At 70.7% G+C, this 57,671-nt stretch carries 44 protein-coding genes, 3 pseudogenes and 1 CRISPR repeat array (1 of these 48 cut by a window edge); of the genes and pseudogenes, 22 read left to right on the forward strand and 25 right to left on the reverse strand.

Translation table 11 applies throughout. The features are described from left to right. Positions 1-297: 297 nt before the first annotated feature. The 10 genes from ABZ707_RS09220 to ABZ707_RS09265 all read left to right on the forward strand — a co-directional run bounded on the left by ABZ707_RS09220 (position 298) and on the right by ABZ707_RS09265 (position 18,515). Positions 298-1,272: an SDR family oxidoreductase gene (locus tag ABZ707_RS09220; protein WP_360170310.1), complete on the forward strand. Its 975-nt coding sequence runs from the start codon at positions 298-300 to the stop codon at positions 1,270-1,272. 101 nt (positions 1,273-1,373) lie between these two features. After that, complete coding sequence (locus tag ABZ707_RS09225; RefSeq protein ID WP_360170313.1) at positions 1,374-2,207, forward strand: helix-turn-helix transcriptional regulator; 834 nt, start codon at positions 1,374-1,376, stop codon at positions 2,205-2,207. A gap of 1,020 nt (positions 2,208-3,227) precedes the next feature. Further along, complete coding sequence (gene casA / locus ABZ707_RS09230) at positions 3,228-7,799, forward strand: type I-E CRISPR-associated protein Cse1/CasA (protein WP_360170316.1); 4,572 nt, start codon at positions 3,228-3,230, stop codon at positions 7,797-7,799. After that, positions 7,796-8,452, forward strand: coding sequence for a type I-E CRISPR-associated protein Cse2/CasB (casB, locus tag ABZ707_RS09235; protein ID WP_360170319.1), 657 nt, complete (start codon positions 7,796-7,798; stop codon positions 8,450-8,452). The genes casA and casB overlap by 4 nt, the downstream gene beginning before the upstream one ends. 142 nt (positions 8,453-8,594) lie before the next feature. Beyond that, entirely contained in the window at positions 8,595-9,803 is a 1,209-nt protein-coding gene (gene cas7e, locus ABZ707_RS09240; RefSeq protein WP_360170322.1) for a type I-E CRISPR-associated protein Cas7/Cse4/CasC, read from the forward strand. Beyond that, positions 9,800-10,504 (forward strand): type I-E CRISPR-associated protein Cas5/CasD, encoded by a 705-nt coding sequence (cas5e, locus tag ABZ707_RS09245; RefSeq protein ID WP_360170325.1) that lies wholly within the window; start codon positions 9,800-9,802, stop codon positions 10,502-10,504. Before cas7e ends, cas5e begins: the two co-directional genes overlap by 4 nt. After that, on the forward strand, positions 10,504-11,214 hold the full coding sequence (cas6e, locus tag ABZ707_RS09250; RefSeq protein ID WP_360170328.1) for a type I-E CRISPR-associated protein Cas6/Cse3/CasE: 711 nt from the start codon (positions 10,504-10,506) through the stop codon (positions 11,212-11,214). Before cas5e ends, cas6e begins: the two co-directional genes overlap by 1 nt. 3 nt (positions 11,215-11,217) lie before the next feature. Then, positions 11,218-12,168 (forward strand): type I-E CRISPR-associated endonuclease Cas1e, encoded by a 951-nt coding sequence (gene cas1e / locus ABZ707_RS09255; RefSeq protein ID WP_360170331.1) that lies wholly within the window; start codon positions 11,218-11,220, stop codon positions 12,166-12,168. Beyond that, entirely contained in the window at positions 12,165-12,527 is a 363-nt protein-coding gene (gene cas2e / locus ABZ707_RS09260; protein ID WP_360170334.1) for a type I-E CRISPR-associated endoribonuclease Cas2e, read from the forward strand. The genes cas1e and cas2e overlap by 4 nt, the downstream gene beginning before the upstream one ends. A gap of 164 nt (positions 12,528-12,691) precedes the next feature. Then, a CRISPR array of direct repeats spans positions 12,692-16,333; the repeat unit is 29 nt; unit sequence GTGGTCCCCGCACCTGCGGGGTTGGTCCC. A gap of 736 nt (positions 16,334-17,069) precedes the next feature. Continuing rightward, the gene (locus ABZ707_RS09265) at positions 17,070-18,515 is read left to right on the forward strand and encodes an MFS transporter (RefSeq protein ID WP_360170337.1); all 1,446 of its coding nucleotides are present in this window, start codon (positions 17,070-17,072) and stop codon (positions 18,513-18,515) included. A 331-nt stretch (positions 18,516-18,846) separates the two neighbouring features. Here the strand turns inward: ABZ707_RS09265 and ABZ707_RS09270 are convergent, their stop codons facing one another. Next, positions 18,847-20,376, reverse strand: coding sequence for a GMC family oxidoreductase N-terminal domain-containing protein (locus ABZ707_RS09270; protein ID WP_360170340.1), 1,530 nt, complete (start codon positions 20,374-20,376; stop codon positions 18,847-18,849). 237 nt (positions 20,377-20,613) lie between these two features. After that, positions 20,614-20,931: pseudogene (locus ABZ707_RS09275) on the reverse strand (SDR family oxidoreductase); the annotation flags it as partial. Between the two features lie 159 nt (positions 20,932-21,090). Here ABZ707_RS09275 and ABZ707_RS09280 point away from each other — a divergent pair. Then, the gene (locus ABZ707_RS09280; RefSeq protein ID WP_360170343.1) at positions 21,091-21,630 is read left to right on the forward strand and encodes a hypothetical protein; all 540 of its coding nucleotides are present in this window, start codon (positions 21,091-21,093) and stop codon (positions 21,628-21,630) included. Between the two features lie 10 nt (positions 21,631-21,640). On the opposite strand, the pseudogene ABZ707_RS09285 reads toward ABZ707_RS09280, so the two are convergent. The 6 genes and pseudogenes from ABZ707_RS09285 to ABZ707_RS09310 all read right to left on the reverse strand — a co-directional run bounded on the left by ABZ707_RS09285 (position 21,641) and on the right by ABZ707_RS09310 (position 27,385). Further along, positions 21,641-22,886 (reverse strand): annotated as a pseudogene (locus ABZ707_RS09285) (IS110 family transposase). Between the two features lie 150 nt (positions 22,887-23,036). Beyond that, positions 23,037-23,489, reverse strand: a pseudogene (locus ABZ707_RS09290) (SDR family NAD(P)-dependent oxidoreductase); the annotation flags it as partial. An 87-nt stretch (positions 23,490-23,576) separates the two neighbouring features. Next, positions 23,577-24,734, reverse strand: coding sequence for a serine hydrolase domain-containing protein (locus tag ABZ707_RS09295; RefSeq protein ID WP_360170346.1), 1,158 nt, complete (start codon positions 24,732-24,734; stop codon positions 23,577-23,579). Between the two features lie 50 nt (positions 24,735-24,784). Then, a complete protein-coding gene (locus tag ABZ707_RS09300) occupies positions 24,785-25,567 on the reverse strand; it encodes an ABC transporter ATP-binding protein (RefSeq protein ID WP_360170349.1) in 783 nt (260 codons plus the stop codon). Beyond that, complete coding sequence (gene cbiQ, locus ABZ707_RS09305) at positions 25,564-26,325, reverse strand: cobalt ECF transporter T component CbiQ (RefSeq protein WP_360170352.1); 762 nt, start codon at positions 26,323-26,325, stop codon at positions 25,564-25,566. Before cbiQ ends, ABZ707_RS09300 begins: the two co-directional genes overlap by 4 nt. A gap of 1 nt (position 26,326) precedes the next feature. Beyond that, on the reverse strand, positions 26,327-27,385 hold the full coding sequence (locus ABZ707_RS09310) for an energy-coupling factor ABC transporter permease (protein WP_360170355.1): 1,059 nt from the start codon (positions 27,383-27,385) through the stop codon (positions 26,327-26,329). Positions 27,386-27,706: 321 nt separating this feature from the next. Here ABZ707_RS09310 and ABZ707_RS09315 point away from each other — a divergent pair, with 321 nt between their 5' ends. After that, positions 27,707-28,120, forward strand: coding sequence for an SsgA family sporulation/cell division regulator (locus ABZ707_RS09315; protein ID WP_360170358.1), 414 nt, complete (start codon positions 27,707-27,709; stop codon positions 28,118-28,120). Positions 28,121-28,262: 142 nt separating this feature from the next. Here the strand turns inward: ABZ707_RS09315 and ABZ707_RS09320 are convergent, their stop codons facing one another. Next, positions 28,263-30,485, reverse strand: a complete 2,223-nt coding sequence (locus ABZ707_RS09320) for an MMPL family transporter (protein WP_360170361.1) — start codon at positions 30,483-30,485, stop codon at positions 28,263-28,265. Between the two features lie 144 nt (positions 30,486-30,629). Beyond that, positions 30,630-31,202, reverse strand: a complete 573-nt coding sequence (locus ABZ707_RS09325; protein ID WP_360170364.1) for a TetR/AcrR family transcriptional regulator — start codon at positions 31,200-31,202, stop codon at positions 30,630-30,632. A gap of 236 nt (positions 31,203-31,438) precedes the next feature. Here ABZ707_RS09325 and ABZ707_RS09330 point away from each other — a divergent pair, with 236 nt between their 5' ends. Further along, complete coding sequence (locus ABZ707_RS09330; protein WP_360170367.1) at positions 31,439-34,753, forward strand: S41 family peptidase; 3,315 nt, start codon at positions 31,439-31,441, stop codon at positions 34,751-34,753. 117 nt (positions 34,754-34,870) lie between these two features. Here the strand turns inward: ABZ707_RS09330 and ABZ707_RS09335 are convergent, their stop codons facing one another. Next, entirely contained in the window at positions 34,871-35,194 is a 324-nt protein-coding gene (locus ABZ707_RS09335) for a hypothetical protein (RefSeq protein WP_360170370.1), read from the reverse strand. 445 nt (positions 35,195-35,639) lie between these two features. On the opposite strand from ABZ707_RS09335, the gene ABZ707_RS09340 reads away from it, so the two are divergent. Next, a complete protein-coding gene (locus ABZ707_RS09340) occupies positions 35,640-36,911 on the forward strand; it encodes an MFS transporter (RefSeq protein WP_360170373.1) in 1,272 nt (423 codons plus the stop codon). 14 nt (positions 36,912-36,925) lie between these two features. On the opposite strand, the gene ABZ707_RS09345 is transcribed toward ABZ707_RS09340, so the two are convergent. The 3 genes from ABZ707_RS09345 to ABZ707_RS09355 all read right to left on the reverse strand — a co-directional run bounded on the left by ABZ707_RS09345 (position 36,926) and on the right by ABZ707_RS09355 (position 38,863). After that, entirely contained in the window at positions 36,926-37,723 is a 798-nt protein-coding gene (locus tag ABZ707_RS09345; RefSeq protein WP_360170376.1) for an exodeoxyribonuclease III, read from the reverse strand. A gap of 140 nt (positions 37,724-37,863) precedes the next feature. Next, complete coding sequence (locus ABZ707_RS09350; RefSeq protein ID WP_360170379.1) at positions 37,864-38,271, reverse strand: rodlin; 408 nt, start codon at positions 38,269-38,271, stop codon at positions 37,864-37,866. Between the two features lie 181 nt (positions 38,272-38,452). Next, positions 38,453-38,863, reverse strand: coding sequence for a rodlin (locus ABZ707_RS09355; protein ID WP_360170382.1), 411 nt, complete (start codon positions 38,861-38,863; stop codon positions 38,453-38,455). Between the two features lie 240 nt (positions 38,864-39,103). On the opposite strand from ABZ707_RS09355, the gene ABZ707_RS09360 reads away from it, so the two are divergent. The 4 genes from ABZ707_RS09360 to ABZ707_RS09375 all read left to right on the forward strand — a co-directional run bounded on the left by ABZ707_RS09360 (position 39,104) and on the right by ABZ707_RS09375 (position 42,500). Then, positions 39,104-39,514 carry a rodlin gene (locus ABZ707_RS09360; RefSeq protein WP_360170385.1) on the forward strand — a complete coding sequence of 137 codons (411 nt, stop codon included), beginning with the start codon at positions 39,104-39,106 and terminating at the stop codon, positions 39,512-39,514. A gap of 323 nt (positions 39,515-39,837) precedes the next feature. After that, a complete protein-coding gene (locus ABZ707_RS09365) occupies positions 39,838-40,071 on the forward strand; it encodes a chaplin (RefSeq protein ID WP_360170388.1) in 234 nt (77 codons plus the stop codon). A 141-nt stretch (positions 40,072-40,212) separates the two neighbouring features. Further along, complete coding sequence (locus ABZ707_RS09370) at positions 40,213-40,995, forward strand: chaplin (protein ID WP_360170391.1); 783 nt, start codon at positions 40,213-40,215, stop codon at positions 40,993-40,995. Positions 40,996-41,321: 326 nt separating this feature from the next. Next, positions 41,322-42,500, forward strand: a complete 1,179-nt coding sequence (locus tag ABZ707_RS09375) for a glycosyl hydrolase (protein WP_360171297.1) — start codon at positions 41,322-41,324, stop codon at positions 42,498-42,500. A 39-nt stretch (positions 42,501-42,539) separates the two neighbouring features. Here ABZ707_RS09375 and ABZ707_RS09380 read toward each other — a convergent pair whose 3' ends face one another. From ABZ707_RS09380 to ABZ707_RS09415, 8 genes are all read right to left on the reverse strand, one after another. Continuing rightward, on the reverse strand, positions 42,540-43,718 hold the full coding sequence (locus tag ABZ707_RS09380; RefSeq protein ID WP_360170394.1) for a GNAT family N-acetyltransferase: 1,179 nt from the start codon (positions 43,716-43,718) through the stop codon (positions 42,540-42,542). Further along, a complete protein-coding gene (locus ABZ707_RS09385) occupies positions 43,718-44,260 on the reverse strand; it encodes a lipopolysaccharide biosynthesis protein (protein ID WP_360171300.1) in 543 nt (180 codons plus the stop codon). Before ABZ707_RS09385 ends, ABZ707_RS09380 begins: the two co-directional genes overlap by 1 nt. A 137-nt stretch (positions 44,261-44,397) precedes the next feature. Next, entirely contained in the window at positions 44,398-45,540 is a 1,143-nt protein-coding gene (locus ABZ707_RS09390) for a glycosyltransferase (protein WP_360170397.1), read from the reverse strand. Beyond that, positions 45,537-46,268 carry a polysaccharide deacetylase family protein gene (locus tag ABZ707_RS09395; protein ID WP_360170400.1) on the reverse strand — a complete coding sequence of 244 codons (732 nt, stop codon included), beginning with the start codon at positions 46,266-46,268 and terminating at the stop codon, positions 45,537-45,539. Before ABZ707_RS09395 ends, ABZ707_RS09390 begins: the two co-directional genes overlap by 4 nt. A 73-nt stretch (positions 46,269-46,341) precedes the next feature. After that, complete coding sequence (locus ABZ707_RS09400; protein WP_360171303.1) at positions 46,342-47,934, reverse strand: lipid II flippase MurJ; 1,593 nt, start codon at positions 47,932-47,934, stop codon at positions 46,342-46,344. A 50-nt stretch (positions 47,935-47,984) separates the two neighbouring features. Next, a complete protein-coding gene (locus ABZ707_RS09405; RefSeq protein WP_360170403.1) occupies positions 47,985-49,388 on the reverse strand; it encodes an O-antigen ligase family protein in 1,404 nt (467 codons plus the stop codon). Further along, entirely contained in the window at positions 49,388-50,905 is a 1,518-nt protein-coding gene (locus ABZ707_RS09410; protein ID WP_360170406.1) for a sugar transferase, read from the reverse strand. The genes ABZ707_RS09405 and ABZ707_RS09410 overlap by 1 nt, the downstream gene beginning before the upstream one ends. After that, positions 50,902-52,098 (reverse strand): glycosyltransferase, encoded by a 1,197-nt coding sequence (locus ABZ707_RS09415; protein WP_360170409.1) that lies wholly within the window; start codon positions 52,096-52,098, stop codon positions 50,902-50,904. The genes ABZ707_RS09410 and ABZ707_RS09415 overlap by 4 nt, the downstream gene beginning before the upstream one ends. 273 nt (positions 52,099-52,371) lie before the next feature. Here ABZ707_RS09415 and ABZ707_RS09420 point away from each other — a divergent pair, with 273 nt between their 5' ends. Next, on the forward strand, positions 52,372-52,611 hold the full coding sequence (locus ABZ707_RS09420; protein ID WP_360171306.1) for a chaplin: 240 nt from the start codon (positions 52,372-52,374) through the stop codon (positions 52,609-52,611). A gap of 315 nt (positions 52,612-52,926) precedes the next feature. Further along, positions 52,927-53,205, forward strand: a complete 279-nt coding sequence (locus tag ABZ707_RS09425) for a hypothetical protein (RefSeq protein WP_360170412.1) — start codon at positions 52,927-52,929, stop codon at positions 53,203-53,205. A 113-nt stretch (positions 53,206-53,318) separates the two neighbouring features. Here the strand turns inward: ABZ707_RS09425 and ABZ707_RS09430 are convergent, their stop codons facing one another. Both ABZ707_RS09430 and ABZ707_RS09435 read right to left on the reverse strand, forming a co-directional pair. After that, positions 53,319-53,954, reverse strand: a complete 636-nt coding sequence (locus ABZ707_RS09430) for a vitamin K epoxide reductase family protein (protein WP_360170415.1) — start codon at positions 53,952-53,954, stop codon at positions 53,319-53,321. Between the two features lie 436 nt (positions 53,955-54,390). After that, the gene (locus ABZ707_RS09435; protein ID WP_360170418.1) at positions 54,391-54,897 is read right to left on the reverse strand and encodes a DUF5949 family protein; all 507 of its coding nucleotides are present in this window, start codon (positions 54,895-54,897) and stop codon (positions 54,391-54,393) included. A 277-nt stretch (positions 54,898-55,174) separates the two neighbouring features. Here ABZ707_RS09435 and ABZ707_RS09440 point away from each other — a divergent pair, with 277 nt between their 5' ends. After that, positions 55,175-56,458 (forward strand): cytochrome P450, encoded by a 1,284-nt coding sequence (locus ABZ707_RS09440; protein WP_360170421.1) that lies wholly within the window; start codon positions 55,175-55,177, stop codon positions 56,456-56,458. Positions 56,459-56,591: 133 nt separating this feature from the next. Here the strand turns inward: ABZ707_RS09440 and ABZ707_RS09445 are convergent, their stop codons facing one another. Next, positions 56,592-56,777: a DUF3103 family protein gene (locus ABZ707_RS09445; protein WP_360170424.1), complete on the reverse strand. Its 186-nt coding sequence runs from the start codon at positions 56,775-56,777 to the stop codon at positions 56,592-56,594. A gap of 440 nt (positions 56,778-57,217) precedes the next feature. On the opposite strand from ABZ707_RS09445, the gene ABZ707_RS09450 reads away from it, so the two are divergent. Beyond that, on the forward strand, positions 57,218-57,671 hold the start of the coding sequence (locus tag ABZ707_RS09450) for an SMI1/KNR4 family protein (RefSeq protein WP_360170427.1). The gene runs 1,334 nt beyond the window's last position; 454 of the gene's 1,788 nt are visible here — the first part of the coding sequence; its start codon is at positions 57,218-57,220; its stop codon lies beyond the right edge, outside the window.

Consider the following 57,671-nt stretch of genomic DNA (forward strand, 5'->3'; position numbering starts at 1 on the left):
GGAGCTGTCAGGCCGGAGCTGTCAGGCCGGAGCTGTCAGGCCGGAGCTGTCAGGCCGGAGCTGTCAGGCCGGAGCTGTCAGGCCGGAGCTGTCAGGCCGGAGCTGTCAGGTCGGAGCTGTCAGGTCGGAGCTGTCAGGTCGGAGCTGTCAGGTCGGAGCTGTCAGGTCGGAGGTTCGGGCTTATCTGGCCGATAGGGGCGCATGAGGCAGCACTGGCCGCTTTCGCCCGCGTTTATCCATGCAATGGCAATCCATGGATACGCGTGGCATGGATCCCTGCCGCCTGCGGTGCGAGCCTTGGTTCAGCCCCAAGAGACACCGCTGACCAGGGAGTTCGCCGTGAAGGATGTGTCCGTACCCCACCTGACCGGGAAGCTCGCCGTGGTGACCGGCGCCAGCGACGGCATCGGCCTCGGCCTGGCCGAGCGGCTGGCCCGGGCGGGCGCCGAGGTGCTGATGCCGGTCCGTAACCCCGCCAAGGGCGCAGCGGCGATCGAGAAGATCCGCGCGGCCGTGCCGGGGGCGGCGGTCTCCACCCGGGCGCTCGACCTGGCCTCGCTGGACTCGGTGGCCGCGCTCGCGGACACACTGAACCGTGAGGGCCGGCCGGTCCACATCCTCGTCAACAACGCGGGGGTGATGGCACCGGCCACCCGGCACACCACGGCCGACGGCCTGGAATTGCAGTTCGGCACGAACTACGTGGGCCATGTCGCCCTGACTGCCCGGCTCCTGCCGCTGCTGCGCGCCGGCCAGGCCCGGGTCACCACCATGTCGAGCAGCGCCGCGCGCTCCGGCAAGATCAACTGGGACGACCTCCAGAGCGAGCGGACGTACTCGCCGGTCCGCTCATACAATCTGTCGAAGCTGGCCAATCTCCATTTCGGGCTCGAACTGGACCGGCGCGGCAAGGCGGGCGGCTGGGGCATTGTGAGCAATGTCGCACACCCCGGCACGACCCTGACGAACCTCTACGCGTCCGGCCCCAACATGGGCCGCGAGCGGCCCTCACCGTATGAGGCGATCATGACGCGGCTGGCCGGCTGGGGGGTGTTCGTGCACTCCGTGGACGCCGGGCTGCTCCCCGGCCTGTACGCGGCCACCAGCCCGGAGGCGCGCGGTGGCGCCTTCTACGGCCCCGACGGCCTCGGCCAGTTCACCGGCGGTCCGACCGAGCTGGCCGTCTACAAGTCGGCACGTGACGAGGCCGCCGCGGCCCGGCTCTGGGACATCTCGGAGCGGCTGGCCGGGGTCCGGTTCGCCACCGTCTGAGCGTTCCCACCCGGTGATCGCCGTCACCCGGCGGTCATTATCGCCCAACCTGTCCGGCATTGACCTATATAGCCACCATCGGGGGACGAGAGACTGGAACCATGGACAGAGCTCAACTCGCTGTTTTCCTGCGGACGCGACGCGAGGCGCTGCAACCGGAGGACGTGGGGCTGCCGCGCGGCCGGCGCCGGCGCACCGGCGGACTGCGGCGCGAGGAGGTCGCCATGCTGTGCGACATGTCGGCCGACTACTACAGCCGGCTCGAACAGCAGCGTGGACCGCACCCCTCCGAGCAGATACTCGCCGCGATCGCCGGCGGCCTGCATCTCTCCCTGGAAGAGCGTGACCACCTCTTCCGCCTCGCCGGCTATGCCACCCCGCAGCGGATCATGCGCACGGACCATGTCAACCCGGGCATCATGCGGATCCTCGACCGGCTGGAGGACACGCCCGCCCAGGTGGTGAACCTCGTCGGCGAGACGCTGAAGCAGACCCGCCCGGCGGTCGCGCTGATGGGCGACGACAGCGAGTACACGGGACTGGCGCGCAGCATGCACTACCGGTGGTTCACCGACCCGGCAACGCGGCTGATCTATCCCGAGGAAGACCACCCCGCGCACAGCCGTCTCATCGCGGCCAACCTGCACGGCGCCTACACCCGGGAGGGCCGGGGCTCGCGCGCGGCGACGATCGTCGACGCGTTGCTGGCGGCCAGCCCGGAGTTCGCCGCGCTCTGGCGGGAGCACCCCGTCATGGGCCCCTACTGCGCGCCGAAGCGCATCCAGCACCCGCAGCTCGGGCTGCTCGAACTGCACTGCCAGACCCTGGTCGACCCGGACCAGTCCCAGGCGCTGCTGGTCTTCACCGCCGTACCGGGCAGCGAGAGCTACGGCAAGCTCCAACTCCTTTCGGTCATCGGCGACCAGCGCCTATGAACGAACGCCGTACGCGCGGGAGGCGCCCGGCGTCGACCGCCACACCATGAGGCCGCGTTCCGGGTCTGCGGCGGCACGCAACGGGCGCGGCGTGCCGCCCGACCGCCCTCTTCGGCAGCCCGCCGCACCCTCATGCCCCTGTCCGCGTCATGCTCTCCCGCCTTCACACACGGGACGTCGGGCCGGCAAAACCCCGCCCGGGACGCCCAGGTGCCGCCCCTCATCTCGTCGTGGTCGACATCTGCGTCTCGTACGCTGCCGCAGAACGCGAGGACCTGACCGATCCGTCACCGGGAAGCGACTGGGCACCCTCGCAAGTACGCTGGCAGACGCACGCGACGCTCCTGAACAGGCCGACAGAGACGGTGGTGCCCATGGTCGGCAGGAACACCACTGCGAATTCATCCAGAAAAAGCAGAAACACCCCTATGTCGGAGTTCCCACAAGTAAGCAAAACTGCGCGCTTGGCCACGTAAAGCCGCAGCTCAGGCCCTGTGCTCCCCGCGCATGCGGGGTTGGTCCCTCAGGCATCCACTGGCACACGGACAGGTGGATGTGCTCCCCGCGCACGCGGGGTTGGTCCCGTTCCGCCGGTCATAGACGGCCTCGGGATCTCGTGCTCCCCGCGTACGCGGGGTTGGTCCCGTGGTGCGTCTGCTCGCTGCCCTGATGGAGAAGTGCTCCCCGCATACGCGGGGTTAGTCCCCCGACGGTGTTCCACTGATGGAAGAGGTTGGCGTGGTCCCCGCACACGCAGGGTTCCTCTACCCCTGGCGACAGCGCCGTCGACCGGCGGCCCTTCGCGATCAGAACGATCAGCGCGATCGGCCGCCAGTCTCCTCGTCTCTCGCACATCCGCATGGGGCAGGCAAGGCGAGCTCGCTCCGAACGACTCCTATAACGACGACCTGAAGCTAATTCCGTTCAGAAACGGTCCACATACGGGCACCTTCAATCAATCGCTGTCAGATGTTTGGCTAGCAAGCGCTCAGTGTCAGCCCACGGTGTTTCAATTCCGCAATGACGCAAGGACGTCCCAAACCTCCGGGACCCTTCGGACAACTGTCCGACGCGGCCCGGCTCGTATGGGGAAAGCACGACAGGGACACCGACGGCTGGCTGCCTCTTTGGCGGCATATGGCCGACAGCGCCGCCGTCGCGGGCAAGTTGTGGGACGAGTGGGTTCCCGGCAACGTAAAGCGGCTGGTGGCGGATGCCCTGCCGGAGGGCGAGGGAGACGCGCGCCGGCTCGCGGTATGGCTGGCGGCGAGCCACGACGCGGGGAAGGCTTCGCCGGCCTTTTCCTGCCAGGTTGACGCCCTCGCCGACCGTATGCGCGATGCCGGTTTGGAGATGCCGTACCAGAAGCAGTTCGGAGAGGACCGGCGGCTGGCGCCACACGGGCTGGCCGGGCAACTTCTCATTCAGGAGTGGCTGTCGGAGCGGCACGGATGGTCGGGCCGTGCCGCCGGTCAGTTCGCGATCGTCGCCGGCGGGCATCATGGCGTACCGCCGAGCCACGCCCAGGTCCACAGCCTTGATCTCCGCGAAGAGCTGCTGCGCACGCCCGGTGTCAGTGAGCCGCGCTGGCGTGCGGTGCAGTACGAGCTGCTCGACGCCTGTGCGGAAACCGCGCACGTACGGGATCGATTCGCCGACTGGCAGGGCGTCAAACTGTCCCAGCCCGTGCAGGCGGTGCTGACCGCCTTGGTCATCCTCGCGGACTGGGTCGCCAGTGCGTCCGAGCTGTTCCCCTACTACGCCTCCCACGGCTCCGGCAGTGACGAGGACAGGCTGGAGGCGGCCTGGCGTGGCCTCGGTCTGCCGGGGCCCTGGTCGCCGAACGCTCCGCCGGGCGAGGCAGCGGAGCTGTTCGCGGCGCGTTTCGACCTGCCGGAGGGTGCGTCGGTCAGACCCGTGCAGGAGGCGGCCGTACGGATGGCCCGCACAATGCCGGAACCGGGCTTGTTGGTGATCGAGGCGCCGATGGGCGAAGGCAAGACGGAGGCCGCCCTCGCCGTCGCGGAGATCTTCGCCGCTCGCACGGGAGCGGGCGGCTGCTTCGTGGCGCTGCCGACCAGGGCCACCGGCGACGCCATGTTCTCGCGATTGCTGAACTGGCTGGAGCGTCTGCCGGGTGAGGGGCAGCGTTCCGTCTTCCTCGCGCACGCAAAGGCCGTACTCAACGACGAATTCGCGGGCCTCCTGCGGGCGGGGGCTCGTACGATCGCGGCCGTCGAGTCGGACGGCTCCGGGAAGTTTCCTGAGCCGGGGCGAACCTCCCGGCCGAGCCCCGCCGAACTCGTCGCGCACCAATGGCTGCGCGGGCGGAAGAAGGGCCTGCTGGCGTCGTTCGCGGTGGGGACCATCGACCAGGTCCTTTTCGCCGGTTTGAAGAGCCGGCATCTGGCCCTGCGGCACCTCGCTCTGGCGGGCAAGGTCGTCGTCATTGACGAAGTGCACGCGTACGACGCGTATATGAACGCCTACCTCGAACGGGTTCTGCACTGGCTGAGCGCCTACCGGGTGCCCGTGGTGATGTTGTCCGCGACGCTTCCCGCCGGGCGGCGTCGCGCCTTGGTGAAGGCGTATGCCGGGGACGTGACCGGAGTCGACGCGTCCTTCGACAGTTATCCCCTGCTGACCGCGGCGGCTCCGGGTGCGCCGGAAGCGGTGACCGCCCGGCCGCCCGCCGCGGCCGATCGCCGTACGGACATCCAGCTGGAACCGTTCGACGACGATCTGCCACTGCTGGTGGACCGAATGGAGGAAGAGCTCACCGAGGGCGGTTGCGCACTGGTGGTCCGCAACACCGTGGACCGTGTGCTGGAGGCGGCCGCCCAGCTGAGGGAGAGGCTGGGAGACGACCGGGTCACGGTGGCACACTCCCGGTTCCTGGCCGAGGACCGGGCCCGGAAGGACACCGATCTGCTGGCTCGTTTCGGCCGGGACGGGCAGCGTCCCGCCGGCGGTCACGTCGTCGTGGCCAGCCAGGTGGTCGAGCAGTCTCTCGACATCGACTTCGACCTGCTGGTGACCGACCTGGCGCCGGTGGACCTCATGCTGCAGCGGATGGGGAGATTGCACCGCCATCCACGGCCCCGGCCGCCTCGGCTGCGCACGGCGCGATGTCTGGTGACCGGCGTCGACTGGCGCGCCGAGCCGCCGGAGCCGGTCGCCGGTTCGCTCGGTGTGTACCAGGGACGCCATACGCTGCTGCGGGCCCTGGCCGTCCTGCGTCCGCACCTGGAGGGGCTGCCGGTCCGCCTGCCCTCCGACATCAGTCCGCTGGTCCAACAGGCTTACGGTGATGAGCCGGTAGGGCCGGACGCCTGGACGGAACCCATGGCGGAGGCCCGGCGTGCGCACCGGGCCCATCTCGCCGACAAACGGTCGCGTGCCGAGGTGTTCCGGCTCGGTGAGGTGGGCCGCCCCGGGCGGCCGCTGATCGGCTGGATCGACGCCGGTGTCGGCGATGCCGACGACACCCCTGCGGGCCGGGCCCAGGTCCGGGACAGCGAAGAGAGCCTGGAAGTCCTGGTCGTTCAGCGGCGCGCCGATGGCACGCTGATCACCGTGCCATGGCTGGACGGCGGTCGGGGCGGGCTGGAACTGCCCACGGACGCCGTGCCCTCTCCCCGTGCCGCCCGCGCGGTGGCAGCGAGCGCGCTGAGGCTCCCGTATCACTTCTCCAAGCCGTGGATGGTGGATCGCACCATCGCCGAGCTGGAGCGTTTCGTCGTGCCCGCCTGGCAGGTGAAGGAGTGCCCCTGGCTGGCCGGCGAGCTGATCATGGTGCTGGACGAGCATTGTCAGACCCACCTGTCAGGCTTTGAACTCCGGTACGACCGTGCTGACGGACTGGTGGTGGCGCCCGTCGGCGCGCGCGACGCAAGGGTGGTGAATCGCGTGGCTTCTTTCGATCTGGTTTCCCGGCCATGGCTTCCGGTCCAGCGGCTCGACGGGACGACCACGGAGTTGTCGCTGCGCGATGTCTTCGTCCGGGCGGGAGAGCTGAGGCGCCTCGTCGGCGACGTGCCCACGCAGGAATTCGCCCTGCTGAGACTGCTGCTGGCCGTCGCGCACGACGCGCTGGAGGGACCGGAGGATGTGGACGCCTGGGTGGAGTTGTGGTCGGCGGAGCGGCCCTTCAGCAGGGTGCCCGCGTACCTGGACCGGCATCGGGACCGTTTCGATCTGCTGCATCCGGACACGCCGTTCTTCCAAGTGGCGGGGCTCCATACGGAAAAGGGCGAAGTCACCTCTCTGAACCGGATCGTCGCCGATGTGCCGAACGGCGAGCCGTTCTTCTCGATGCGCCGGCCCGGCACGGACCGGCTCACCTTCGCGGAAGCAGCCCGCTGGCTGGTGCACACGCACGCGTTCGACCCGTCCGGCATCAAGTCGGGAGCCGTCGGTGACCCGCGGGTGAAGGCGGGCAAAGGCTATCCGCAGGGCGTGGCCTGGGCCGGAAACCTCGGCGGAGTCTTCGCCGAGGGGAAGACACTGCGCGAGACGCTGCTGCTGAACCTGATCGCGGCGGACAACGACTCCCCCCGGACTGACAAGGACGACCGGCCGGCCTGGCGCCGGGCCCCGGACGGACCCGCCCCGCTGGAGGCCGATCCGGACACGGACGAGGAGGCGCTCAGGCCGTCGGGCCCGCGCGATCTCTACACATGGCAGTCCCGACGGGTGCGCCTGCACATCGAGGAGGATCCGGTCGCGGGCGCAGCCGTCACCGGGGTGGTCCTCGCCTACGGTGATCCGCTCGCTCCGCGCAATATGCAGCACAGAGAGCCCATGACGGGCTGGCGGCGCAGCGCGGCACAGGAGAAGAAGCACCACAAGCCGCTCGTCTACATGCCGCAGGAACACGATCCACGCCGGGCCGCCTGGCGGGGTTTGGAAAGCCTGCTTTTCGCCGGGCGGGCCCAGGAGGGAAGGGATCAGCGCCAGGACGCGGCGCCTCGGCTGCGGCCCGCGGTGCTGGACTGGATGTCCCGCCTGGTCAACGAGGGCGCGCTGCCGCGCCGTTCACTCATCCGTGCTCGCACTGTCGGTGCCGTGTACGGCACCCAGCAGTCCGTGTTCGACGACATGGTCGATGACGGAGTCACCCTCGCTGTCGTCCTGCTGCACGAGAGAGATCACCGCTACGGACAGGCTGCCGTCGGTGCCGTCGAAGACGCCGATGCCGCCGTCGGTGCGCTCGGAGCTCTCGCGGACAACCTCGCCAGGGCGCGCGGAGCCGAGCCGGGTGCGCCTTCCGAGGCCGCCCGCGACCTCGGGTTCGCCGCGCTCGACGGCCCGTACCGCCAGTGGCTGCGCAGGCTGGGCGAGAGCGACGACCCCCATCGAGCCCGCCGCGATTGGCAGGTGACGGCACACCGGGTCATCCGCGAACTGGGCACCGGCCTGCTGGACGCGGCGGGGTCAGCGGCTTGGGAAGGCCGGATGATCGACACCCGCTCGGGGCCGCGCTGGCTCAACGACACCCTCGCCGACGTGTGGTTCAAGGGCCTGCTGAGAAAGGTCCTGCCGGCCGCCGTCACCCCGCTCACGGACGAGCCTTCGGAGGCGCCCGCATGACCAGCACGACGACCACCGGCGCGCCGGACCCCACTCCCACACCGTCTCCAGGACATGAACGCCGCAGGAGCCCGGGGGTGGTGGGCACCGCGGCTGCCGCGCGTATCCGTTCCCTCCAGTACGGCTATCGCGAGGACATTCCTGGCGCGGTGTCCGCGTCGGCCCGCATCCGCAGGGGCGCGGGCAAAGCGGCCGGCGCCGTCCCCGACCTGTGGGGCATGACCGGCCTGGAGCTGCTGGACGACATGGCTCTGGACGGCCTCGACATGGACAGGGCCGACGAGGCTCTGCATATCGCGGTGACCCTGTGGGCGCTGCACCAGCAGGGCCATCGTGAGGCCAATATGCATGTCGACGGGCCTGGACTGGGCGCCGCTGTACGTCGGCTGATGCCCGAGGGCGACATCGACGAGCCCATCCGTAAGCGTTTTGTCCGGGCCGGGACGACTCAGACGCTGGACAGCCTCGCGCAGCGGCTGCGGGAGCTCGTCGTGCTGCTGCGTGCGGACGCGGTCCCTCTCGACTACGGGCTGCTCGCCGACCAGTTGTACCGGTGGCAGAAGCCCGCCGAGCGCGGAGAGATCCACCGCGCGTGGGGCCGGAGCTTCCACATCGGCCTGGCGCGCCGGGCGGACCCCTCCGCTGCGAGCTAGGGCTTGCTGCGCAAGTCCTGTCCGGACGGCAGACATCCCTCATGCGTCAACTCCACCGAAGCTCCGGCAGCAGGCATTCCGGGGCCTTTACCGCTGGGCGCTGCCTCGTCGGCGCCGACACCACCACCGACAGGGATATTTCGTGACCCGCACCATTCTTGACGTCCACGTCCTCCAGACCGTCCCGCCGAGCAATCTGAACCGGGACGACACCGGAGCACCGAAAACCGCCGTCTACGGCGGAGTGCGCCGGGCCCGTGTCTCCAGCCAGGCGTGGAAACGCGCCACCCGCAACGCGTTCCCCGCGCTGCTCGACCCCAGCGAATTGGGAGTCCGCACCAAGAAGGTCGCCGAGGCCCTGGCCGAACGGATCGTCCTCCTGGACGAGTCGCTGAAGCAGTCGGAGGCCCTGGCGCTGGCGGCCGAAACCATGCGGGCAGCCACCGGCTCAAAGATTGAGATCCCCAAGCGCAAGTCCAAGGACAGCGAGACGGCCGAGGACGAACTCGCGCCGGAGTCTTCGTATCTGATGTTCCTGAGCGCCCGCCAGTTGGAGGGGCTCGCGCGTCTGACCGTCGAGGGGGCGAAGGGCACCGGGGATCTCAAGGTGCTCAAGGACCACCTCAAGACCAAGGAGGCCAAAGCGCTGGCCCGCCAGTACGTCGACACCCGGCACTCGGTGGACATCGCGCTGTTCGGCCGCATGGTCGCCGACTCGACCGACCTCAATGTCGACGCCGCCACGCAGGTCGCCCACGCGATCAGCGTGCACGCCGTGGACAACGAGTCGGACTACTACACGGCGGTCGACGACCGCAACACGGAGTCGCAGGCCGGTGCCGGCATGATCGGCGTCGTCGACTTCAACTCCGCGACCCTCTACCGCTACGCCGCCCTGGACGTGGACCACCTCCAGCGCAATCTCGGCGAAGGGCTCCAGGAGAACGAATCGGCCGCACAGCCGACGCGGCGGGCCGTCGAGGCGTTCCTCGAAGGCTTCATCACCTCCCTCCCCACCGGAAAAATCAACACCTTCGGGCACAACACACTGCCCGACGCGGTCATCGTGAAGCTCCGCACCAAGCGACCCATCAGCTTTGTCGGCGCCTTCGAGGAACCGGTCATCACGGGCGACACCGGCGGCTTCCTCCAGCCCGCGTGCGAGAAGCTGGCCCGCTATGTGCCGGAGATCGAGAGCGCCTACGGGGCCGAGGACCGCTCCAGCACCTGGGTGCTTCGCTTCGGCGACGACACGCGTCCGCTCGCCGCGCTGGGCACGGAGAAAAATCTGCCCGGCCTGGTAGAAGCCGTGGGTTCGGTGGTCGCGGACCGGCTGGAGTCGGGTGCATGAGCGTGTTGCTCCTGCGATTGGCGGGGCCGCTCCAGGCGTGGGGGTCCGCGGCTCGTTTCGCCCGTCGCACCACTGAATCGGCGCCGACGAAGAGCGGGATCGTCGGACTTCTCGCCGCGGCTCAGGGCCGGGCCCGCGAGGCCGATCTGTCCGACCTGGCCGCGCTGCGATTCGGCGTACGTATCGACCAACCCGGCACGCGCGTCAGGGACTTCCAGACGGCGCACCACGGTGACACGGACAAGGCCATGCCGCTGTCGGAGCGGTTCTATCTGGCGGACGCGGTCTTCGTGGCTGCCGTGGAGGGCGAGCGCGCCCTGATCGACGCCCTGCACGCCGCGCTGCTCGCGCCGGTGTACTTGCCGTATCTGGGGCGGCGCTCCTGCCCTCCGGCGCGGCGGATCGATCTCCGGGTCCGCTCCGATGTCTCTTTCGGCCAGGCACTGCGCCAGGAGGAGTGGCAGGCGAGCGCGTGGCACAAGAGGCGCTACGCCCGGCACGCGACCGTCTCCCTCGGTCTGCTCACCGAAACCGCGAGCGGTCAGGATCCTGATCTCACTCTTCGTGACCAGCCGCACAGTTTCGATCCGCGCCATCGCCGCTACGGGCTGCGCGGCATCAGTACGACCACGGTGGACCTGCCGACGCGTGGGCCGGGACAGCTCGTCCACGATCCGACTGCCGCGCTGGAGGGAGCCTGATGTTCCTGACCCGTTTCCGCGTCAACACCGCACGCGCCGGTGCCCGCCGCCTGCTGAGCTCTCCGCAGCGTCTGCATGCCGCCGTCATGATGTCCTTCGCCGAGCCGCCGCCACGCGACGGCTCGGGCCCGCGCGTGCTGTGGCGCCTCGACAGCGACACCAAGGCGGAGCTCCTGCTCTACATCGTCAGCCCTGCCAGGCCCGATCTCACGCACCTGGTCGAGCAGGCGGGCTGGCCGACGAGTCCGGCCGCAGGTTGGAAAACGTACGACTACGGCGGGTTCCTCGCCACCTTGGCGGAGGGCGACACCTGGGCCTTCCGGCTCACCGCGAACCCCGTGCACAGCATCCGTCTCCGGGCGGGCGAACAGACCAAGCGCACGGCGCATCTCACCCCGCGCCATCAGGCCCGCTGGCTGCTCGACCGGCAACTCCGCGCCGGCTTCACCATCGTGGAGAAATCGGTCGAGAGCCGACTGCTGCCGGAAGGGGACGAGCACGAGCTGATCGTCCACAAACAGCGGGGGCTCCTCTTCGCCAAGCAGGAGGAGAGCTCGGGCAAGAAGAATCACGTTTCCCTGACGACGGCCACATACGACGGCCGGCTGCGAATCACCGATCCCGACGCGCTGCGCCGCACGCTCACCTCGGGACTGGGCAAGGCGAAGGCGTACGGCTGTGGCCTGATGACCCTCGCCCCGGTGCGGTGACAAATGTCGACTGTCAGCCGGAGAGGCGCGTCCTCTCCTCGCGAGCTCGCCAGGATCGGCGATCGTCTCTCCTTCGTCTATCTGGAGCGGTGCACGGTGCACCGGGATTCCAACGCGCTCACGGCGGAGGACGCGGAGGGGGTGACGCACATTCCGTCCGCCACCATCGGCACGCTCCTCCTCGGGCCGGGGACACGTATCACCCACCAGGCCATGTCCGTCCTCGGTGACTGCGGCGCGGGCGTGGCATGGGTCGGTGAGCACGGCGTGCGCTACTACGCGGGCGGACGGGCCCTGACCCGTTCCTCGGGCCTGGTGGAGGCACAGGCAACAGCGTGGGCGAACCGCCGCACCCGGCTGGAGGTGGCACGCGCCATGTACCGGCTGCGTTTTCCGGACGAGGATCCCACCGGCCGCACCCGGCAGGATCTTCTGGGCATGGAAGGCCGGCGGCTGAAGGAGTGCTACCGGCGTGAGTCCGCCCGCACCGGCGTCCCCTGGCGCCGCCGTGAGTACCACCGCGACGACTTCTCCGCCGGAGACGCACCGAACCAGGGCGTGACGGCGGCAGCACAGTGCATGTACGGAATCGCCCACGCCGTCGTCGCGGCTCTCGGCTGCTCTCCCGGCCTGGGATTCGTCCACTCCGGCCATGAGCGTTCATTCGTCCTGGACGTAGCCGACCTGTACAAGACGGAGGTCGCCATCCCGGCGGCATTCGAAGCGGCAGCCGAGGGAGCGGAGGATGTCGCGGCTCGGACCCGACGGATGCTCCGGGACCGCATCAACGAGACGAAACTGCTCGACCGATGTGTACGTGACATCAAGGACCTGCTCGGCTACGACGGCACCCGCGACACAGGCGACACCGCCCAGGACCGCGTCACCCTCCAGTCCGACGGCGACCTGCACGTCGACGGTGGCCGCAACTACGGTGACGAGATCATCTGGTGACCGTCATCGTGCTCACCAACTGCCCTGCGGGCCTTCGTGGTTTCCTCACCCGCTGGCTTCTGGAAATCTCCCCAGGGGTCTTCCTCGGCGCGCCCTCCGCCCGGGTACGCGAAGCCCTGTGGAACGAGGTCCGCCAATACGCGGGGCAGGGCCGCGCGTTGCTCGCCTACCAGACCAACAACGAGCAGGGCTACACCTTCGAAACGCATGACCACTCGTGGCAGCCCACCGACCACGAAGGGCTGACACTGATCCACCGGCCGAACCCCCATGCGCAACGCGGCACGCGGCAGCCGGCGGACCTGCCTCGGCAGGGCTGGAGCAAAGCGTCCAAACGACGGAAATTCGGCGGGAGATGAAGGAAAACACCGCCCTGGCGAGCCGAGGAGGAACCGACGTAATGATGGACGACACCGAACGGCGGGCACGTCGCCCGGAAAGAATGAATACGCGAGCTATGCCGGAATTTCGCAAAGTAAGTAAAAACAGGCTCCAGCCCGCCTGAAGCCCCAGGTCAGCTCCTGTGGTCCCCGCACCTGCGGGGTTGGTCCCACCGTCCACTCCCCCGCGATCCCCGCGAGCAAGTGGTCCCCGCACCTGCGGGGTTGGTCCCAAGCGCGCGCTGATCCCGTGGGGCGTCAAGGTGTGGTCCCCGCACCTGCGGGGTTGGTCCCTCCGCGACCAGATCGCCGTCGAGGTGCGCCGGGTGGTCCCCGCACCTGCGGGGTTGGTCCCCTCACCGGCATCCGGGGCAGGGTCGGGTACGTGTGGTCCCCGCACCTGCGGGGTTGGTCCCTGCAGGAGATTCAGATCAAAGCCGTCGTCGACGTGGTCCCCGCACCTGCGGGGTTGGTCCCTGGCCCTGGTCCTCCTGGTGACGACGCTGCTGGTGGTCCCCGCACCTGCGGGGTTGGTCCCGACGCGGACACCTGGCTCTCCCTCTACCGCCAGTGGTCCCCGCACCTGCGGGGTTGGTCCCATGGAGAGCTGGGACCGCAGCCCAGCCACTTCGTGGTCCCCGCACCTGCGGGGTTGGTCCCGGCACCTCGTCCCGCTCCCGGCCGGACCGCTGGTGGTCCCCGCACCTGCGGGGTTGGTCCCTGATTCTCTTCGCGGTCCCGGAGCGCGGCGCGGTGGTCCCCGCACCTGCGGGGTTGGTCCCAGGCCCGTGCGCCCGAAGGTCGGGGACCGGGTGTGGTCCCCGCACCTGCGGGGTTGGTCCCACCGCGCGGCACGCCAGCATTGTGGAATACGGGTGGTCCCCGCACCTGCGGGGTTGGTCCCGTCGGCGGAGGCAAAAGCGGACACGGACCCGGGTGGTCCCCGCACCTGCGGGGTTGGTCCCCACCGGCCGTCGCGTCATCAGGTGAGTCAGTCGTGGTCCCCGCACCTGCGGGGTTGGTCCCGTGACGGAGGCCCTGGCGGGCGACTCGTTCGTGTGGTCCCCGCACCTGCGGGGCTGGTCCCTCCGCCGTACCCGCGGGCGAACATCACTACCTGTGGTCCCCGCACCTGCGGGGTTGGTCCCGCGTCGGCGCGGTCGCGGGTCCACGGGGCGGAGTGGTCCCCGCACCTGCGGGGTTGGTCCCTGCCCGGTTTCGGGAGTTTCGGTCAGACCCGGGTGGTCCCCGCACCTGCGGGGTTGGTCCCCTGCCGGACTCCGTGTACTGGTCCACCAGCCGGTGGTCCCCGCACCTGCGGGGTTGGTCCCGACGCTGCAAGGCGCCGATCTGCCCTGTCACGGTGGTCCCCGCACCTGCGGGGTTGGTCCCGAACGGGCCGGCCGAACCCCAGTCAGCTCCGGGTGGTCCCCGCACCTGCGGGGTTGGTCCCGAGCACCGCGCCGAGGTGTTTCGCTACATCCGGTGGTCCCCGCACCTGCGGGGTTGGTCCCGCGAGGTACGGCAGTTGCGCGGGCGCGCGCAGGTGGTCCCCGCACCTGCGGGGTTGGTCCCGCCATCGACACCCGGGACAACGGGCCCGCCGCGTGGTCCCCGCACCTGCGGGGTTGGTCCCCGGCAGGCGCCTCCCAAATTCAAACCGGTCATGTGGTCCCCGCACCTGCGGGGTTGGTCCCTCGCCGCGGAACGGCTCGGGATCCCGCAAGCGGTGGTCCCCGCACCTGCGGGGTTGGTCCCCGGCGCCCCAACCCGTAAGAACGGCCCCCGGCGTGGTCCCCGCACCTGCGGGGTTGGTCCCGACCCGCCGCTGTCCTACCGCCGCGCCATGTCGTGGTCCCCGCACCTGCGGGGTTGGTCCCGGCCCACTCGCCGCCCGGCCCGTTCGACCGCGGTGGTCCCCGCACCTGCGGGGTTGGTCCCGGCCCGCGCCGTCCACCGGCGCGGGCCGTTGTGTGGTCCCCGCACCTGCGGGGTTGGTCCCAGGCCGTCGTATACCCGCACGATCACGGAGTCGTGGTCCCCGCACCTGCGGGGTTGGTCCCCCAACACCGGTACAACCAAACGGCTTTGGTCGGTGGTCCCCGCACCTGCGGGGTTGGTCCAAGCCACTCACCCCTTGCGTACGCCGTGCGCCGGTGGTCCCCGCACCTGCGGGGTTGGTCCTCGAGCGTGCGCCGGAAGAGGTCGCGGCGGGATGTGGTCCCCGCACCTGCGGGGTTGGTCCCGCCACCGCATCGGACATCGGAGCGCAGGTCGGGTGGCCCCCGCACCTGCGGGGTTGGTCCCGTGCACGATGTGCGGATGTTGCGGTCGTTGCGGTGGTCCCCGCACCTGCGGGGTTGGTCCCGGCGTGCTCGACCTCGACCGTACGCGGCCCGGACGGGCCTGCGAGTGGTCCCCGCACCTGCGGGGTTGGTCCCAGGCCCATCAGGCCCTCCTCCTGGTGTGGTCGGTGGTCCCCGCACCTGCGGGGTTGGTCCCGCGAGGATGCTCCCGGTGCCCCTCAGCAGTGGGTGGTCCCCGCACCTGCGGGGTTGGTCCCTCAGTGACGAGACGGAGTTCTACTCCCCGTGGGTGGTCCCCGCACCTGCGGGGTTGGTCCCGGACCGGCAAGGCTGTCGGTGCGGGCGCCGTAGTGGTCCCCGCACCTGCGGGGTTGGTCCCGTCAGACTTCGACTTCTGTTACATCCAGAGCGGTGGTCCCCGCACCTGCGGGGTTGGTCCCCTGGGCGAGATGTTCCGTCCCGGAGGTAGCGCGTGGTCCCCGCACCTGCGGGGTTGGACCCCCCACGGCGGTCTGTCGGCCGTCGGTAGCGGTGGTGGTCCCCGCACCTGCGGGGTTGGTCCCGGACCGGCAAGGCTGTCGGTGCGGGCGCCGTAGTGGTCCCCGCACCTGCGGGGTTGGTCCCCCGACCAGGCCGTAGGGGAAGGTCACGAGGCGGGTGGTCCCCGCACCTGCGGGGTTGGTCCCAGGGCAGACAGAGAGATCAGGAAGGTCGTCACGTGGTCCCCGCACCTGCGGGGTTGGTCCCAGCTCCGGGACCGGCGCCGTAGCCTCTGCGGCGTGGTCCCCGCACCTGCGGGGTTGGTCCTTGAACGGCCGCACGTACACCTATGGCCCCCATGTGGTCCCCGCACCTGCGGGGTTGGTCCCCCGGCGGACACGATGACGGTCATGTTCGGGGTGTGGTCCCCGCACCTGCGGGGTTGGTCCCACGCCGGGGTGGAAGGTGGTGCCGTACGAGTCGTGGTCCCCGCACCTGCGGGGTTGGTCCCGAGCCGCCGATTGTGAGGAACCGGATCTGAAGGTGGTCCCCGCACCTGCGGGGTTGGTCCCGCGACGATGACCAGGAGGGCCAGGCCAGCCAGGTGGTCCCCGCACCTGCGGGGTTGGTCCCGTGCCAGCCAGAATGGGTCTCGGCGTTCGGCAGTGGTCCCCGCACCTGCGGGGTTGGTCCCGTGCCAGCCAGAATGGGTCTCGGCGTTCGGCAGTGGTCCCCGCACCTGCGGGGTTGGTCCCTCGGGTCCGGTGGTGGGGCGTGTGGGCAGGGCGTGGTCCCCGCACCTGCGGGGTTGGTCCCCCAGACCTGGTGGTGGCGGCCGCCGTGCTGACGTGCTCCCCGCGTACGCGGGGTTGGTCCCCGCGGATCGCCCGGCATCCACTCCTCGACCTCGTGCTCCCCGCGTACGCGGGGTTGGTCCCAGATCCTGCATCGTGACGTCCTCGATGCCGGTGTGCCCCCCGCGTACGCGGGGTTGATCCCTCCGCGACGGACGCCGGATTGCGAGGTGTGGAGGTCCCCGCACCTGCGGGGACCACCTACGGCATGCGCGCGATCGGCGGGCGGTTGACGCCTTTCCCATCCCCCGCTTCCCGCCTCCCCGCCTCCCCGTCCGCGCGCCGATTGCGCGCCGATTGCGCCTGCGTCGACGGCGCGCTGGGCTCCCTCGGTTCCGCCGCGAAAGACAGTCGCGCATTCCCGCAGTTCTTTCACAATGCCCCGCCGCCCTCTGCCACACCGAAGCGCCAGAGCACAGAAGGGCCAGAGCACCGAGGCACCAAGGCACCAAAGCGCCGAGACACCAAAACCCCGAATCCATCGAAGGAAATACACAGCACCAGAAAGAAATTGCAATGGACGCCGCAGGACGCGCCGCCCACCGCCGCAGGCGCCGCCCGGCGGGGTTCGGGCCGCTCCGTCCATCCGTAAATGCCTTGATGTGATTGACGTCCGGTCGCGCACGCAGAGTGACTGATCGCGTCACCCCGCCCAGGGCGCTCAGCCGCCGCTCCGGCCGCCCGTACCCGTCTCCCAGGCCGAAGTGCCGTGCCGACAACGGCCTTTCGTACGGCTGTGCGCCGATGCCTGCTTCCAGTGGGCACAGAGGGTAGTTGCGCGTGTCATGTCGTCAACCTCCCTACCCTCTCCGTAGATCGCCCTGCTCAGTAATTCCCATGACCAAGGGATTTCATTTCGGAGTCCCTGAGGGGAAGAACATATGCATAGTTCGCGAGGTACTGTCGGACCCTCAATCGGAGCCAGGCTCGACAGACTGCCGGTAACAAAGCGCCACAAACGCTTTGTCAATGTCATGGCGCTCGGCAACTTCTTCGAAATCTACGAACTCTTCCTGACGAGTGTCCTCTTGAGCACTCTCAAGAAATCATTCTCCCTGAACGGCTTCTCCCTGTCGCTGTTTCTCGCGTCGACCGTCGTCGGTGGCTTCCTCGGCGCGGTCGTGGTGGGACGGGTGGCGGACAAGATCGGGCGGCGGGGCGCCTACATGATCACGCTCAGCCTGTACTCGGCGGGCACGATCGCCTGCGCCTGTGCGCCGAACGTCTGGACACTGATCGCCTGCCGCTTTGTCATCGGCATCGGACTCGGCGGCGAACTCCCGGTGACGGATTCCTATCTGGCCGACATTCTGCCGCCGGCCCGGCGCGGTTATTACGCGGCGAGGGCGTACACCTGCGCCCATATCGCCGTGCCCGTGGTCGGCGTCCTGGGCCTGCTGCTGGTCGACAAGGCCCCGTTCGGTGTGGCGGGATGGCGGTGGATGTTCGCGATCGGGTCTCTCGGCGCGCTGCTGACCTTCTTCGCCCGCAGAGGTCTGCCCGAGTCACCCCGCTGGCTGGAGACGGTCGGCAGGCGGGCGGAAGCGGACAGGGTGACCACCACCTTCGAGAAGTCCGCGGAGGCGGAAGGGTGGAGGCCACCGCTCGCCGTCATGACGGAAGAGGCGGTCCCGCCGCCGGTGGAGAAGCGCCTGCCCGTCCGGATGCTCTTCCGGGCGCCGCTGGCCCGCCGTACGGCGCTGATGGCCTTCCTGTGGGGCCTCGGCCCCATCGGGTACTACGGCTTCAGCGCCCTCGCCACGCTCTCTCTGGAAGCGAAGGGCTTCGATCTCAGCAGTTCGCTGACGTTTATGACGCTGTCGTTCCTCGGATCGCCGGTCGGCTCGTATCTCTCCATGCACATCGTGGAAAAGGCCGAGCGGAAGTGGATCCTGTGTGTGGCGCTGATGATCATGGCGGTGATCGGACTCGCCTACGGGTACGCGCAGTCAGCGGTGATGATCACGGCTCTCGGTTTCTGCTTCACCGTGGTGGCCAACATCAAGACCAACGCCACGCACATCTACCAGTTGGAACAGTTCCCCACGAGCCTGCGCACCACGGCGAACGGCTGGCTGTTCTCGCTGAACCGGCTCTCCAGCGCGGCGGCGCCCTTCTATATGGTCCCGCTGTTCTACGGAGCCGGAGTCGGCGCCGTGTTCATCGTGGGAGCGGCGGCGATGCTGCTGGCCGCGACCGCCGTGGCCTTTGGCGTCCGGACGCGAGGGCTGTCCCTCGAAAACATCAATACGGCGTCCCCGCCCGAAGGTTCACCGACGGCCATCATTCCCTCACCACACACGCGCGCCACGACCAGAAAGCCATAAGTCCGCGTCGTAGGCGCCGGGGCCCCGGGCCGCACACCGGGGCGGGCGTCCGTCCGACGCAATGTCAGGCGCGATCCCCAGGTGCCCGTAGCCGCTGCCCCTGACCGGAGCGACGCCGGGCACCTGTCATCTCTTCCCACCCGGCGTACGAACCAGCCGATGCCTCGCGTGCACCAGCCCGTGCCCCGCACGAAACGGCTCGTACGAAACGGCTCGCACGAAGCGCCCCGTCTCGTACGAAGCGGCTCGCACCAACCGCCCCGTCACCAGGCGCCCCGTCACCAGGCGCGTCGTCCCATGAGCCCGGCCCGGCCCGCGCCGGCCCGCCCCGTTACGACCGCAGCAGCTCCGCCGCCCGTTCCGCGATCGCGTAGACCGTCGCGTTGCTGTTGGCCGAGACCGGGGACGGCATCACCGAGGCATCCGCCACCCGCAGCCCGGCGAGGCCGCGCACGCGCAGCCGTGTGTCGACAACGGCCGCGTCGTCCGTGCCGATCCTGCACGTACCGCCGGGATGGTGGTAGGTCCGGAGATTCCTTCGCAGATATCCGCGCAGCGGCTCCTCGTCCTGGACCGCGCGGCCCGGCAGCACCTCCTCGTCCCGCCAGGGATCCAAGGCGCTCGTACGGCCGATCTCACGGGCCAGGCGCAGTCCCACGGTCATCCGGTCGAGGTCACGGCTGTCGGTGTAGTACCCGGGGTCGATCAGGGGCGCCGCCCCGGGCACCGCGTCGGCCGGCACGACCCGGCCCCGGCTGTACGGAGCCATCAGCGAGACGACGACGGTGTATCCCTCTCCCCCTTCGGGGCCCGGCAGCGTCTCCTCGCGCAGCGGTATGTCCAGCACCATCATCTGCAGGTCGGGGGCGTCCAGGCCGGCGTCGCCGCGCAGCAGGATCTGTGCCTCGGCGTGATTGTTTTCCGCGGCGGGGACCGGCCTGGCGGCCCGGTAGACGATGCCGGACATCGGATGGTCGTGCAGATTGGCTCCGACGCCGGGAAGGTCCAGGGCGGTTTCGATCCCGCTCTTCCGCAGGTGGGCCGGGGGTCCGATGCCGGAGAGCAGCAGAAGCTGGGGCGAGCCGATGGCGCCCGCGGCGAGCACGACCTCTCCCGAGCAGCGCGCGGTGTGCGTCCGCGTCCCCACGCTGTACTCCACGCCGGTGCAGCGCCCGCCGTCCAGCGTCACCCGGTGTGCGAGCGCGTCGGTGACCACGTCCAGGTTGTCGCGGCCCGACGCCGGGTGGAGGTAGGCGTCGGCGGCGCTCTGCCGCCTGCCGTCGACGATGTTCAGGTCGCACCAGCCCGCGCCCTCCTCCAGGCCGCTGCCGAGGTCGGCCGCCTTCGGATAACCGGCCTCGTCGGCCGCGCCCAGAGAGGCCGCCGCGAGCGGATGTCCGTGCGCGGCGGGCGCGACGGTCAGCGGACCGCCCAGACCCCGTACGGCGGGATCGCGTCCTTCGGCGTTCTCGCTGCGCCGGAAAAACGGCAGCAGGTCGTCGAATCCCCAGCCCGCCGCGCCGGCCGAGGCCCAGGCGTCATAGCAGGTGCGGTGGCCGCGCAGGAAGACCATGCCGTTGACGGCCGAGGACCCGCCCAGTCCGCGCCCCCGGGCCCAGGGGACGACCCTGCCCGTGGCCTTCTGCGGCACCGTCTCGCCCGCCCAGTCCATCGAGGTGCCCATCAGCGCGGGCCAGGCCGGCGGGACGGCGACGGTGTCCGGCACCCGTCCGCTGCCGGCTTCCAGCAGCAGCACCCGCGCGGCGCCGCCCTCCGACAGCCGGGCGGCGAGCACACAGCCCGCTGTCCCGGCGCCGACGACGATGTAGTCATAGCTCTTCCCGGCGGAAGTGCTGTTCACGGCGGACCACCACCCCTGCCGGTTCAGGACCGGCAGCCTCAGAGGATTCGCTGTCCTTCATCACGATGCGCGCCCGTGCACATTGTTTCGCGGATCGCGGCGCATGTCCGTTCGGTCGGTGTTCGGTGCCCGTAGGCGCTCCGAGTTCAGGGCTCGTCGGCGCTCGCCGGTGCCGGGCCCCGCGCGCCGCCCCGACCGCGCTCCCCCGGTCATCGGCGTACGGCGGGCTCGCCCGTCTCAGTTCTCGCCCGCGATCGCCCGCCTCAGCCCCACATTGCCCGACAGGATCCCGCCGTCCACCGGCAGTGTCACGCCCGTGATCCAGGCGGCGTCGGCGGACGCCAGGAACGCGACGGCGGCGGCGACGTCCTCCGGGGTGCCCACCCGGCCCATCGGGTAATGGGGCGCGGCGCGGGCCAGTTCGGCCTCACGGGTGGCCCAGGCTTCCGTACGGATGGTGCCCGGCGCGACGAGGTTGACGCGGACGCCCCTCGGCGCCGCATGGCCCGCGAGCGTACGGGTCAGGCTCGCCAGGCCGGCCTTGGCCGCGCTGTAGACACCTCAGGCATCCAACTCGTCAAGCCGCGCTTGTATGGGTGCTTGGGGAATCGAACACCAACGGTTCGTTCTCCTGGCTTGCGCGTGGATCTCTGATCGCGCAAGAGTTCGGCTGACGCGGAGTTCAAGGTTTGTTGCGGCAGGACGGGGAGACAGGTGTGCAGCACGGATCTGGCCGCCAAGGAGACGGCGATAACTCGGTTCCTCCAGGACTACCCGCAGGCGGTTGAGGCTGGCCGTGGTCATCCCGCCCTGCGCGGGTGTGAGGATGTCCGCTGGTCCGAGTTCCCGGAGTGCCCGGCGGCGATCCCGGTGCTGTTGCACGGTCTTTTCGATCAGGCTGCCGCGCCCGAGGCCAAGCGTGTACTCACCAACTCCATTCTCAACAGCGTCAGGGAGATGAACCTGGCTGTGCCGACAGTGCTGCCGTTCCTGTTCCGTCTTGCAAGCAACCCGCAGGTCCCTGTGCAGTCCGGCCTGCTGCATCTACTGGTTTCGATCGCTGGATTCTCCGAGCCGATCGATGGACGCAACGAAGCTATGGTCCGCTGGTTCGGCAGTGACAGCGATCATCCCGAGCGTGAACAGTGCCGGGCTGTGTTCGCGGAGAACGCGAGCGTAGTGGCGATGTTGGCGGAGGATCTGCCCCGTCCTGGCGATCGAGCGAAGCTTCGGCAGGCTGCCGGACTCGTGTGAGTTCCCGCGTTCAGGCCGCTTCCGCGACCGCGGGTGGTGATGAAGGGAAGGCGACGGCCTCATCGAACAGCGTGTGGTGCTGGAGGCAGTGGTAGAGCTGCCCAAGCATGCGGTTGAAGAGGTTGCGCTGGGCGGCGGCGTGCCAGTCTCCGTGGTCGTCGCGGCGTCGCCGGTAATGCGTCTTGGCGCCGGGCGAGGCGGTGATGGAAGAGAAGGCCCAGAGGTAGCCGGCGTGGTTGAGCCGGTCGTTTTTCACCCACCGGCGGGTGATGCTCGACTTCTTGCCGGAGGCCCTGGTGATGGGCGAGGCGCCTGCGTATGCCTTCAGGCCGCGGGCGTCCGCGAAGCGGGCCTTGTCGTCTCCGATCTCGGCGAGCACCCGGGCGCCGAGCTGAACGCCGAGGCCGGGGAAGCTGAGGATGATCTCAGCGTCCGGGTGCTGAGGGAAAGCCTCTTCGACCGCCTCGGTGAGGTCGTCGGCGGCGGTGCAGCGGCCTCTAACTGGACCAGGAGGGCCAGCATTTGCTTGCCCAGCGCGTCCTCGACCAGCGGCGGCTGGTGGGCGTAGTCGTCGCGGAAGACGCCGCGGAGCCGCTCGGCCTCGGCCGTGATGCCGCGCTTGCGGCCGGCCCGCTTGAGCGCGGCCTCCAGCTGCGTGCGGGTCAGTCGCGCGGCCCGGGTCGGCGTTGGGGCCGCCTTCAGAAGCTCCCGGGCCTCCGGCCGGCACAGGCCGTTGCGCCAGGGCTCGAAGGCCGCCAGGGCCGCCGGGTAGTACTCCCGCAGCAGCGAACGGAGCTGGTTGGACAGCTGCTGGCGGTTCCAGAGTGAGTCCTGCTGAGCACGGGCGAGGACAGCGATGGCCCGGCCGAGGTCGCTGTCGTTGGGCAGAGGCCGGTGGGCGTGCATGTCGGTGCGCAGGATGTTCGCGAGGACCAGGGCGTCGCCAGGGTCGGACTTCTTGCGCGAGACCGAGTGCCGGTCGCGGTAGCGGGCGGCGGCCATCGGGTTGATCGCGAACACCTGCCGTTTGCCGGTCCGTAGCACGGCCACGAGCAGGCCCCGCGAGGTTTCGATCGCGACCGGATCGGGTTCTCCTCGCTGTCGCCGTACTCGACAAGCAGGTCCAGCAGGATCTTGTAGCCTGCGGCGTCGTCGGTGATGTGCCGCTTGGCCAGTAACTGGCCGCTGTCGTCGACCAGGGCGACGTCGTGTGTCCGCTCGGCCCAGTCGATATGATTCAGGCATCCGCTCGGCACCCGCCGGGCCGTCACCACAAGCCGCAGGCCCGTCCGCCGCTCTGTTCTGAGAGACACCGAGTGTCCGGCTGAGTTCAGACATGACGGCCCTGCTGTTCGAACGGTCCAGGCATTCCAGCATTGGCCCGTTCCGTCCTTACATGGGGATTAGGCGTGATTGCCGAAGTCCTGTTCGCCGTTGACCGATCCAATGGAGACGATCACCCCGCGTCCCGAGGCGGCGAGGTGCGGAAGCGCGGCGCGGGCGCAGCGGAAGGCGCCCGTCAGGGTGATGTCGAGGTCGCGCGCCCAGATCTCGTCCGGTTCGTCCTCGAAGAGCGGTGCGTCCGTCCCGCACGCGTAGGCGTTGTTGACGAGGACGTCGAGGGAGCCGAAGCGTTCGACCGCGTGGGCCACCGCCGTCTCGACGGCGGCCCGGTCGGCCACGTCACAGCCGATCGACGCGGCGCCCGGGATGGTCGCGGCGGTCTCCGCGGCCCGTTTCCCGTCCAGGTCCGTGACCAGGACACGTGCCCCTTCGTCCGCCAGCCGGCGGGCGGTGGCCTCGCCGATGCCCCGGCCGGCGCCGGTGATCAGTACGCCGTATCCCTCGAATCGCCTCATCCGCCGATGATCCCGCCGGCGGCGGCGTCACACCAGAGACCGTGCTCCGGCGGTCCCGGGGGTCTGGCTGAACCACCGGCGCCCGCCTCAGGTCGCCGAGCGCACCGCCCGCACCAGGGCCTGCGCGCGCGGGTCCGCCGTGACCCCTTTGCGCATCCCGTTGGTGACATAGCCGAAGGCGATCCCGGACTCGGGGTCCGCGAAGCCGAGGGAGCCGCCGCGCCCGGGGTGCCCGAAGGAGCCGGGGCCGAGCAGCGGCGCGGCCGGCCCGTGCAGCATGAAGCCCAGGCCGAAACGGGTGGCGACGACCAGGACCCGGTCCGGTCCCGCGGACTCCTCTGTGCGGGCCAGGGTGAGGGTGGCGGGTGCGAACAGCCGGTGGCCGTCCACCGGGCCGATCATCGCGGCGTAGCAGCGGGCCAGTGCGCGGGCGGTCGAAATGCCCGCGGAGGCGGGGAGTTCGGCGGCGCGGTACGCCGGGTCGTTCTCGTCGGGCAGCGGATCGATGACGCCGAACGCCCGCCGGGTGAGCGACTCCGGGTCCTTGTACGCCTCCGACACGGAGCGTTTGGGCCGCAGCCGGAGTTCGCCGCCCCCGGCCGAGGGCTGCTCCACCGGGCCGATCCGTCCCACCCGGTGCGCCTCCTCCTCCGGCAGGCCGACCCAGAAGTCCAGGCCGAGGGGGCGCGCGATCTCCTCGGCGATCCAGCGGCCGATGCTCCGGCCGGTGACGCGCCTGACCAGTTCGGCCATCAGCCAGCTGTAGGTGTGCGCGTGGTAGCCGTGGTCGGTGCCCGGTTCCCAGACGGGCCGCTGGGCGGCCAGCGCGCGGGCGCCCGACTCGCCGTCGACGGCCTGGGCCGGGGTCAGCGGCCGGTCGAGTACCGGCACTCCGGCGCGGTGCGAGAGAAGATGGCGGACGAGTGCCCGCTCCTTGCCGGCCGCCTTGAACTCCGGCCAGTACGTGCCGACCGGGGCGTCGAGATCGATCTGTCCGCGCTGGTGCAGCAGCAGGGGTACGGCGGCGGCGATGCCCTTGGTGGCCGAGCGGACCACCTGCGCGGTGTCCACGGCCCAGGGTTCCCGGCCGTCCACGTCCCGGGTGCCCGCCCAGAGGTCGACGACTTTGCGGCCGTCCCGGTAGACGGCGACCGCCGCGCCGCGTTCACCGAGCTGTTCGAAGTTCCGTACAAAAGCGTCCCTGACCGGCTCGAAGCCCGCCTCCACCGTGCCCTGGACGTCCACGCCCGCACTCCCGCCCGTCGTCCCGCCACGCCCCGGCGGCGCGACCCCCTCTATGGTGCAACGTGCCCCGGCGAGACGGAACGCGGGTCGAACCCGAACGGCAGCTCCAGCCGGTGCGCGCCCATCAGGGTCTCGTCGCCCAGGAGTTGCTGGGTGGGTCCGTCCGCCACGATGACGCCTTCGCTGAGGATGACCGCGCGGGGGCAGAGTTCGAGAGCGTACGGCAGATCGTGTGTGACCATCAGCACGGTGATGTCCAGCGACCGCAGAATGTCGGCGAGTTCACGCCGGGACGCCGGATCGAGGTTGGACGAGGGTTCGTCGAGGACGAGGATCTCGGGCTCCATCGCCAGCACGGTCGCCACGGCGACCCGGCGGCGCTGGCCGAAGGAGAGATGGTGCGGCGGCCGGTCGGCGTACTCCGCCATGCCGACCCGGGTCAGCGCGGTGACGACCCGGGCCTCCAGTTCGGGGCCGCGCAGTCCGGCGGCGGCAGGGCCGAACGCCACGTCCTCCCGGACCGTCGGCATGAAGAGCTGGTCGTCCGGGTCCTGGAAGACGATGCCGACCCGGCGGCGGATCTCCGCCAGATTCCGCTTCTCGACGGGCAGTCCCGCGACGGCGACCGTACCGGCGCCCGCGGTGAGGATGCCGTTGAGATGCAGGACGAGCGTGGTCTTGCCGGCGCCGTTGGGTCCGAGCAGCGCCACCCGCTCGCCGCGCCCGACGGTCAGATCGACGCCGAAGAGCGCCTGGTGGCCGTCGGGATAGGCGTACGCGAGGCCGCTGACCTCAAGGGACGCCGGAGGGGCGGGCAGGGAATCCACAGTCATAGGGTCCAGCCAAGCAGACAGACGGCGAGCGCCGACACGGGGAGGGCGGCGGCGTATGACCACTGCGCCCGGGACGCGGTCACCTCGTCGATGACCGGCATGGTGCCCGCGTAGCCCCGGCTGACCATCGCCAGATGCACGCGTTCACCCCGCTCGTAGGAGCGGATGAAGAGGGCGCCCGCGGTCTTGGCCAGCACGCCCCAGTGCCGTATGCCGCGTGCCTCGAAGCCGCGTGAGCGCCGGGCGATCGACATCCGGCGCATCTCGTCGGTGATGACATCGCCGTACCGGATCATGAAGGAGGCGATCTGGACGAGCAGGGACGGCAGCCTGAGCCGCTGGAGTCCCAGCAGCAGCGAACGCAGTTCGGTGGTGGAGGCGAGGATCACCGAGGCGGCGACGCCCAGGGTGCCCTTGGCGAGGACGTTCCAGGCGCCCCAGAGGCCCGGGACGCTCAGGGAGAGACCGGCGACCTGGACCTGGTCGCCCGGGACCACAAACGGCATGAGCACCGCGAAGGCCACGAACGGGACCTCGATCAGCAGCCTGCGCAGCAGGAATCCGGCGGGGATCCGGGCCGCCGCCGCGACCGCCGCGAGCAGCACCGCGTACAGGCCGAAGGCCCAGACCGCCTCGCGCGGGGTGGAGACCACCACGACGACAAAGCAGAAGACGGCGGCGAGCTTGCAGTGCGGGGGCAGGTCGTGGACCGGCGAGTGCCCGTGCCGGTAGAGCTTGTGGGCGTGGCCCGCGCCCATGTCAGATCTTCCCGCCGGCCACGAGGGTCCCGGTGGAGCCGGCGTCGGTACGGCGGCGGCGGACGGCCCAGAAGATCCCGCTGCCCACGACGACGGTGGAGCCGACACCGATCACACCGGCGAGACCGCCGGAGATCCGCGCGTCGGAGATGTCCCGGACGCCGTAGTCGGCGAGCGGGGAGTCGGCGGTGTGGTGCGGCTCCGTCTTCCTGTCGATGCCCTTGTCCGCGGCGACCTTCTCCAGGCCGTCGGGGTTGGCGGAGGCGTAGAAGGAGACGAAGCCGGCCAGGACGAGCGCGGTGACCAGGCCCGCCGCCCAGACCTTGCGGGTGGAGCGGGCCGCCGCCGGCGCGGCGGCGGGCGCGGGCGCCGCGTCGACGAGTTCGCCGCCGACACGCAGCTTCAGCGGTGCGGAGAGTCCTCGGGCGCCGTGGACGAGGTCGGGGCGTACGGCGATGACGGCGCCGACCGTCAGCGCGGTGATCGCGGCCTCGCCGATGCCGATGAGCACATGGACGCCGACCATCGCGGTCAGCACATTGCCGATCGGGATGTCCGTGGTGCCGCCGACGGCGTAGAGGGCGGTGAAGGCGAGGGCCGCGGCCGGTACGGAGACCAGCGCCGCGACAAAGGAGGAGACGGTCACGGTGCGGCGGGTGCGGGGCAGGATCCTCACCAGCCCGCGGAAGATCGCGTAGGAGACGACGGTGGTCACCACGGCCATGTCGGTGATGTTCACGCCGAGAGCGGTGAGTCCGCCGTCCGCGAAGAGGATGCCCTGCATCAGCAGGACGACGGAGACGCAGAGGACGCCCGTATAAGGGCCGACGAGTATCGCCGCCAGGGCACCGCCCAGCAGATGGCCGCTGGTCCCTGCCGCGACCGGGAAGTTCAGCATCTGTACGGCGAAGATGAAGGCGGCGACGAGTCCGGCGAGCGGTGCCGTGCGCTCGTCCAGTTCGCGGCGCGCGCCGCGCAGACTGACGGCCACGGCGCCCGCGGCGACGACACCGGTGGCGACCGAGACGGGCACGTCGATGAATCCGTCGGGGACATGCATGCGGGACTCCGCTTCCTGCGGGTGAGTTCGGCGAGGACCGTCTGATGATAGAGCCCTATTGCGAACGTCTTGCAAGAGCAGGTTGTATGCGGACTGCCGGGACGGTGTTGTGCGGATGTGGCGTCGGCAAACTTATGGGTAAATTGATTTAGTTTGTAGACTTAAGTGAATGACGCCCCATTGGTGCTGTTTGTGTGGTTCGTATCACATGGATCGCCCCCCGAATCGGCGTCATGCCGAGTTCCCGACCGGGTCGAACCTCAGGAAGCTCGCACCAGGAACCGTGCTCCAGTTCCGCCCCAGCCGAAGAGGAGCCAGCCGATGCCTCCTATCATCGAGCAATCCGCGAAGGCCCGTCTGATCACGGACGCGCCCCACCACAAAGCCGTCTCCGTCACCCTGCGCTATGACGGCGCCGACCCGCTGGCGATGCGCATCGTGTTCCCGCCCGAGGTGTCGCTCGACCACGACGAGGTGATCTGGGCCTTCGCCCGCGATCTCCTCGAATCCGGCCTCCGGCTGCCGTCGGGCCACGGCGATGTACAGGTATGGCCCTGCGGCCGGGCCCAGACGATCCTGGAATTCCACTCGCGGGAAGGGGTGGCGATGGTGCAGTTCGACTCGACGCCGCTCCACCGGTTCCTGAAGAGTTCCTACTCGATGGTGCCGGCCGGCGAGGAGCGCCACGACATCGAGGTCGAGAACGAACTGGGCAAACTGCTCCACCGGACCTGAGCTCCCCCGGAGCGGTCCTTCCGGACCCGGCTTCCGGACCCCCCGCCGACCCGCTGTCCTTCCGTGACGCCAACGGCAACGGCCCGGTCCCGCGCCCCTCGGGGCATGGGACCGGGCCGCGCGTGGTGCGCGCCCTCCGCCGTCAGACGCGGACCAGTTCCCGCTCCGCCCCGGGGCCGCCCTCCGCGGCGCCGTCGCCGAGCCGCTTGCGCAGGGCCTCGCCCTCGACGTCCACATTGGGCAGCGCCCGGTCGAGCCAGCGGGGCAGCCACCACGCCTTGTCGCCGAGCAGCGCGAGCACGGCCGGCACGATCGCCATACGCACGACGAAGGCGTCGAAGAAGACGGCGATGGCGAGTCCGAAGCCGATCATCTTGATCATCGCCTCGCCGGAGCCGATGAAGCCCGCGAAGACGGCGATCATGATGACCGCGGCGGCGGAGACCACCCGCGCTCCGTGCTGGAAGCCGGTGACGATCGCGCCGCCGGGCCGCTCGCCGTGGACGTACGCCTCCCGCATCCGGGTGACCAGGAAGACCTCGTAGTCCATGGCGAGGCCGAAGACCACACCCACCATGAAGATCGGCATCATCGACATCACCGGACCGGTCTGCTCGACCCCGAGCAGACCGCCCAGCCAGCCCCACTGGAAGACAGCGACGACCGCGCCCAGGGCCGCGACCACCGAGAGCAGGAAGCCGAGGGCCGCCTTGAGCGGCACCAGCACCGACCGGAAGACCACCATCAGCAGCAGGAACGCCAGCCCGACGACGAGCGCGAGGTAGGGCAGCAGCGCGTCGTTCATCTTCTGCGAGAAGTCGATGTTCATCGCGGTGGCACCGGTGACCAGTACCTCCGCGCCGCTGTCCGCGGCGATCCGGCCGCCGGTGTCACGGATGGAGTGGACCAGTTCCTCGGTCTGGACGGAGGAGGGCCGGTCCTCGGGGATCACCGTGATCGTCGCGGTGTCGCCCGCCTTGTTGAGGGTCGACGGTGCGACGACGGCGACGCCGTCCATCTTCTTCACGGTGTCGGAGACCTCGGCCGCCGCGGCCTTGGCGTTGTTGTCGGCCTTGCCGTCGACGACCACCACCAGCGGCCCGTTGAAGCCGGCGCCGAAACCGTCGGAGAGCAGGTCGTACGCCTTGCGCTGCGTGGTGCTCACCGGCTGCGAACCGTCATCGGGCAGGCCCAGCTCCAGCGAGGTGGCCGGGACGGCGATGGCGCCGAGGCCCAGCACACCCACGATCAGGACGGCGACCGGCCGGCGCAGGACGAAGCGCGCCCACCGGGTGCCCATGTTGGGCCTCTCGGCGCCGCCCGCGGCCTTGTTCTCCATCGCCGTACGGCCCTTGCGGCCGTGCACCCGCTTGCCGGCGAAGCCCAGCATCGCGGGGATCAGGGTGAGCGCGATGAGGACGGCGATCACGACCGTACCGGCGGCGGCGAAGCCCATCTTGCTGAGCATCGGGATATTGACGACGGCCAGGCCGACCAGCGCGATGACGACGGTGAGCCCGGCGAAGACCACGGCGGACCCGGCGGTGCCGACGGCCCGCCCGGCCGCTTCCTCGCGTTCCCTGCCCTCGGCCAGCTCGGCCCGGTAGCGGGAGACGATGAACAGCGCGTAGTCGATCCCGACCGCGAGCCCGATCATCATCGCGAGGATGGACGTGGTGGAGCCGAGATCCAGCACACTGGCGAGCGCGGTGATCGTGGAGACCCCGACCCCGACCCCGATGAGCGCGGTGAGCAGCGGCAGTCCGGCCGCGACCACGGAGCCGAAGGTGATGACGAGCACCACGGCGGCGATCGCCACACCGATGATCTCGGTGGACCCGGTCTCCGGCGCCGCCTGGAGCGCGTCTCCGCCGATCTCCACCGTCAGTCCCCGGGCGCGGGCGTCGGTGCCGGTCTCTTCGAGCGCCGTACGCGTCTCGTCGGTCAGCTCCATCGAGCTGACCTTGTACGCGACCGAGACATACGCGGTCGAGCCGTCCTTCGACACGGCCTTCGCTGTGTACGGGTCGGTCACCGAGGAGACCTGGTCGGATCCGGACGTCAGCTCGTCCCTGATCTCGCCGACCTCGGCCTTGTGTCCGGCGTCGGTCATCTTCTCGCCGGCGGGTGCCTTGAAGACGACCCTGGCGGTCGCCCCGTCGGCGCTTGCCCCCGGGAAGCGCTGTTCCAGCAGGTCGAAGGCGCTCTGGGCCTCCGTGCCCGGGATGGAGAAGGAGCTGGAGGTGGCGGTGGGCGCGGAGAGGGCGCCGATCCCGGCGAGCGCCAGCAGCGCCACCCATATCAGGGCGACATAGCGGCGGCGCCGGAAGGCGAGCCGTCCGAGGTGGTAGAGGAACGTGGCCACGAGGGCGTACTCCCGGTCTGTGAAGGGAACTGGGGCATGGCATGGGGAGCCGGCCCGACGGCGAGAGCGGGACGCGTCAGGTGGTGCGGGTACGCGGATACCACGGGCTGCGACGTGGTGCCGCGTGAGGTGTTCGGGGAAGGGTCAGAGGCCGAGGGCGGGGAGGACCACGGCGTCGAGATAGGAAAGGAGGAATTTCCGGTCGATGGACCGGTCCTCGATCAGTTGCCGGGCGACGACAGCGCCGACCAGCATGTGCGGGACGTAGTCCAGCGCGGGGTTGTCCGCGGCGATCTCGCCCCGGTCCACGGCGCGCCGCATCAGCTCCGCGAGCCCGTTCATCTCTGGCTCGACCAGCAGCTCACGCAGTGCCTGATGGAGATCGGGATTGTCGTGCACGGCATGGAGCAGGCCGCGCATCAGCGCGGAGTCCTGTTCCATCTTGCAGTCGTCGCTGAGCGCGACCATCGCGTGGAGGTCCCCGCGCAGCGAACCGGTGTCGATCCGGCCCGGTCCGGCCGGCTTGTTGTGCCGCATCGCCCGCGCGACCAGCTCGGGTTTGCTCCCCCACTGGCGGTAGAGGGTGGCCTTGCTGGAGCGGGTGCGAGCGGCGATGGCGTCCATGGTGAGGGCGTCATAGCCGACCTCGCGCAGCAGATCGAGCACGGCCGCGTACAGCTCCGCCTCACGTTCGGGCGTGAGCCTGGTGCCTGCCATGGCCGACCTCCTGCCGGTGCGTTGCCGCCGGTGTGTCCGTCTCGCGAACGAAACGGTTTCGTACAGTACGAAGATAACCCCCGCCGCAACGAAACGAAACCGTTTCGCTTGTGGGCTGCGCCACAGCCGGAGACGGGCACGGCAGGGCGTACGTCGAGCGCCCCGGCGCGAACCGCGCTTCCGGTGTACGACGGTCATAAGTTGCCGCACCCCCCTGACGCGGAAAGCATTGTGGGGTGAGTGACGACGTCGCGTATCTCCGTTTCCCGCACCTGCACGACGACTTGCTGTGCTTCGCCGCCGAGGACGACCTCTGGATCGCGCCCCTCGCGCCGGCCGGGCACCGGCCGGGACGCGCCTGGCGGGTGACCGTCGACCGCACCAGGGTCGGCCACCCCCGCTTCTCGCCCGACGGCCGCCACATCGCCTATACGAACTGGCGCAGTCTCGACCCGGAGATCCATCTCGCCCCGGTCGACGGCGGTCCCGCCCGCCGACTCAGCTACTGGGGCTCCACCGACACCCGCGTCTGCGGCTGGACCCCGGACGGCCAGATCCTCGCGGTCTCCTCGCACGGCCAGCCCTTCTCGTACTACTCCTGGGCCTACAGCGTCCCCACCGACGGTTCGCCCGGCGCCAAGCTGCCCTGGGGGCCGGTGTCCGACATAGCCGTCGTGGACATCGACGGCGAGCACCGGACGCTGCTCCTCACCGGCAAACCGCCGCACGAACCCGCCGCGTGGAAGCGGTACCGCGGCGGGGCGACCGGCCGGCTGTGGCTGCACGGCGAGCGGCTGCTCGCGGATCTCGGCGGCCATCTCGACTGCCCCATGTTCGTCCGGGGCCGTGTCGCGTTCCTCTCCGACCACGAGGGCGTCGGCAATCTCTACTCCTGTCTGCCCGACGGCACCGATCTGCGCCGCCACACCGACCACGACGCCTTCTACGCCCGCCACGCGTCCTGCGACGGGCGCCGCGTCGTCTACCAGTGCGCGGGCGATCTCTGGCTGGTCGACGCGCTGACCCCCGACTCGCGGCCGCGCAGGCTGGACGTACGGATCGGCGGACCCCGGGCCGGACGGCGCGGCTACCAGGTCCCGGCGGCCGGCCATGTCGCCGGGATCGCCGTGGACACGACGGGCCGGGCCAGCGCCGTCTCCGTACGCGGCAGCCTGTACTGGCTCACGCACCGCGACGGCCCGGCGCGCACGATCGCGGACACCCCCGGCGTCCGGGTCCGGCTGCCGGAGACACTCGGCAGCGGCGGCCAGGTCGCCTATGTCACCGACGCGGAGGGCGAGGACGCGATCGAGATCGCGTATCTGCCACGGGCGAGCGGCGACCGGCAGCCCCGGCGGCTGGCCTCCGGACGGCTCGGCCGGGTGCTGGAGATGGTGGCCGATCCCGAGGGAGAGCGGATAGCCGTCGCCTCGCACGACGGCCGCCTGCTGCTCGTCACCGTCGCGGAGGACACGACGGCGGAGACGGGCGAGGCGACGGAGCCGGCCTCGGTCACCTCTTCCGCCGCGGCGGAGGTGACGGAGCTGATCCGGTCCGTCAACGGCCCGGTGGCCGATCTGGCCTTCTCGCCCGACGGCGACTGGCTGACCTGGTCCCACCCCGGCATCGGCCGCTCACTGCGCCAGATCAGGATGGCCCGGATCGCCGGCGGCCCCGACCGTACGGTCATCGATGTCACCAACGGCCGCTTCGAGGACGAGAATCCCGTCTTCACCAGCGACGGCCGCTATCTGGCGTTCCTGTCCTGGCGCGGCTTCGACCCGGTGTACGACGTGCACACCGGCGACCTCTCCTTCCCGCTGGGCTGCCGCCCGTATCTCGTACCGCTGTCCTCGGCGACCCCGTCGCCGTTCGCGCTGTCACCGGACGGCAGGCCGGCGGCCGGGGGGCTCGACCCGTCCTTCGGCGAACCGGACGAGGGGCCGGTCACCGTCGAGGCGGAGGGGCTGGCGGACCGGGTCACCCCGTTTCCCGTCACGGCGTCCAAGTACTCCGCGCTGCGCCCGGTCAGCGGCGGCGGACTGGTCTGGCTGCGCTGGCCGATCTCCGGCGCGCTCGGCGAGACCTTCGCCAACCCGGCGGACACCTCGGGGCGGCCCACGCTCGAACACTTCGACATCACAAAGGCCCGCAGGAGCGAACTCGTAGCCCATCTGGACTGGTTCGCGCCGAGCGGCGACGGCAGCCGGCTGGTCGTCGTGGACGACGGAGAGCTGCGGGCCGTCCCCGCCACCGAGCCCGGTGACAGCGACTCGACCGTCTATCTCGACCTGCGCCGCATCCTGCACGACGTCGATCCCGAGGCAGAGTGGCGCCAGGCGTACGAGGAGGCGGGCCGCCTCATCCGCGCCTACTTCTGGGATCCCGGCATGTGCGGCATCGACTGGGACGGTGTCCTCGCCCAGTACCGCCCGCTGGTCGAACGGGTCGCGTCCCCCGACGAGTTCGCGGATCTGCTGCGCGAGGTCCTCGGCGAGCTGGGCACCTCCCACGCGTATGTCACCCCGGCCCGCCGCAACGAGGGCCCGCCGCACTACCAGCGCGCGATGGGCCTGCTCGGCGCCAACCTGGTCCCCCGCGACGGCGCCTGGATGATCAAGCGCATCCTGCCCGGTGACTCCTCCGACTCCAAGGCCCGCTCCCCGCTGGCCGGTACGGGCATCCGCGAGGGCTCGGTCCTCACCCATGTCGACGGCCGGCCCGTCGATCCGGTGGCCGGTCCCTACCCGCTGCTGTCGGCCGCCGGGGGCACCACCGTCGAGCTGACCTTCCGCCCCCCGGAGCCGGAGGGCCCCGCTCGCCGCGTCGCGATCGTCCCGCTCGTCGACGAACGGCCGCTGCGCTACCAGGACTGGGTCACCAAACGCCGTGAGGTGGTCCGGGAGATCAGCGACGGCCGCTGCGGCTATCTGCACATCCCGGACACGGGCGGCTCCGGCTGGGCGCAGTTCAACCGGGACCTGCGCCTGGAGGTCTCCCGCCCGGCGCTGATCGTGGACGTGCGGGGCAACGCGGGCGGCCACATCAGTGAGCTGGTCGTGGAGAAACTCAGCCGCCGGATCATCGGCTGGGACCTCACCCGCGACGCCCAGCCCGTCTCGTACGCCTCCAACGCGCCGCGCGGCCCGGTCGTCGCCATCGCCGATGAAGCGACCTCCTCCGACGGCGACATGATCACCGCGGCCTTCCGGCTGCTGGGCCTCGGACCCGTCGTCGGCCGGCGCACCTGGGGAGGCGTGGTCGGCATCACCGGGCGGCACCGGCTGGGCGACGGCACGGTGATCACGGTGCCGATGAACGCGGCCTGGTTCACGGAGTACGGCTGGTCCATCGAGAACCACGGCGTGGAGCCGGACATCGAGGCCCTGCGCACCCCGCTCGACTGGGCGGAGGGCCGGCACGCGCAGCTCGACGACGCGGTGTGGGTGGCGCTGGATCTGCTCGCCGCGCGGCAGCCCCCGGAGCCGCCGGACCGCAAGGCGGTCCCGGACCTGCGGCGGCCCGCACTGCCGCCGCGCGATCCCGGCTGAGCAGCGGGAACCGGCCCGCACACAAGAGGCGCACCCGGCGGGCCGGGTGCGCCTCTTGTCGGTCGGAAGCTCAGGATCGGTACCTCAGGATCGGCTCTTCAAGACCACACCATCGGGTCAGGCGTCGAAGTGCTCGTCGAACTCGTCGCGGGCGCCCTGCGGGCGGGCCCCCGGGCGGTCCTGCTGACGGTCCTGGGGCCGGTCCTGCGGGCGGTCCTGCGGCCGGTCCTGGGGGCGGTTCCCCGGCTTGTTGCCCGGCGCCTGGTCGCGACCGCTCTGCGGCCTGTCCTGCGGCCTGGCCTGCGCCTGCTCGCGGACGTCCTGCAGGTGGTCGCGGCCCTGCGCGGGGCGCTGGCGGTCGTCGTGGTCGGCGACCGGCTTGGCCTTCGCCTGGTCGGCGAGCTCCTGCGCCTTGTCCTTGAACTGGTCGGAAATACCCATGGGAATTCACTCCAAGAGGGGTGTGGGGGTGGGGCACGCTCAGACTTTCATGGCCGGACATTCCGCGCATTTCGGTCAGTTACGCTCCGTACGCTCCCTCTCGCCGGCCGCTCCGCCGGCGCCCACCAGCGGCCATCTCGCCATGGACGGCGACGAGATCGACCCCCGTCCGCCACCACCGGCCGGACGCACCGGACCGCCCTTGCACCTCCGGCCCCGCGCTCCCGGCCTCCGCCGAGCGCAATCAGTACCGGTCGCCCGGGGATCGGAATCCGCACCCATCGGAACACCCGATGCCCGCCTCTGACCGGCGCGGCTCCCGTGCGGGTGGGCCTGCGGTCGAATTGCGAGATATGCCGGTGTTGTTGGCGGGCCCGGTTCTAGGGTGACGTGCCTGCCCCCGGGAACCGGCCCCCGGCGGGTTCCGGTGAGTTCAGTGAGTTCCGTGAGTTCCGGAGGACTGTGCGCCATGGGGTACATGCGGCTGCTGCGCCGCCGTCCGGTCCGGACGCTGTGGCTGTCGATGGCGCTCTCGGTCCTCGGCGACCGGCTGTACGCGCTGGCCGTGATGTGGGTGGTGTACGAGGCGACGGGCTCCGCGTCGCTGATGGGCCTGGTGGCGGTGGTCGAGTCGCTGCCGTACATCGTGCTCGGCGGCTCGGCGGCACTGATGGAGCGTTTCGCCTCCTGGCGGCGGCTGGCCCGGGTGGACGCGGCGCGCGCCGTGGTCGCGATGGCGGTGCCGCTGGCCTGGTCGCCCGACCCGGGCGGCTTCGCCGTGCTGCTCGTCCTGGTCCTGCTGCTCGGCACACTCGGGGCGGTCTTCGACCCCAATCTCGGCGCCCTGGCCCCCGAGCTTGTCGAGCCCGATGAAGTCCGGCAGGTCAGCGCGTTGTTCGATCTCACCTCCCGGGTCGCCGCGGTCGCCGGACCGGGAAGTGTCGGCGCCCTGCTGCTCGTTGTGCCGGAGATCCAGCTCTTCGCCGTGGACGCGGTCACCTTCGCCGTCTCGGCGGTCGCGCTGAACCGGCTGAGCCGGTCCGCGGCGGGCGGCGGGCAGCACTCCGCCGGTACCGGACGGCAGGAGTCGGCGCGCGCCTGGCCCGTGATCCGCGCGCATCCGCGGGTGGGCGTCGCCATCGGCGTGCACGCGGCCGGGCTGTTCGTCGCGGCCGTCTCCGCCGTGGGCCTGCCCGCGCTGCTCGCCTCCCGCCTGGGCCAGGGCGCCGCCGGTTACGGCGTGGCGCTCGCCGCGACCGCGACCGGCGCGCTGGCGGGCAACCTGCTGATCGGGAACATCCCGGACCACTGGCCGTGGCTGGGGACGTACTGCGCCGCCTGGAGCGCGGTCGGCACGGCGCTGGCCGGGCTCGGCCTGGTGGGCTCGCTGCCCGCCGTCATCGCGCTGTGCACCGCCTCCGGACTGCTCATCCCCGTCTCGGCGGTCACCCTTCGCACCCATCTGTCGCGGTTCCCCGGAGGGGTGCGGCTACGGCTTCTGACGGTCGACCAGACCGCGATCCGGGCGGCGGGAACGGCCGGGATGCTGCTGCTTCCACTCGCCGTGGACGCGGCGCCGGCCAAGGCTTTTGTCGGCGCCGGCGTGCTGTTGTCGTCCGTCGCGCTGGCGGGCTGGTGGGCCGGCAGCCGGATGGTGGACCGTCCCGTCACGGCGAAGCCGGGCGCGGCCAGGACACCGGCCGGCACGGAGACCTGACCGGGCCGGCTCGCTCAGCGCTCGTACGCGACCGTCACCGGCGCGTGGTCGCTCCACCGCTCGCCGTGTGTCGCCGCACGCTCGACCCATGCCTTCACCGCGCGCCCGGCCAGTCCCGCCGTCGCCACGTGGTAGTCGATGCGCCAGCCCGAGTCGTTGTCGAAGGCGCGGCCCCGGTAGGACCACCACGAGTACGGCCCCTCCCGGTCCGGGTGGAGCGCGCGGACCACATCGGCATAGCCCGTCTCCTCGAAGACCCGGGTGAGCCAGGCGCGCTCCTCGGGGAGAAAGCCGGAGGACTTGCCGTTGGCCCGCCAGTTCTTGAGGTCGGCCTGCTGGTGGGCGATGTTCCAGTCACCGCAGACCAGCACCTCGCGTCCGTCGGCCGCCGCGCGCTTCCGCAGCCGCTCCAGATACGTGAGGAACTCGTCCATGAACCGGACCTTCTCGTCCTGCCGCTCGGTGCCCACCTCGCCCGAGGGCAGATAGAGGCTGGCCACGGTGACACCGGGGAGATCGATCTCCGCGTAACGCCCGCTCGTGTCGAACTCGGCGCTGCCGAATCCGATCCGCGTGTTCTCCGGCTCCCGCCGCGAGAGGAGCGCGACCCCCGCGCGGCCCTTGGCCGCCGCCGGCGCGTACACGGCGTGCCAGCCCTCGGCGTCCCGCACGCTTGCGGGGAGTTGCTCCGGCTCGGCCCGTACCTCCTGAAGGCAGACGACATCGGCGGCGGTCTCCGCCAGCCATTCCGCGAACCCCTTCTTGGCGGCTGCGCGGAGGCCATTCACATTCACGGATGTCACGGTGAGCATTCCCGCACCCTACGGCCCGGCGCCGGCACCCATTCACCTGCCCCACTGCTCCTCTCAGGGCGTCCCACAAGCACCGGGACACGGCGGAGGCCCGGTCCGCGTGGTGCTGGACCGGGCCTCCGCGAGGATCAGGATCAGGATCAGCCGTTGCCGACACCGTTCCCGGACAGGACCGGGATGTCGTCCAGGATGTGCGACAGCGGCTCGTCGCCCTTCGCCTGGGTGGAGTTCTCGACACACTGCTGGTTCTGCGGGGAGGACAGGAGATTGAAGTCCTGAACGGCGATCGGCGTCGCACCCGTGAGGGTGGCCGTGTTCAGCTTCGCCGGCAGCCCCAGGCACGGCTTGTTCAGCGAGCCCTGGACCAGGCCCAGCTGCGGGCTCATGTCCCCGTGGGTCGACGAGTTGCCGAAGGCCTGCTCGGCACCGTTGCCACTGAACGACGTCGTGCCACCGTCACCGGCGATCGCCAGCGCCGGGGAGGCTGCGCCGACCGAAGCTCCGACGATCGATACCGCGACAGCGGCGGTTGCCCACAGCTTCTTCATTTAAATACCCTTCCAGAAAGGCGGACTCCACCGGTGGAGTCCGCCCCCTCAACCTTCATTCGGGCGGTTTGGTTTCGGCTATTCCCCCGAACGGCCCATTCACGGCGAGTGGCCGCAATGCGGCGTAAAAAAAGCCGGACCGCCGCATGATTCGGCGGCGGTCCGGTCGGCAGTCAATTTCTCAGTTGTTGCGCACCCCATTGCCCGACAGCACCGGGATGTCCTCCAGGATGTGCGACAGCGGCTCGTCGCCCTTCGCCTGGGTGGAGTTCTCGACACACTGCTGATTCTGCGGAGAGGACAGGACATTGATGTCCTGGAGTGAGATCGGCGCGGCACCCACGAGGGTGGCGGTGTTCAGCTTCGCCGGCAGACCGACACACGGCTTGTTCAGCGAGCCCTGGACGAGCGCCATCTGCGGGCTCATGTTCCCGTACGTCGCGGAGTTGCCGTAGTGCTGACTGGCGAAGTTGCCGCTGGCGGAGGTGGTTCCGCCGTCGTTGCCAATGGCCAGGGCCTGCGGAGCCGCCGCGACCGAAACGCCGACGACGGAGGCGGCGACGGCCGCCACGCCCATAACCTTCTTGATCACGATGTGTCCCCTTCTGAAGGATGCCCCAAGTCCCAGGGGCCCCCTGAGCAACTCCCCGTCACGAGTTTGGTTCCGTCTCTTCACTCAAATGGCCCACTTAACGCCGATCAGCAAAGCTGATTCCCCGGCCAATCAACTGGCCACACTTACAAGCCGATCGAGTGAAGCAGCGGAACTAAACAGTCGACATCGTGTTGTTCAAGTCGCTCCACATGCATTCCTGAGAAAAGGAAACACACCGTGATCAAGAAGGTTATGGCCATGGCGGCCGTCGCCGCCTCCGTGGTCGGTATTTCGGCCGCGGCGGTGCCCCAGGCGCTCGCCATCGGCAACGACGACGGCACCACTTCCGCCAGCGGCAACGGTGCCGCGCAGTCCTTCGGCAACGCGAAGACCTATGGCGACATGAGCCCTCAGGTGGAGCTGATCCAGGGCTCGCTGAACAAGCTCTGCGTCGGTGCGCCCGCCACGGTGAACACCGTCACACTCGCAGAAGCCGCGCCGATCTCTCTCCAGGACATCAATGTCCTGTCCTCTCCGCAGAATCAGCAGTGCGCGGAGAACTCCACCCAGGCGAAGGGCGACGAGCCGCTGTCGCACATCCTGGACGACATCCCGGTGCTCTCGGGCAATGGGGTGCGCAACAACTGATCCCCGCCGCCGATCCCAGCGGCGCGTGATCGCCCGGAAATCCGGGCCGACGGGACGGCACGGGCAGCCGTGCTCCCCACGGCCGGCGGACCGGCGCCTGAATTCCTGTTTCGGGCGAAGAATCACGGACCACCCGGTGGAGCAGAAACACAAGAATGTGACGCGGCAGTCGAGTGAACCGGTGAGCGGCACAAAACGGGGCAGTTTCCTGCCTCTGGCCTGCTCGTTGGAGTTCCAGCAGCGGACGTGAGAGCTGAGAAAAGAAATGCTCACGTACCACGAAATTCGTGCGAACGTATTCGCCGCTGCGGAGAGGACACAAGATGAAGTGCAAGAAGACCGCCACAGTCGTCGCAGGGCTGATCATGGCCGCGGGCGCCGCGGCTCCGGCCGTCGCCGATGCCGGCGCCAAGGGTGCCGCCATCGGCTCCCCCGGGGTCCTGTCGGGCAACGTCCTTCAGTATCCCGTCTCCATCCCCGTCAACGTGTGCGGCAACAGCCTCAATACCACCGCCCTGCTGAACCCCGCCTTCGGCAACGTCTGCTTCAACAGCTGACCTTGCACAGCCACAGCCACCCCTCCGGGTGCCCGGGCCGGTCCCGGAGCACGGGGCAACCCTGCTTCGGTACCGGCTCGCCCGGCACCGATATCACCAGCGACAACTGCTTGCGGAAGATGCCAGCAGGAGGAGAACCAGATGCGAGACCTCATCAGCAAAGGACTGCTCACAGCCGCCGCGGCGACAAGTGTGCTGTCCCTGGGCGGCGCTTACGCCCACGCGGCGGAGAGTGACGGAGTGGCCGCGGGCTCACCGGGGCTGCTGTCGGGCAACAACATCCAGGCGCCCGTGGACATCCCGGTCAATGTCTGCGGGAACACCGTCAATCCCGTCGGGGCGCTCAACCCCGCCTTCGGCAACGCCTGCGCCAACACGTCGGCCGCGCCCCAGCCCGAGGCGCAGGTCTCGCACGACGGGTACGGCTCCCAGCAGACCTCCGGCCCGTCCGGCGGGTACGGCTCCCAGAAAGCGTCGGCCGACATCCGCGACGGCGTCGGCGGCTCCTCGACCAGCGCCACCAGCGTCGTCAAGGGATCGCCCGGTGTGCTCTCGGGCAACAGCTTCCAGGCTCCCGTCGAGGCGCCGCTGAACGTCTGCGGCAACTCCGTGAACGCGACCGGCCTCCTCAACCCGGCCTTCGGCAACCACTGCGCCAACGGCGCCCCGGAAGCGGCCCCCGAGCCTCCCCGGGCCCCCGAGGTCCACACCCCGGAGGACCACGGATACGAGCCGCCGGCCCCGGTCGAGCCGCCCGCCCCGGAACCGGTCGTGCACGAGCACCACGAGGAGCCCTCCTCCGAGGTGCAGCTCGCGACCACCGGCAACGACTCGAACCTCCTCGCCATGGCCGCGGCGAGCGCCGGTCTGCTGATCGGCGGCGGCGTCCTCTACCGCCGGCGTACCGCCGCCGCGCGCGTCTGACCGTCCGCCAGGACGTACCGGACCGGCCGGGAGAATTCGACGCGGATTCTCCCGGCCGGCAGGACCGGCACACCGGCCCCCGCGGACACCGGCGCCTTCCTCCCGGTGACCCATACGGGGGATCAAATGCACGGACGGACCACTCAAACGTCAGGCCAGGTTCCCGATCGGCTTATTAGAAATACTTTTGGATCATCGTGTCCACGGATCGCGGCCACGGGAGAATCGTCAACTCACGAGGAGCGGGCATGTCCCACAGACGTCGACGGCTGGTGGCCACCTTCCTGGGTGTGTTCACGGCCGGCCTCCTTGCCTCAGGTGCGGTAATGCCCGTCCCGAGTCCCGAGACCGATCCGGAACGGCCCGGCCAGGAGAAACCACCGCCGGCCACCTCGCCCGCGATGGGCGCCTTCATCGACTTCGGCCCCAAGGGCGCACAGCGCCTCGCCGAGATGCAGGAATGGCTCGGCGGCACGGAACTGCGGGCCGGGCATTCCTATCTGCCCGGGGACGAGTGGTCCAACATCGAGGGCTATCCGAGATATCTGGAGTCCTGGGCCGAGTGGCGCAAGGCCCGCGACGACCGCCTCTTCATCCTCAATGTGCCCATGCTCGAACGCACCGAGGACCGGGTGCCCGACTTCATTGTGCGCCGGGAGCTGAACAAGGGCGCGGGCGGCGAGTACGACAGCCACTTCAAGACCCTGGCGGAACGTCTCGTCCGGCTGGGTGTCAAGGACACCGTCATCGTGCTCGGCTGGGAGATGAACGGGAGCACGTACACCCATCGCTGCGGGCCCGACCCGGGCGCGTGGAAGGCGTACTGGAACCGCATTGTCACCACCATGCGCGCGGTCCCGGGACAGGAATTCCGCTTCGATTTCGCCCCGAACCGCGGCCGGGACGCCGTCCCCTGGACCGAGTGCTATCCCGGCGACGGTGTCGTGGACATCATCGGCATGGATTCCTATGACCAGCCGCCCGGCAATACATTTGACGAGCAGGTGAATGAGCCCTACGGGCTCCAGGATCATGTGAACTTCGCCGCCGCGCACAAGAAGGTCATCTCCTATCCGGAGTGGGGCCTCTTCCGCAACGGCGACAACCACGAATACATGCGGCGCATGCTGCGCTGGATCGACACGTACAAACCTCTTTACAACACCATCACCGATTACTGTCCGCACGGCGTGTGGCAGTGCGCCGAGAACCCCGAGTCGTCGAAGGTGTACCGCTCCACGCTGTCGGGAAGACGGCCGGCGGCCGGGCCGTCACCCGCGCCGGCGTCCCCGTCGGGGCCGGGCGCCGCGTCGGCGCCGGGCCGGAGCCCGGCCCCGACCGGGAAGCCGAAGCCGGCGCCCGCGTTCAACCAGGCACCGACCCCGAAGCACGGCCCGCCGAGCACACGGAGCTGCCGCCCGCTGAACCTCGCCACCTGGGTCGAGTACTGGCTGGGGCGGCGGGGCTGCGTCCGGATGGACTGGTGGAGCGGCTGGCCCTCCTGACCCTCCCCGTCACCACCCCCGGCAGGGGCGGCGGCCCGGTCAGCCCCTGCCGCCGCCCCGCCGCAGCCGTTTGACGAGCGCCGCCGCCCGGCCCCGGCCCGCCGCGTGCGCGGCCAGCAGCCGCAGGGCCGGGGACAGATACGGCCGGGCCAGCAGAAAGCGCTGGTTGCGGACGGTCTCGGGACTCCAGTGGTGCTTGTACGGCTCGGTGCCGCGCAGCATGCTCAGCGTGGTCCGCCCGCTCTCGCTGGTCCGCCGCGCCGCGTTCCGCAGCAGCAGCGTGGCCACATCGACCTTTCTGGCACGCAGCCCCGGATCCGCCCCGTACAGATAGCCGCCCGACAGCCGGCCGGACATCAGTGTGAGATCCGCGGCCACCACCTTCCCGTCCAGCAGGAATTCGGTCACCGTCGCGTCACCGCGCTCCGCCATCGGCGGGACCGACCGGGTCAGATGCCCGGCGAAGCGCGTACTCAGGTGCTCGGCCGTCACCCCGCGCCCCTGCCACTGGAGCCGGTGCAGCTCCAGCAGCCGGCCGACCGCCGCCGGGATCTCCGCCTCGGGCACCACCCGCTCCTCGATGCCGATCGCGTCGAGTTTGCGCAGCTTCGCGCGGGTGCGCTGGGCGCGCGAGGAGGTGAGCCTGCCCACGAGTTCGTCCATGGGGACGCCGGGCAGTTCGAGGCAGGTCGAGTCCGTCAGCCGCCGGTGCGGCCCCGCCCAGCACGCGACGACGCGTTCCACCGCCGCTCCCGGCCGTACCTCGCGCAGGTCGATCACCGCCGTACGGGCCGCGTCCGCGAGGGCCTTCGCCAGCACGGGCGCCGCGGTGTCGGCGCAGCCGTCGTCGAGCAGGACGTCGGAGAAGTCCGAGATGGCCCCGCCGAGCTGCACCAGGACGGGCATGGGCCGGTGGACCAGCATGAGCGGCGCCGCCGCGACCAGCTCGGCGCCCCGGTGCACGAGCACGATCCGCAGCCGCCCCGGTGTTCCGTACGACAGCCACCAGGAATGCAGCCAGGAGTGATTCTGGAAGGGCGTGGCCGCGCCGGAGCGGCGGTACAACGCGTGCCACGCCGGGGCGAGTTCACCGAAACGGCCGGTGTCCCGGCACAGCTCCGCGGTGAACTCGGGACCGGACGCGGGGGCGGCGGACCGGGACGTCGAAAGCGGCGCACGCGGCGGAGCGGGGGGCCGCGTGCTCGATTCGGCGGCCATCACACCGTTTCCGGCTGCGGCTGCGGCTTGGACTGCTGCTGGGCCGTCGCGGGGCCCGGCACCGCCGCGTGGACCTGTGCCTCTCCGCGCTTCGGACGGATGAGCAGCCCGAGCCCGCCGAGCAGCCCGCCCGCACAGCCGCCGACCAGCGCCGCCAGCGGAGCCGGGAGCGACGCCGGGCCCGTCGGCTTGACGGCCCGGGAGAACGGGAGCAGGCGCACGTTCGTACTGCCCTGCATGTGCGAGCCGTTGACGACCAGGGCCCGGGCGACACCGTCGGCCATGTTCATCGCGGTCGAGGCGCGGCGCGCGGTCGCCGTCACGGAGATCATGGGCGCGTCCGGCGAGGTGGCCGTCCGCACGTTCTCCTTGAGGGTCTTCGCCGACACCCCGGCCCACACCTGTGCGTCTCCGACCACGGCGACCTGGTAGGCGACCCGTCCGTACGCCGTGGCGAACCCGAGCGCGATGGCCGGGTCGGACTTCTCCGTGGGGACGACGAGGACATAGCTGGTCGCCGAGTACTCGGGCGGCCGGAGCATCCCGTAGGCACCACCGCCCAGCGCTCCGGCCAGGACCGTCAGCGGCACGACCCACCGGGCGGGCCGCGAGAACACCCGCCGCAGCCTTCCGGGACGCCGCGCGGCCGGTCCCCGCCCGGCACCTCTCGATTTCCGGATCATGAGTCACTCGCTTCTCGGGTGGGGGCCGGGCGGCGGACGGCGTTCTCGTAGACGTCCATGAGCTGCCCGGCGCTGCGGGAGATGTCGTAGTGGCGGGCGGCGGGCGGCACGGGCAGCCGGCGCGGGCCCGCCGCGCGGAACCGCCTCAGCTCGGTGACAAGTTCGGAGACGGAGCCGCTGATCCGCCGCGCTCCCGGCGCGGCCCCGGCGGGCAGGTCCTGGAGCGCGGGGCAGGTGACATGGAGGACCGGCAGCCCGGCCGCGAGAGCCTCGACGATGGCGAGCCCGAACGCCTCGTCGTGGGAGGTGGACACGAAGACGTCCATGGCCGCGAGCAGCGCGGGCAGACTGAGCGCGCGCGCCAGCGCGGGCGGCTCCTGGCAGGCGCCGTGCAGCAGGATGCGGTCGCGCGCGCCGCGCTCCTCGGCGAGCCGTGTGAGCCGGTTGCGTTCGCTGCCCTCGCCGACGAGGAGCAGCCGCGCGTCGGCCAGGTCCGAGACGGCGTGGACGAGTGTTTCGAAGCGTTTGCTGCCGGTGAGCCGGCCGACTCCGCCGACCACGAAGGCGTCCTGGGGCAGGCCCAGCCGTTCGCGGACATCGCGGCGGGCGGTCGCGTCGAAGGCGAACCGGTCCACCTCGATGCCGTTGGGCACCACATGGATACGGTCGCGGCGCACCCCCCAGCGCTCCAGGCGCCGTGCGACGGTGTCGGAGACGGCGACGGTCGCACTGCCGAGGCGTTCGCCGGCGAGATAGAGCGAGCGGGCGCCCATGCTCAGTGGCCGCCCCTCGATCTGGACGGCTCCGAGGGAGTGTTCGGTGGCGATGACGCTCCGTACCCCGGCGAGACGGGCCGCGAAGCGTCCGTACACACAGGCGCGGTAGAGATGCGTGTGCACCAGGTCGTACCGGCCGCGCCTGATGTGCCTGGTGAGCCGGGGCAGCGCGCCGAGGTCCTGGTTGCCGCGCATGGCGAGGTCGGTGACGGGCACCCCGTCGGCGACGATCCCCCTGGCGACCGGCCCCGGGTTGGACAGGGTGACGACTTCGCTCTCGGTCGGCAGTTTCCGCAGCAGCAGCCGCAGTTGCTGCTCCGCTCCGCCGATGCCCAGACCGGTGATGATGTGCAGTACCTTCACAGCCCCGTCCTCCTTGTCCTGGGGGCCGGCACCGGGTGTCCGGTGGCGGGAACGGGTTCGCGGCGCCAGCGGTGCAGGCGTCGTTTGAGGTGCAGGCGCGTGGCGCTGTCCTTCTCGCCGACATGGACACGCGGCAGCGCGAACACGCCGGTGAGCGGGCCGGGGCTGATCCCGCAGGCGTAGGTGTAGCCCGCGGCGCGCACGGCCTCCATCACCCGGGCGTCGACGGTGCCGTACGGATAGCAGAAGCCGGCCGGCTCGCCGCCGGTGATGGTGCGCAGCAGCGCCCTGCTGTGTCCGGTCTCGGCAGCGAGGAGCGCGTCGTCGGCCTCGGTGAGATCGGTGTGGTGCAGCCCGTGGGAGCCGATCTCCATACCGGCTCCGGCGGCGGCGCGGATGCCGTCCTCGGTGAGGAGCGGTTTACGGGGTCCCGGGCTGTCCCATTCGTTCGTACCGCCGAGGCGGCCCGGCAGGACGAAGACGGTGGCGGTGAAGCCGTACTGCCGCAGCAGCGGTACGGCCTCGTCGGCGAAGTCGGCGTAGCCGTCGTCGAAGGTGAGCCCGACCAGCCGGGCGCCGCGTCCCTCGCCCCGGGCGCGCAGCAGCCGTTCCATGCTGACGCCGGTCAGGCCCTGGCGGCGCAGCCAGCGGAGCTGTTTTTCGAGCCGGCCGGGCGAGACCGTCACCCGGTAGGGATCGTCGGCCGGGTCGGCGACCGAGTGGTACATGAGAGCCCACAGAGGGCACCGGGAGGTGTGTCGTGGCCCCCGCAGTGCGGATGGGGGGCCTGCGGACACCGTGTCAGCGGACATGCGCGAGCCTTCGTGAGAGGGGGCGGAGGATGGTGTCGATCTCGGGCGCCCGCAGAGCGCCGGCGACGACGAGGAACACCGCGGGGACCGTCAGACAGGCCACCGCGGTGCCGATCACGGGAGATACGGAAGAGGGGACAAGGGCTCCGCAGAACCATCCGGCGCCGGTGGCGGCGGCGCCGCCGGTGGCGAGTTTCAGCAGCCCCAGGGTCATGTGGCGGATGCGGACGGGCACCTGGTGGCGGCGGGTGCCGTACAGCATCAGGGCCGCCGTGACGGTGACGCCGAGCGCGTTGGCGGCGGCGATGCCGCGCACGCCCCAGACGTGCACCAGCACGCCGCCCGCGCCGGTGTTCAGCGCGAGTCCGCCGAGCATGGCGAACGCGGGGAACCACAGCGGGCGCGCGGCGGAGAAGTAGCAGCGCACCAGCGCCCCGACCAGGGTGTGGCCGAGCAGGCCGATCGCGTAGACCCGCATCACGGCGGCGGTCGCCGCCGTGTCCGCCCCGTCGAACGCGCCGCGCTGGAAGAGCACTTCGATGAGCTGCGGCGCGCAGGCGACCACGGTGGCCGCGCCCGTCAGCACGATGATCCCGGCCAGGGTGAGATCGCGTTCGATCCGGCGCCGCGCCCGGTCGGTCTCGCCCGCCGCGATGGCGCGGGCGACGACCGGGAAGGTGACGGTGCACAGCATCAGGGAGAGGGTCATCGGGATCTGCGCGACCTTCTGCGCGTAGTTGAGGTGCGAGATGGCTCCGGGCGGGAGCGGCGCGGCGAGGAAACGCTCGATGAGGACCTGCGACTGCCTGCTGAGCGCGAACACGATGACGGGAGCGAGCAGGCCCAGGCCGACGAGCGGCCCGCTCCCGGGGTCCTTCGGGCCCCGGCCGGTCACCGGCCGGCGCTCCCCCAGCCTGCGCCACAGCACCGGCGCCTGGATCAGCACCATCAGCACGCCGCCGACGGCGACCCCGGCGGCGGCGGCCCGTACCCCCCACCGGTCGCTCAGCAGGAGCATCGTGGTGATGATGCCGATGTTGTAGCCGACGTAGATCCCCGCGGGCGCCACAAAGCTGCCGTGCGCGCGCAGCGCCGCGCTGAAGTAACCGGCCACGCCGAAGGTGAGGGCGCAGGTGCCGGTGAGCCTGGTGCAGTCGACGGCCAGCCGCGGTTCCGGCAGGCCGGGCGCCAGCACGGCCACCACCCAGGGCGCGGCGGCGATCAGCAGGGCGGCTCCCGCGCTCAGGGCGAGAAACAGCCGCGGCAGCGTGGCGCGGATCAGCAGCCGTACCGGATCGGGCGCCGGCCGGGTGGCCCGCCGCGCCAGCGCCAGACTGAACGCCGGTACGAGGATCAGCGCCATGGCGTCCTCGATGAGCAGCGTCGACGCCATCTCGGGCACCGTCCAGGCGACCAGGAAGGCGTCGGTGTCGGGGCCCGCGCCGTAGAGATGCGCGATGGTCTGGTCGCGGACCAGGCCGAAGAGCGCGGCGACCGCCGTCAGCAGGGCGGTGAGGAAGGCCGCGCGCGCCAGGAAGCCGCCGGAGGAGAACACGCCGCGGCCGCCCGTACCGCGCTCCACCGGCGGAGCGGCCGGCGCGGGTACCGGGGACAGGGACTGTCTCGTATCGCTCACGCGGCGGCAGCCCCGTCATGAGCCGGCAGGTCATGGACCGGCCGCAGCGCCCACCAGGCGGCCGGCCCGAGCACCACGGCCGTCAGCACGGTCGAGGGGCCGCCGATGTCTCCGTAACTGAAGCTGACGAGCTGCCAGACGAGCAGCCCGGCGGCGGCGAGCGCGCAGTCGGAGCCGGCGCGTGCGCGGCGCGCGCCGGGCAGCCCGCGCAGCGCCAGGACGAGGAGCGCGGCCCAGCTCCCCGCCAGGGCGACGACGCCCAGCAGACCCTGTTCGCTCAGCACGAGGAGATACATGTTGTGCGGGGAGAGCAGGGGGCGCCGCTGGAACGCCGTCCCGGCGCCCTCGGTGTCGCTGGCGGCGGAGAGCGCCAGCGAGGCGTGGCTGTCGCGGTGTGCGGGGAAGCCCTTCAGGCCGACCCCGGTGACCGGTTCCTGCCGCCACATGCCGGCCGCCGCGGCCCACATCGTGTACCGGTCGGTGACGGACTGGTCGGGCGCGTCGGCGACCTGGGTGATGCTGTCGAGCCGCTGGGTGACCATCTGCGAGCCGACGCCGAGGCCGCAGACGAGTACGACGCCGAGCGCCCCGGTGGCGAGCGCGATCCGGACGGCCCGGCGTGCTCCGGCGGCGAGAAGCTGGAACACCAGCGCCACGGCCGTCGCGATCCAGGCGCCGCGGCTGAAGGACAGCACGAGCGGGACGAACAGCAGGACGGCGCAGACCAGCGCGGCGGCGCGCCACGGGCGCCGGGTGCCGCGGCCGGCGCCGAGGGCGAATCCGACGGCGATGACCAGTCCGTACGAGACGGCGGTGGCCATGCCCATCACATCGGTGGCCCCGAAGGTGCCGACCGCGCGGACCTTCTCCCCCATGTACGAGGCGCCGGTGCCGGTCAGATACTGCGTGACGCCCACCGCGCCCTGCACCAGCGCGAGGACGACCACGGACCCGGCGACCAGCCGGAAGTCCCAGCGGTCGCGGATGAGGAGCAGCAGCGCGGCCGGCACCAGTACGAAGATCTGCAGATAGCGCACCGTCCCGGGCAGGACGGACACCGTGTCGTGCGAGGTGATCGCCGCGACGGCCACACCGAGCACGGGGAGGCCGAGGACCAGCGCGGCGGTCCGGGTCAGCGGGCGGGACCGTTCGCGCAGGACGCGGACGAGACAGTGCAGGACGAGCAGCGCGGACGCGATGTCCGCCGCGGTGCCCGATCCGGCGGACCCGCCGCCGGCCGGCGCCGACGGCAGGACCAGCAGCGCGACGACCGCGACGGCGGGCAGCAGGGGCGCCGCGCGGCGCAGTGCGGCCGGCCACCGTCCGGGCGCGTGCGGCCGTCCCGGCGCGCAGGGCCGCCGGACGGCCGGGAGCACCAGGTCCGTCGTGCCGGCGGCCATCAGCTTCCCGCCGGACGGACGAGGGACACGGCGGTGCGCAGCAGGATGCAGACGTCCTGCCAGAGCGACCAGTGGTCGATGTAGTGGTTGTCGAAGCGCGAGCGGTCCTCGATGGAGGTGTCACCGCGCAGTCCGTGGATCTGCGCGAGGCCCGTGATGCCGACGGGCATCCGGTGTCTGGCGGCGTAGCCGGGATGGGTCTTGCTGAAGTTGGCGACGAAGAAGGGGCGTTCCGGCCGGGGGCCGACCAGGCTCATGTCGCCGCGCAGTACGTTCCAGAGCTGCGGCAGCTCGTCCATCGACGTACGGCGCAGGAAGGTGCCGACCGGGCTCATCCGGCGGTCGTTGACGACGCTCCAGCGGGTGGCGGACTCGTGTTCGTCGGCCGGGCGCAGCGTGCGGAACTTCAGCAGGGTGAAGGGGCGGCCGTCCTGGCCGACGCGTTCCTGGCGGAACAGCACTCCGCGGCCGTCGCACAGCCGGACCGCGAGGGCGCAGCTCAGCAGCACCGGGGAGACGGCCAGCAGGGCCGGGCCCGCCATCAGCACGTCCAGCAGGCGCTTGGCGAGGGTGCCACGCGGGCGTACGTCCGCCGGATCGAGGCGGCGGTAGCCGAATCCCCAGAGGTGCCGCGCCATCTCGACGGGCGCGGCCGGGTCGGCCCAGGGGACGTCACCGGTGAGCCAGGTGGCGCAGCCGTATTCGTGGAACAGCGCCACGAGGGCCGACCGGTCGGCGCCGTCACCCGGATCGGTGAACACCGCTTCCTGGACGCCGTTCTGGATGACGGCGCGGTGGATCTCCTCGGCGGTGGTCAGCACCGGCAGGCCGCGGCCGTCCTTCCCCCCGCCGTCCCGGCCGCCGGGCGTGTGCGTGCCGTCGTCCTGGGCGGGCGCGGCGAGGGAGGCGATGCCGACCGGCCGCAGGCCGTACTCCGGATGCTGGGCCAGCAGCGCGGTCATCCGCCGCGCCGCGTGGCCCGTACCGACGACCAGGGCGGACCGGGGCCGGTCGCGCGCCGCCGCGCGCCGGCGGCCGTGGACGAGCGAGCGGCAGCAGCACGCCACGGCGGTCTGGGCGGCGACGCCGCCGAGGAGCGCCGGGAAGCCCAGGGCGTCGTCGGGGAAGAGCGCGGCGAGGACGGCCGAGGTCACGCACCACGCCACCGCGATCCGCGCGCCGAGCGCGGGCAGTTGGTCCAGCCCGGACAGGACGGTGCCGGGGCGGTACAGACCCGCGTGCGCGTTGAGCACGGTCACCCAGACGACGAGCTGGACGACGAGGAAGGCGTCGGCCTGTTCGTCGTTCAGGACGGTGGTGGACAGCAGGGCCGCGAGCACGTCTCCCGCGAGCAGTGGCAGGCCGAAGCGCAGCGGGGCACTCGCCGGGCGGTGCGGTGGCGGCGCCGCCCGGTCGGAGGTGTCCCGGGGATGGCCGATCGACACCCGCCTGACGGGCTCCCCGACCGTCCGCGCGTGCCCGTACGGCGGAGGGACGCTGGTGCTTTCCGTGCTCACTGGGCGATCGGCTCCCTGCGCTCGGGGCGCGGCACAGCGGCGACCTCGCGGTACACGTCCGCGATGGCACGCGCGGTCTGCCGCACGTCGTAGGTGCTCAGTACGTGTTGGCGGCCCTGGTGGCCAATGGCCTCGCGCAGCCGCCCGTCGCGGAGCAGGGCGCTCACGGCGGCGGCCAGCGCGGGCGGGTCCTCGGGCGGGGTGAGGCAGAGGGTCTCGCTGCCGGGCGGCAGGCTCTCCCGCGCGCCGTCGACATCGGTGACCACGACCGCGCGGCCGCTCGCCATGGCCTCCAGCGGGGCCACCGCCATGCCCTCCCAGCGGGACGGCAGGACCACGAGGTCGGCCGCGCGGTACCAGGGCGCGGTGTCCGCCACGGCTCCGGCGAAGAGCACGGAGGGCGGCGCCGTACCGCGCAGCGCCGCCGCGTCGGGGCCGTCGCCGAGCAGCACCAGCCGGGCCTGCGGAAGCTGCCGTACGACCGGTTGCCAGGCCCGCAGCAGGATGTCCTGTCCCTTCTGTCTGCACAGCCGGCCGACGCACACCACGACGGGGGCTCTGGGCGGCAGCTCCGCCAGCAGCGGCAGGCCGGCCCGGGCGGCGGTGATGTCGGCGGCGAGCGGGTCGCCGGAGCCCGACCGGCCGGGCCCGGCACCGAACCGGCCGATGTCGACGCCGTTGTGGACGACGGACCAGGAGGCGTCGATACCGGCCCGTTCGCCGGTGCGCCGCTCGGCGTCGCTGACGCAGACGACCCGGTCGGTCCAGCGGACCGCCCACCGCTCCCAGTGCCTGGCCAGCCGGGCGGTGACGCCGCCGACCGCCTCGAACGACCAGGCGTGCGGCTGGAAGACGGTCGGCACCCGGCCCCGGACGGCCAGCCGGCCGGCCAGACCCGCCTTGGCGCTGTGGGCGTGGATCAGGTCGGGACGGATCCGGTCGACCAGCCGGGCGACCTGCCGGACTTCCCCGAGAAGTCCGGGCCCGGGGGCGCGGGTCGCCTTCCATACGTGGACCTCGGCGCCGCGGCCTGCCGCCGCCCGGGCGAGCGGCCCGTCCTCGGGGCACGCGACGGCGACCCGTACCCCGGCCGCCACCTGGGCCCCGACCAGGTCCGTGACGACCCGGGCCACTCCGCCGTCGACCGGCTGGACGAGGTGGAGCGCCGTGACACCGACCACTGAATTCCGCATACCGGCTCTCCCGCCCTGACGATCAAACCAAGACGGGACATTTACAGAGGCCGAAGTGAAAATCACGTTAGACGCGCTGAAACGTGCTCAAACGATAAAAGGATTCACGTACTCGGGCGTGGATGACGCAGTCGGGTGATCGGTTCCAACCACTCCCGGGAAAAGTCTCACTCATTCGGCCGCGGAACCAATGATCGCCGACGGCGTTGATGCATGAGTCGGGCAATCGCGCTCGGCGCGCTTATGCAGTCCATTACCGAGGAGCCCTTCCCCATGTCGCGTATCGCCAAGGCTGTTGTTCTGTCCACCGCGGCCGTCGCCGCCGTCGCCGGCGCCTCCGGCGTCGCTGTTGCCGACAGTGGCGCCAAGGCCGCGGCCGTCGGTTCCCCGGGCGTTCTTTCCGGCAACATTGTCCAGATCCCCGTCCATGTTCCGGTGAACCTCTGCGGCAACACCGTTGACGCTGTCGGCCTGCTCAACCCGGCCTTCGGAAACGCCTGCGTCAACAACTGACCCTCCTCGCCCGTCGGCGACGCCGCGCGTCGGAGCCGCTCCGCCCCGTGGGGGCGGGGCGGCTCCGACGCTGTCCGGACACGGGCACGCGGCCCTGCCGAGCCGGGGAGAGGACGCCCCGCCTTCCGTCCGCCCCGACCCGCCGACGGCCGGCCCCCCTTCATTCGGACGGGCCGCCCAGAATTCCCCACTCACGGAGTTTCCGCCGCGCCCGGGAATCGTTAACGGTGAAGAGGCGACGCGAGGGAAACCTCAAGAGGCCCCTGTGCGGCGAGAGTTGCCTCGCAATAGACACGCCAAAAGAAGGATTCGACAATGAAGCCCATGAAGGTTGCCGCTGTGGTCGCCGGTTCCATGATGGCGCTGGGTGCCGCCACTCCGGCATTCGCGGCCGACACCCTGACCCCCACGAGCCTGAACGGCGGCCTCGACACCCTGGCCGGCCACGGGCTGCGCGAGGCCAAGCCGCTGAGCACCACCGCGCTGGACGCCGGGAAGGAAGGCTCTCTCGTCCACGCGGTGAAGGGCGCCACGGACGGGCTGAACACTTCCCAGAAGGGCAAGCTGCTCGGTGGGATTCCGCTCGGCAAGTAGTTCCCGGCCGGGCGGACCACCGAATCGCTTCCCGAGCGGCTGTGTGGAGTTGGGGCTCCGTACAGCCGCTCCGTCGCGCCCGGGGCCCTGGGGGCCGACCGGCCCTTCCGGTCTCAGCTGATCCAGAAATCCCACCAGCGGATCAGGATGAGAATCCCGATGCCACCGGTCCACAGCACCGGCGGCACCCAGGGGAACTCCCCCAGCGCACCGCGAAGAACCGCCGGCGCGGGCAGGAAGCCGCGCTCGATGTTGTGGACGGTGACATAACAGAACATCACAATGGTGGCGACCCAGGCCAGACAGCACCACAGGCACAGCGAATTGATGTGGTACAGCGACTGGTACTGCAGCCAGGCGCAGAATCCGACACCGAAGAGCATGCCGGCGTTCAGCCCCAGCCAGAACCAGCGCCGATAGCGCGCGCCGGCCAGCAGACCCACCCCGGCGCAGACGACGACCGCGTAGGCCACCAGCCCCAGCATCGGATTCGGAAAGCCGAAGACCGACGCCTGGTCGCTCTTCATGATGTTCCCGCAGGAGACCACCGGATTCATGCTGCACGCGGGGGTGAAGCCGGGATCCTCCAGCAGCCTGAACTTGTCGAAGGTGATCACCCACGAGGCCAGCAGCCCGGCCGCGCCCGTGATCACCAGCAACAGCGCGAGCAGCCGCCCGCCGCTCCCCTCACCGCTGACGCCGTCCGTCTTCTCGCCGGCCACCGCGTTCTCGGCCAATGCCGTCGCCATGATGTCTGCTCCGTTTTCTTTCGCTGGACGGGGAGAACTGGGAAGCGCCGTGGACCGGAGAGATCCGGGGGGGTCGGGCACCGCGCAAGCCGGATGAACCACCCGGTCGAAGAGGCGTTTCAACCGTCCCTCGCCGTGGACCGCCCAGAGTGACCCCCGAGTCGGCAACGGCGTTTCCCCGGGCATGAACTCCGCCCGCGCGTCCCGCTGGGAGCGCTTTCCGGCGCCGCCCGAATTCCGCACCGAATCCGCTCTTCCGGTCACACCGACGCCGATCTACTGCGCTCTGGTACGGGAATGGTGTGCGGCCGGGCGCGCGGTGCCCGTGGACAGCGAGGGCCCGGCCACAACAGCGCAGGAGACCAGACGCGACCGCGGATTCACCCGGCGGCCCGTATCCGCCACGGGTCCATGACCCGGCGGTGCGCCGAACGCCTCAGCCACGCAGACTGCTGACCGGCACCAGACAGTGGGCGGCGGTGGAGAGAACGGTCTCGTCACCGGCGAACGCGCGCAGCCGCTCCGCACTGACCGGCATACCGGGTCCACCCTCGAACCAGGGCCGGGTCGCGACCAGGAAATAGATCCGGCCGGCCCGCCGCGCGTCCTGTTCCCATTCCGGAGGGACGGGGCACTGCACGTTCAGATACGGCATGGTCAGTACCGCCTGCCCCGCCTCCACCAGCAGGGTGATCGGCAAGCTCGGCCGCTGCGCCACATCGACCACATCGCCACCGGGGTGCAGCCCGATTCCTTCGAGGACCGCACGCATCGCCCGTTCACCGGCCGCCGGCCCCTCCCGGCCGTCACCAAGTGAATAGGCGAGCAGAAAAGGCGCGTTCCGTTGGCCGCTGGAGGGATCGCTGGTCCAGGGAATCACCGAGAGCGTGCCCAGCAGGGGTGCGTACTGGACGCTTCCCGCCGCGGTGTTGAGAGAGGTCATATTCCGGCACAGTAGCCGCCCATCAGGAATGCCTGTGAGTCCGCATCACCCGAATGGGTTAGCCCACAGGACTACTCGTCGCGCATTGCCGGCCTTTCGTTCCCCGGTGCCGATCCGCTCGCAGTCCACAGATCGGCTCATCAGCAGATCTGCGAAGCTGAGTGCGAAATCGAATCCGCGCGTCAACGCCGGACATATGACATCACCCGGTCGAGGATGGGAATGGCCCCCTGACCCATGGGCGCCCTGGTCATTCGCATCCCCGGGAGAAATCGACATGACGGCATTCGCGGAACAGGCGGTACGGGACGGGCAACAGCCGGGAAGACCTGATCTCGGAGATCCGTCGTTCTGGCAACTGCCTCATACGGACCGCGTACGGGCGTTCGCCCAGCTTCGCCGTTTCGGCCGGCCGCAGTACTTCGTCGAACGTCCCAGCAGCTTCTGGCGACCGGAGAAGGGCTTCCACGCGCTCGTCAGTCACGCCGATGTGGTGGAGGCGAGCCGTAATCCCCAGGTGTTCGCGAGCGCGCCGGGCGCGACCACCCCGGAACCGCCCCGCTGGGCGCGCGCCCTGTTCGGCGATTCGCTCGTCAATCTGGACGCCCCGCACCACACCCAGCTCCGCCGGATCGTCTCCCAGGCGTTCACACCGCGCATCCTCGGGCGCACCGAGGCGGACATCCGCGCGGTGGCGGCCCGTATCGTCGACGACGTACTCAGCGACCGGCCCAAGGACTTCGTCTCCACGGTGGCCTCGCGCATGCCGTTCGAAGTCATCTGCAATCTGATGGGGATCCCCGGACAGCAGCGGCCGGCGATCCTCGCCCAGGTCAACCGGGCCTCCGGCGACACCGGCGTCGCACGCGCGGCCCGCAGCCGGCTCCGGATGCCGGGAAAGGGCCTGCGCGCCCTGGCGTCCATGCAGGGAATGGTCGCGGACCTCGGCCGGGAGCGCCGTAGGAATCCCACGGACGACCTCGTCTCGGCGCTGGTGAGCGCGGACATCGACGGCCAAGCGCTGACCGGGCGCCAGCTCGGCGCGTTCTTCTCCCTGCTGATGGTCGCCGGTGTGGAGACCACCCGGAACGCCATCGCCCACGGCCTGGACCTGCTGACCCGCCATCCGGCCCAGCGCGCACTGCTGACCGGCGATTTCGACCGCTTCGCGGACGGCGCGATGGACGAGATCGTGCGCCACTCCACCCCGATCATCCAGTTCCGCCGCACCGTCACCAGGGACCACCGGATGAGCGGCCAGGATTTCCGCCGCGGCGACAAGGTCGTCCTCTTCTACGCGTCGGCCAACCGCGACGAGACCGTCTTCACGGACCCGGACGCCTTCGACATCACGCGCACACCCAACCCGCACCTGGGCTTCGGCGGCGGCGGCCCGCACTACTGCCTGGGCACCTATCTGGCCAAGCAGGAGATGAAGGCGCTGTTCCGCGAGCTGCTCACCAGAATCCCCGATCTGCGCACCACTGGAGCCCCGGTCCTGGTCCCGTCGAACTTCGACAACCGCGTCCGCTCGATGCCCTGCGCGTACGCCAGGCCGTGAGGACCGGGGTCGCCCGTCCCCTACGCGAGGGCCGGTCCCGGATGCCGGGCCGCGGGGGCCCGGCATCCGGGACGCCGCTGTACGGGATCCCGGCCGGCGGGCGGCACGCGCCGGGATCCCGGGCGCGTGCGGGTCAGAACTCCTGCACGACATACGGCTCGACGGTCATCCAGCCGTTGCCTGCCGCACCGTCGCGCCGCCCGGAGTCGCTCTGGGCCGGCGTGTACCAGGAGTCCACGTAGTCCGGGTCGTCGGTCCACCACGAGGTGGGGATGGCCGCCGGCAGGGCGTCGGCGAGGGGTCGGTAGGCGCGGAGCACGTTCTCACTCCACCGGTGGCGGGTCACCGCCGGAGCGGTGGATTACGGGTGCGAAGGCGGAGCCGCCGCACACGGGGGCGAAGACGCCACAGCGATGCCCGCTCCCCGTCACGGGCCTGGCCGGGCGAACGGTAGCTCCTGCGGCTACGATCACAACGGCCCCTCGAATAAGGCAACTTGCCGGTGCGAAGCGCACATCACGGCCAACAGCTGTGAGGGCAACGACGCGTACTGGACATACCGTTACGACTCAGACGACTCCGACAACGCGGTGAGCGTGCATGCCAGGCGTCGCGAGCCAGGCGGGACTTTCGAAACACGCCCCAGGCCGGGCCCTACCAGGCGCGGAGGGGGCGCGGCCGGAGGTCAACAGGTGTCACCGCCGCAGGCCCCCAAACCCCATGCTCCCGGTCAGACAATGACCGTCCGACCGGGATCTCATGAGCAGTTCACAGGTGTGTCTGGTTGTCAGTGGCGGCTGCGACCATCCGCTCATGACTGTGACACGCGTGGGTCGGTCCTGGCAGCGCATAGAAACCTGGCTGGCTGAGCACGCGCCGCGTACGTTTGAGTCGCTGCGACCGCCCGCCTCGGCGGACACCATCTCCGCGGCGGCGGACGAATTGGGGATGGAGTTCCCCGCTGACCTGATCGAGTCTCTGGGCTATCACGACGGCGTCTCTCCGGGGGAGGGTCTCTTCAAAGCCCCTGGGGGCGCGGAGCTGTTGGGTGTCGACGGCATTCTGCGGCACGGCCGGATGTACCAGCGGCCGTGGAACAAGGACAGCAAGGATCGTCCGGACGAGACGTACTGGCATCCGAAATTTCTGATGTTCGCAGAGAACATTCCACCGAGTGGGTTGGTCCTCGACTGCCGGGAGGGTGTCACTTTCG

Source organism: Streptomyces sp. NPDC006923 (genome assembly GCF_040635655.1).
In the GTDB taxonomy this organism is placed as follows: Bacteria; Actinomycetota; Actinomycetes; order Streptomycetales; family Streptomycetaceae; genus Streptomyces.

Bases quoted from the DNA above. Each gene is read 5' to 3' on its own strand.
- ABZ707_RS09225 (WP_360170313.1), top strand. From the start codon at position 1,374: ATGGACAGAGCTCAACTCGCTGTTTTCCTGCGGACGCGACGCGAGGCG.
- casA (WP_360170316.1), top strand. From the start codon at position 3,228: ATGACGCAAGGACGTCCCAAACCTCCGGGACCCTTCGGACAACTGTCC.
- casB (WP_360170319.1), top strand. From the start codon at position 7,796: ATGACCAGCACGACGACCACCGGCGCGCCGGACCCCACTCCCACACCG.
- cas5e (WP_360170325.1), top strand. From the start codon at position 9,800: ATGAGCGTGTTGCTCCTGCGATTGGCGGGGCCGCTCCAGGCGTGGGGG.
- cas6e (WP_360170328.1), top strand. From the start codon at position 10,504: ATGTTCCTGACCCGTTTCCGCGTCAACACCGCACGCGCCGGTGCCCGC.
- cas1e (WP_360170331.1), top strand. From the start codon at position 11,218: ATGTCGACTGTCAGCCGGAGAGGCGCGTCCTCTCCTCGCGAGCTCGCC.
- ABZ707_RS09265 (WP_360170337.1), top strand. From the start codon at position 17,070: ATGCATAGTTCGCGAGGTACTGTCGGACCCTCAATCGGAGCCAGGCTC.
- ABZ707_RS09300 (WP_360170349.1), bottom strand. From the start codon at position 25,567: ATGACTGTGGATTCCCTGCCCGCCCCTCCGGCGTCCCTTGAGGTCAGC.
- cbiQ (WP_360170352.1), bottom strand. From the start codon at position 26,325: ATGGGCGCGGGCCACGCCCACAAGCTCTACCGGCACGGGCACTCGCCG.
- ABZ707_RS09310 (WP_360170355.1), bottom strand. From the start codon at position 27,385: ATGCATGTCCCCGACGGATTCATCGACGTGCCCGTCTCGGTCGCCACC.
- ABZ707_RS09315 (WP_360170358.1), top strand. From the start codon at position 27,707: ATGCCTCCTATCATCGAGCAATCCGCGAAGGCCCGTCTGATCACGGAC.
- ABZ707_RS09325 (WP_360170364.1), bottom strand. From the start codon at position 31,202: ATGGCAGGCACCAGGCTCACGCCCGAACGTGAGGCGGAGCTGTACGCG.
- ABZ707_RS09335 (WP_360170370.1), bottom strand. From the start codon at position 35,194: ATGGGTATTTCCGACCAGTTCAAGGACAAGGCGCAGGAGCTCGCCGAC.
- ABZ707_RS09345 (WP_360170376.1), bottom strand. From the start codon at position 37,723: ATGCTCACCGTGACATCCGTGAATGTGAATGGCCTCCGCGCAGCCGCC.
- ABZ707_RS09350 (WP_360170379.1), bottom strand. From the start codon at position 38,271: ATGAAGAAGCTGTGGGCAACCGCCGCTGTCGCGGTATCGATCGTCGGA.
- ABZ707_RS09365 (WP_360170388.1), top strand. From the start codon at position 39,838: ATGAAGTGCAAGAAGACCGCCACAGTCGTCGCAGGGCTGATCATGGCC.
- ABZ707_RS09370 (WP_360170391.1), top strand. From the start codon at position 40,213: ATGCGAGACCTCATCAGCAAAGGACTGCTCACAGCCGCCGCGGCGACA.
- ABZ707_RS09375 (WP_360171297.1), top strand. From the start codon at position 41,322: ATGCCCGTCCCGAGTCCCGAGACCGATCCGGAACGGCCCGGCCAGGAG.
- ABZ707_RS09380 (WP_360170394.1), bottom strand. From the start codon at position 43,718: ATGGCCGCCGAATCGAGCACGCGGCCCCCCGCTCCGCCGCGTGCGCCG.
- ABZ707_RS09385 (WP_360171300.1), bottom strand. From the start codon at position 44,260: ATGCTCCGGCCGCCCGAGTACTCGGCGACCAGCTATGTCCTCGTCGTC.
- ABZ707_RS09395 (WP_360170400.1), bottom strand. From the start codon at position 46,268: ATGTACCACTCGGTCGCCGACCCGGCCGACGATCCCTACCGGGTGACG.
- ABZ707_RS09405 (WP_360170403.1), bottom strand. From the start codon at position 49,388: ATGGCCGCCGGCACGACGGACCTGGTGCTCCCGGCCGTCCGGCGGCCC.
- ABZ707_RS09415 (WP_360170409.1), bottom strand. From the start codon at position 52,098: ATGCGGAATTCAGTGGTCGGTGTCACGGCGCTCCACCTCGTCCAGCCG.
- ABZ707_RS09420 (WP_360171306.1), top strand. From the start codon at position 52,372: ATGTCGCGTATCGCCAAGGCTGTTGTTCTGTCCACCGCGGCCGTCGCC.
- ABZ707_RS09425 (WP_360170412.1), top strand. From the start codon at position 52,927: ATGAAGCCCATGAAGGTTGCCGCTGTGGTCGCCGGTTCCATGATGGCG.
- ABZ707_RS09430 (WP_360170415.1), bottom strand. From the start codon at position 53,954: ATGGCGACGGCATTGGCCGAGAACGCGGTGGCCGGCGAGAAGACGGAC.
- ABZ707_RS09435 (WP_360170418.1), bottom strand. From the start codon at position 54,897: ATGACCTCTCTCAACACCGCGGCGGGAAGCGTCCAGTACGCACCCCTG.
- ABZ707_RS09440 (WP_360170421.1), top strand. From the start codon at position 55,175: ATGACGGCATTCGCGGAACAGGCGGTACGGGACGGGCAACAGCCGGGA.